Below are 55,036 nucleotides of genomic sequence, written 5' to 3' on the forward strand. Positions count from 1 at the left end.
AACAACGCCTCGGTCGTGTCCGCCTCCACGATGCGGCCGTTGTTCATCACCGCCACCCGGTCCGCGATGCCCGCCACGACGCCGAGGTCGTGGGTGATGAGGAGGAGCGCCATTCCCTCGTCGTCCACGAGCCCGCGCAGGAGCGCGAGGATCTCCGCCTGCGTGGTCACGTCGAGCGCGGTCGTCGGCTCGTCCGCGATCAGCAGGCGCGGCCGGCGGGCGATGGCGAGCGCGATGCAGACGCGCTGGCGCTGGCCGCCGGAAAGCTCGTGCGGGTAGCGGTCGAGCGGAATGCGGCTCAGCCCCACGCGGTCGAGCCGGTCGCGCGCGATCCGCATGGCCTCCGCGCGGGATGCGCCGCGCAGGCGCAGCGTCTCGGCGACCTGCGCGCCGATCGTGTGGACCGGGTTCAGGGCGGTCATCGGCTCCTGAAAGATCATCGCGACGTCGTTGCCGCGGATGCCGAGCCAGTCGCGCTCGCGGAGCGCGACGAGGTCGCGTCCGTCCATCCGGATTGCGCCTGAGGTCGCCGCGCCGTCGGGCAGCAACCCGATCGCGGCCAGCGCGGTCATCGACTTGCCCGAACCCGATTCGCCGACGAGCCCGGTGACGCGGCCCGCGAACAGGGCGAGCGAGACGTCATGCAATATCGTGGTGCCGTGGATCGCGAGGGACAGGCGGTCGAAGGCGAGGAGCGCGTCCCGGTCGGTCGCCGGGTCGGACAGCTCGGATCCGCCACCGTGCGGTCGCGGTCCCTCGTTTTCCAGCAAGGCGGTCATCGATTGTCACGCCCGGACGGGCGCTGTCCCGGCGGCCTCGGTCGTCCGGTCCCCGTCCGTCGGGTGTTCGGATCGAGGATTCCCCCCCCGCCCGGTGTCGCGTGCCGCGTTCGCATCCCGTCCCTCACATCCGCATCCGCCGGAGGCGCGGGTCGAGCAGGTCGCGCAAGCCGTCGCCCAGGAGGTTCAGCCCCAGCACCGTTCCGACGATGGCGAGACCGGGCAGGATGGCGAGCTGCGGCTCGGTGTAGATCATCGTCTGCGCATCGGCGAGCATCCGGCCCCAGCTCGCCGTGGGCGGCTGCGCGCCGAGGCCCACATAGCTCAGCGCCGCCTCCGCGAGGATGCCGAGCGAGAACTGGATCGTCGCCTGCACGATCAGGAGGTTGGCGATGTTGGGCAGGATGTGCTCCACGCTGATCCGGCCCCGGCCCTTGCCCGCCACCCGCGCGGCCATGACGTAATCCAGCGTCCAGAGCGGCAGCGCCCCGCCGCGGGCGACGCGGGCGAAGACGGGAATGTTGAAGATGCCGATGGCGAGGATCGCGTTCACCGCCGAGGGGCCGAACACCGCGGTGATCAGGATCGCGATGACCAGCGAGGGGAAGGCGAAGATCAGGTCGTTGCCGCGCATCACGACCTCGTCCACCCAAGCGCCCCGCCGTGCCGCCGCCAGAAGCCCGAGCGGCACGCCCGCGCCCGCCCCGATCCCGACGGCGAGGAGCGCCACGGCGATCGAGGTGCGCGCGCCCGCCATCAGCATCGACACCATGTCGCGGCCGAAATGGTCGGTGCCGAGCGGGTGCGCCATCGAGGGGCCGAGCGTCCGTTCGGCGATGTTCACGCTTGCCGTATCGTAGGGGAGCCATACGAGCCCGACCCCCGCCGCGAGAACGGCCAGCCCCGCGAGGAGCGCCCCGATCCGAAAGGCCCAGCTCACCTGCGGCGCAGCCGGGGATCGGCCAGCGTGTAGGCGAGCTCCACCGCGAAGGTCACGGCGATCACCGCGAAGACGAGGAGCATCGTCACGGATTGCACCACGACGAGGTCGCGCTGGGTGATGCCTTGGAAGATCAGCCGGCCCAGCCCCGGAAGGAAGAACACGTTCTCGATGATGATCGCGCCAGCGAGCAGAAAGGAGAATTGCAGCCCGAGGATCGTCAACACCGGGATCGCCGCGTTGCGCAGCGCGTGACGCAGCACCGTCGCGCGACGGCTCAGCCCCTTGGCGCGGGCGGTGCGGATGTAGTCCGCGTCGAGCGTGTCGAGGAGCGCGGAGCGCAGCACGCGCGCGAGGATCGAGGCCTGCGGCAGCGCCAGTGCTATCGCAGGCAGGGTGAGCGCGCCGATCGCCGCCACCGGGTCGGACCAGCCCGGAAACCCGCCGGCCGAGACCCAGCCGAGCGAGACGGCGAAGACGAGGACCAGAAGCATCGCGAACCAGAAGTTCGGCACGGCGAGACCGAGCTGCGTGGCGCCCATCACGCCCCAATCCGCGACCCCGCCCCGCCGCGATGCCGCGAGAAGTCCCGCCGGGATCGCGACAAGGAGCGTGAGGCCGAGCGCGTAGAGCGCCAGCGGTGCGCTCACGCCAATGCGGTCGGCGACCAGTTCCGCAACGGGCACGCGGTAGGTGTAGGAGGTGCCGAAATCGCCCGTGAGCATGCCACCGATCCAGTCGAGGTAGCGCGCGGGCAGCGACCCTTCGAGCCCGAGTTCGGCGCGTAGCGCGGCCACCGTGTCGGGCTGCGCGTTCAGCCCCAGCATGAAGGCCGCCGGATCGCCCGGCACGGCCTGCAGCATCACGAAGATCACCACGCTCGCCACCGCGAGCGCGGCGACGAGCGAGATCGTCCGGTGCAGAAGGGCGCGCCACATGCGCGGGAGGCTAGCCGTCCCGCCGGGCGGAGGGAATGGCCCTGAGCCACGATGGGCGGCGGAACGGCTGCGGAACCGTCATCCGCACCTATTCCTGGGCGCGCAGCACGCGGGCCGGACGCGTGGCGAGCGGTCGCCAGGCGAAGAGGAGCCCCGCGAGCAGGGTCGCCACGGCCCCGCCGAGCACGATCGCGGTCGCCGACACCCATTCGAAGGCATAGGGCGCCTCCATCACGAAGCGCATGATGCCCCAGCCCGCGAGCGCGCCGCCCGCGATGGCGACGATCCCCGCGGCCGCCCCGAGGAGCGCCGAGCGCAGCGCGAAGCTCGCGAGGATGGTGGGTCGGGTCGCGCCGATGGTCTTCAGCACCGCCGCCTCGAAGATCCGGCCACGCTCCCCCGCCGCCGCCGCGCCGACGAGGACGACGAACCCCGTGAGCAGCGTCGCGCCCGCTCCCCAACTGGTCGCGGCGGCGAGCGCGGACAGCGCCTCGGTCACGAGGTCGATGGCGTCGCGCACCCGGATCGCGGTGATGTTGGGCGCGTCGCCCGCCACCGCGCGCAGCAGGCGCGCCTCGGCCTCCGGATCGGCGTAGACGGTCGAAAGCCACGTATGGGGCGCGCCCCGGAGGGCGGCGGCATCGAAGACGATGACGAAGCCGATCCCGCCGGAGGAGAAATCGACCTCGCGGAAGGAGGTGACGGTGCCCGTGATGTCGCGGCCGAGCACGTTGACCGTGACCTCGTCGCCCAGCGCGATGCCGAGCTCCTCCGCCTCCTCCCGCGCGAAGCTGATCTGCGGCGGTCCGTCGTAGCCCTCGGGCCAGAACTCGCCCGCGACGATCCGCGTGCCCGAACCCGGTGCGTCGGCGAAGCTGATCCGCCGGTCGCCGCGCGTGACCCAGTGGTCGAACTCGGCGGCCGGCCGGCCGCCGATGGACTTCACCACGGCGCCCAGCATCGGTGCGGTGTCGACGCGGCTGACCGCCGGGTCGCCCTCCACCGTCTCGAGGAAGCCGGGCAGCTGATCCGGTTGGATGTCGATGAAGAAGTAGCTCGGCGCGACCGCGGGCAGGTCGCGGTCGATGGCCGCGCGCATGTTGGCGTCGATCTGCCCCACGGCGGCGAGCACCGTGAGCCCGAGCCCGAGCGACAGGACGACCGCCGTGGCGTCCCCGCCCGGCCCGCCCACCGCGCCGAGCGCGAGGCGCAGCGCGGGGCGGCCCCGGGCGAGGCGGGTGCGGGCGAGCCGGCGGGCCAGCGCGCGCACGCCGATGGCGGCAAGCACGAGCGCGGCCAGCGCCGCGACGATACCGCCCGCCGACCAGAGCGCGAGGGTGGGAATGCCCGAAAGCCATGCGGAAAGGCCGATCAAGGCCGCGACGGCCACCGCCAGCGTGACCAGATAGCGGCGCCGGGGCCAGACGCGCACCGACCCGGTCGCATCGCGGAAGAGCGAGGCCGCGCGGACCTGCTCCGTCCGGGCGAGCGGCCAGAGCGTGAAGATGAGCGCGGTGAGCGCGCCGTAGATCGCCGCCTCCAGAAGCGGCAGCGGATGCACGCCGAGCGCGACCGGCACCGGCAGCAGCGACTGGATGAGCGGGCCGGCGACCAGCGGGATGATCGTCCCGAGGATCAGCCCGCCTGCGATCCCCGCGAGCGCCAGCACGCCGATCTGCATCATGTAGGCCGCGAAGATCGTCCGCCCTTCCGCCCCCAGTGTCTTCAGCGTGGCGATCACCTCGGTCTTGCGGTCGAGATAGGCCCGCACCGCCGCCGACACGCCGACGCCCCCCACGGCGAGGCCCGCGAGGCCGACGAGCACGAGGAAGCTGCCGATCCGCTCCACGAAGCGCTGGACCGCGGGCGAGGCGTTGCGCCGGTCGCGCCAGCGCGTGCCGGCCTCGGCGAACTCGGCCCGCGTGGCCTCCCGCAGCCTGTCGAGGTCGTCGTCGGTCGCGTCCGGCATGGCGATGCGGTAATCGGTGTCGAAGAGGCTGCCCTCCGCGATCAGGCCCGAGCCCTCGAGCGCCTCGGTCGCGACGATGGTTCGCGGCCCGAGCCCGAAGCTCGCCCCGCCGGCATCCGGCTCCCGCGTGACGAGGGCGCGCAGCGTGAGGCGCTTGGTGCCGAGGAAGATCGCGTCGCCCGGTTCGAGCGCCAGACGGTCGGCCAGCACCGGGTGCAAGATCGCTCCGTCATCGGCCAGCGCCTCGGCGATGGGCATCGGCGGGTCGAGCTCGATCTCTCCGGTAAGCGGGTAAAGGCCGTCCACCGCCTTCACCTGCGTCAGAGCGCGGTCCGCCTCCGCCCCCTGACCGGTCGCGACCATGGAGCGGAAGTCCACGACCTCCGACACGGTGCCGAGCCCCTCGAGATAGGCGCGTTCTCCGGGGTCGGCGCGCCGGTAGCCGAACTCCACTTCGGCGTCGCCCCCGAGGAGGATCCGTCCCTCGCGCGCCAGCCCGTCCGTGATCGACACGCGCACCGAGCCCACGGCGGCGATGGCGGCGACGCCGAGCGCGAGGCAGAGCAGGAAGATGCGGAACCCCGCGAGCCCGCCGCGCAGCTCCCGCCGGGCGATCGTGCCGGCGTTGCCGAACCAGCCGCGACCCGCCGCCGCGCTCATTCCGCCGCCTCGGCCGCTCGCCGGCTGTCGGTGTCGAGCCGCCCGTCCACGAGCCGCACCACCCGGTCGCACCGGTCGGCCAGGCGCGGGCTGTGCGTGACGAGGACCAGCGTCGCGCCGTGCCGGTCGCGCAGCCCGAAGAGGAGGTCCATGATCGCCTCCCCCGTCGCCTGGTCGAGATTGCCCGTGGGCTCGTCGGCCAACAGGATGTCGGGGCGCGGCGCGGCGGCGCGGGCGAGCGCCACGCGCTGCTGCTCGCCGCCCGACATCTGCGCGGGGTAATGCCCTGTCCGGTGGCCGAGCCCGACGGCATCGAGCTCGGCGGCCGCGCGGTCGAAGGCCCCGGCTTGGCCCGCGAGCTCCAGCGGCGTCGCGACGTTCTCGAGCGCGGTCATCGTCGGGATCAGGTGGAAGGACTGGAACACCACCCCCATATGAGAGCGGCGGAAGCGGGCCAGCGCGTCCTCGTCCATCGTCGTGAGATCGTGGCCCAAAGCCTCGACCTCACCGGAGGTGGCGCGTTCCAGCCCGCCCATCAGCATCAGGAGAGACGACTTGCCCGAGCCCGACGGACCGACCAGCCCCAGCGTATCCTTCGCCGCCACCTCGAGCGTGATATCGTGCAGGATGTCCACGACCCCCGCGTTGCCCGCAAGCGACAGCGACACGTCTCTGAGGGACAGGACCATGATACGTCTCCGGGATCTGGCGGCTTGTCTGCGGCGGGCGGCGGGTTCCCTCGCATATGGGGCCGTCGCCCGGTGCGGCAAGCCGCTCGCCGCCGGGGCGGTCGCCGTCGCCGTCGCGCTGCCCGTGGCGGCGGAGCCGGTGCGCGTGGTGGCCCTGGGCGACTCGCTCACCGCGGGCTACGGCCTGCCGGAGGGGCAGGGCTTCGTGCCGCAGCTTCAGGACTGGCTCGACGCGAACGGGGTCGATGCCACGATCGTGAACGCGGGCGTGTCGGGCGACACGACGGCGGGCGGGCTCGCCCGGCTCGACTGGGCGCTCGACGCGGAGACCGACGCGATGATCGTGGCGCTCGGCGGCAACGACCTGCTGCGCGGCCTGCCACCCGCCACCTCCCGCGACAACCTCATGGCCATCCTCGACCGGGTGGCGGGGGAACGGGACCTGCCGGTCCTCCTCATCGGCCTCGACGCGCCCGGCAATTACGGCGCCGGATACGAGGCCGCCTTCGACGCGATGTATCCCGAACTGGCAAGGCGACACGACACGCTGCTTGAGCCGAACTTCCTCGGCCCCCTGATCGAGGGCAACGACATCGCCACCGCTCGCACGCGCTATCTGCAATCCGACGGCCTGCACCCGAACCGCGAGGGCGTCGAGCGGATCGTGGCGACGTTCGGGCCGACGGTCGCGGAGCTCGTCGCGCGCGCGAAGCCTTAAGGTCCGCGTCTTTGCTTCCCGAATATCCCCGCCGGAGGCTCCGCGGCCCCGGCCGGGTGCCGCCTCATCGTATGAGCCGCCCCGGCAGGTCGTCGAGCGAGGCCGCACCGATCTGCGTCATGTTGGCGATCATGTCGTCGGAAAGGACATGGACGAGGTGATCCACGCCGCGCGGTCCGAGCGCGGCCAGCGCGAAGTACCACGACTTGCCGAGGAACACGAACTCCGCGCCGAGCGCCAGCGCGCGCAGGATGTCGAGCCCGCCCTGGATACCCGAGCAGTAATAGACCGGCACGCGCCCCGCGACGCGCTCCGCCACGGGGCCAAGCGCGTCGATCGCGGCGGGGCCGCCCTCGAACTGGCGGCCGGAATGGTTGGACACCCAGATCGCGTCGGCCCCCATCCCGATCAGGCGGTCCGCGTCGTCGGGATCCTGTACGCCCTTGACGACGAGCGGCCCGTCCCATTCGGCGCGCAGGGCCTCGATATAGGCGTCGTCGGGAAAGCCGCGGATGATGCGGCCGGCATGGGTGAAGCTGTCCGGTCCGCTCGCCACCGGCGCGTAGGAGGCGGGGAAGGCCATGTGCGGCATGCCCTTGCGCGCCATGCCCGCCGCCCAGGCGGGACTCGCGACGATGGAAGCGAGGATGCGCGGGGTGAGCACCGGAGGCATCGAGACCTGCGCCCGGCGCTGCCGTTCGCGGCGGCTCTCTCCCGGCACGTCCACGGTCACGACGAGGACGCGCCAGCCCGAGGCCTTGATCCGGGCGAGCATGTCGCGGCGGATTTCCGGCTTGTTGACGGGGTAATGCTGAAACCAGCCCAGATCGCCTGCGATCGGGCCCGTATCCTCGGGCAGGGCGGCGGCGACGGTGGATTGCCCGTAGGGGATGCGGTGGCGCGCGGCGGCCTCGGCCAGATGCCGCTCCGCGTCGGGCCAAAGCACGCCGGCCAGTCCCACGGGCGCGATGCCGAAGGGGACCGGATGCGTCATCCCGAGCGTCGCGCGGCTCAGGTCCGGGACGAGGTCGCCCTTCAGGATCGCCGGGCGGAACCGGATCGCGTCGAGCGCCGCCCGGTTCTGCGCCACGCCGAGCTCCCGCCCGGTGCCGCTGTCGAGATACTCGAAGGCGAAATGCGGCATGCGACGCCGGGCGCGGGCGCGGAGGTCGGAAAGGGCGGGGTAGGCGACATCGAGATCCATGGCGCCATTCCTGCCACCCGGCGCCGCGAAGGGCCAGATGCCGCGCGCGCCCGGCCGCGAGATTCCGCGGCCTCTCAGCGCACCCGGAGGACGATCTTGCCGACGTGGTCGCCGGCCTCCATCCGGGCGTGCGCGGCGGCGGCCTCGGCCAGCGGAAAGACCCGGTCCATCACCGGCGCGACGGAGCCGGCATCCAGAAGCGGCCAGACCTCCCGGCGCAGACTTTCGGCGATGCGCGCCTTCTCGAGGACGGAGCGCGGGCGAAGGGTGGAGCCGGTGATCGTCAGGCGCCGCACCATGACCTGCGCGAAGTTCGCCTCCGCCTTCGGTCCGTGCTGCGCGCCGATCAGGACGAGCCGTCCCTCGTCGGCCAGCGCGTGGAGGTCGCGGGGGATGTAGTCGCCGCCGACCATGTCGAGGATCAGATGCGCGCCGCCCGCCTCGCGCAGCACGTCCTCCCAGGCCGTCTCCTTGTAGTCGATGCCGGTCGCGCCCAGCCGTTCGCAGACAGCGACCTTGTCGGGCGAGCCGGCGGTGGCGAAGACCCGCGCGCCGCGGGCATGGGCGAGCTGTATCGCGGTGGTCCCGATGCCCGAGCTGCCGCCATGGACGAGGAACCGCTCTCCCCCTTCGAGCCGGCCGCGGTCGAAGACGTTGGTCCAGACGGTGAAGTAGGTTTCCGGCAGCGCGGCGGCCTCGGCCATGCCCATTCCCTCGGGAATGCGCAACGCGTGGTCCGCGGGGCAGGTGACGTATTCGGCGTAGCCGCCGCCGGGCAGGAGCGCGCAAACCCGGTCGCCGGGCCGCCAGCGCGTGACGCCCGGCCCGATGGCCTCGACCGTGCCGGAACATTCGAGGCCGGGCAGGTCGGAGGCGCCGGGGGGCGGATCGTAGGCTCCGGCCCGCTGCAACGCGTCGGGGCGGTTCACCCCGGCATGGTCCGCGGCGATCAGGATCTCGCCCGCTTCCGGCCGGGGAACGGGGCGTTCGCAGAGGGTCAGGACGTCGGGTCCGCCGGGCGAGCTGATCTCGACGGCGCGCATTGTGTCGGGCATGGGTTTCTCCTTCGCGCGCGGACGCTCGCAGGCGCGCGCGGACGGGGCAAGGGGGAACCCTCGGCCCGAGGTGATGATGGCGGTCGTGCCCCGGCCGGTCGCGGCGCTTGCATGCCGTACCGCACCATCGGCGCGGGCCGCATGGCCCGGAGCGCGCCGGTCGACAGGACCGGCTCGACGGTCGGGACAGGTGCCGTGCCGATCCGAGGCGCAGCGGCCGTTGCGGCGAGAACGGGCAAACGACGGTCGCACCATGCGCGCACGATACGGCGCTCCGGGATCGGGGGGGGGGCGTTCGAGGCGGAAACGTCGATGGCGATGAGGTCGCCCGTCGGGAGGACCGCGAGGGGGAGGATTGCGAATGGCCAAACGTAGCGGAGGCGCGCCCCGGGATGGGGCGCGCCTCCGTCGATCCGGCCTCGTCGGTCGGGGTCAGACGTAATCGCCGAGCAGGCGACTGGGACGACCCGCGAAGGCGCCGCCGGCCGCGGCGGCGAGACCCAGAACCGACACCAGCGACAGGATCAGCGCGGTGCTGGAAATCGCGTCGCTCGCCGCCTGCGCCGTCTCGACGGCCTGTTGGCGGGCGGCCTCGACCGCGTCGCGCGCTTCGGTCACGGCCGTCTGCACGCCGTCCTGCACCGATTGCACGAGGCTTTCGGCCTCCTCGGGCGTGACGCCGAGGCGCTGCTCCATCTGGTTGATCGCCTGCTGGCGATCCTCCTCGGATATGATCGCGTTCGGACCCGCGACCAGACGGTCGAAGAAGCCCTGGATCTCCTCGCCCGCATCGGCCGGCGATTGCAGGATGTCGCCGAGCGTCTGGCGCGCTTCGGTCAGCGCGGCCTGCTGCTCCTCCTGGCTGAACACGTCGCGGAAGGCGGCGGTGGCCTCCTGACGGATGTTCCGCTCGGTGATGCCCTGCTCCTCGAGCGTGGTCCGCACCTCCTCCGGGAGGGCGTCGAGGGAGATCGAACCGGCGAGGTTCGACGGATTCGGCAGCGACAGGTCGTCGGGCACGATCGCCTCGCCCGCGCGCCCCACGGCGCTCGCAGTGTTGCCGAGGGCACTCGTCGCCGCACCGAAAAGCGCGCTTCCCCCGACGATCGCGGCCCAGGCCACGAAGACGGTCGTGACGGCCCAGACGGAAGCGCCGTGCAGCATGGCGCTGATCTCCCGCGGGATGCCGGCCAGACGCCCGGCGATGAAGCCCCCCGCGGCGAGCGCGATGAGCTGCGACACAAGGAGATAGACCGCCGAGCCGATCCCGATCCCGGAAGCGGGATTGGCCTCGAATTGCGGGTCGAACATTCCGGCACCGATCCCGATGCCGAAGGTGGTGAACAGGATCATCAACGCGAGCGTCACGACGGACCCCGCAAAGATCGCGCCCCAGGAGACGCGGCGGACGGCCCCGCCATCGGGTCTGGCGGCGGAAGCGACGGGAGCGGGTGATCTCATGCGTTGATCCTTCGAGGGCGCCATGGCGTTCTGCAAGCGCTGTCCCGACCAACGCGAGGCACGCCGCATTGTTTCTCGCTATCGAGGATTGTTTCGTGGCGCCGCCGGCCGGGCGTCAGTCGGGATCGCGGTAATAGCCCGGCATATCCTTCGGCGAGCCCCGGCCGGGCGCGCGGATGCGGCCGAGAATCAGGTTCGGGCCGGCCATCAGGCGGGACAGGACCGGGTTGTCCCGGACCCGCGCCTTGACCTTCTCGATCTGCATCACGTCGTCGATGCGGCGGTCGAGAAAGCCCCAGCTCTGCCGCCGGTCCTCGGACTTGTCGCCGAGCCAGTAGAGCAGGGTCGCGGAATAGACGCCCGCCAGCGTGGCGCGCTTGGTGTACCAGTTCACGTCCCGGCTGGTGTCGCCAAGCGCGGTCCAGATCGCGTCCGCCGTGCCCCAGAGCGCGCGGGTCCCGTCGGCGGCATGGATCGGCAGCGACATCAGCGTGACGCCGCGGCGCACGGCCTCCTCGTGCTCGCCCGCGATTTCGAGGCGGATGCGAACGGCGCGGGCGATACGGTCGCGGAACCGCAGCGCCGGCAGGTCCGCCTCGCCAAGCCGCTCGACCATGGCGGCGTCCCCCCTGCGATGGAAGGCGAGCGCGAGGTCGATCGCCCCGCGCGGAAAGGCGGCGCGGGCCTGCGCGGGGGTGGCGCCGCTTTCCTCGGTCGCACGCCGGAACGTCTCCGGGGACCAGCCGTCGAAGACGACGTTCGGCAGGGCGGCATCGATCATGCGGGATTGGAGCGGGGTCATCGGGGCGTCTCCGGTTCGGGGCGGGGTCGCTGGACAAGATAGGCGGAGACGTCTATATCGCCACCTCCTGCACCCGATGACGGGACGAACTTCAGCTTAGAAAGGTGGTGAAAACCACATGCAGGTCAGTGTTCGCGACAACAACGTCGATCAGGCCCTCCGGGCCCTGAAGAAGAAGTTGCAGCGCGAGGGCGTCTTCCGCGAGATGAAGCTCAAGCAGCATTTCGAGAAGCCCTCCGAGAAGAAGGCGCGCCAGAAGGCCGAGGCCGTTCGGCGTGCCCGCAAGCTCGCACGCAAGAAGGCACAGCGCGAAGGGATGATGTAAGTCGTTCCCGCGATCGTGCCGATGGAATCGACCCCCGGTGCCGGATGCGGCGCCGGGGGTCTTTCGTTGCGGAAAGACGTCCGGGCGGGACCGTCAGTCGGCGCCGGCGAGCGCGTCGGCAGCCGCCTGCGCGCGCGGCCCCGGGGCGTAGGTATCCTCGGTGTCGTCGTAGAGCTCCGTCCGGGCGACGCCGGGCAGTTCGGCGAAGTCGTGCATGATCCGGTCGGGATACCATGTCCGCCGGATCTCCGTGAAGCCGAGTTCGCGCAGGATGCCGCTGATCGATATGCCGCAGGTGGCCTTGCGGGCGGCGCCGTGCGCCTGCACGAGCTGCATCGCGCGCGCCGCCATCTCGGGCGAGACCTCGATGCTCTGCGCGACCATGCGGAACGCGGGCCGGGCGTGGTAATCCATGTAGATGTCGTAGATCGGGGGCGTGACGCCGAAGATCACGTCGCCCCGCTCCGGCGCGGTCGGGTGGCGCCATGTCCCCGCGGGATCGAAGATCACGCGCTCGCGTCCCGATACCATGAGCGCCGAATGCCCGCCGCCGCCGGTCCGGTTGTTGATCGCCGTCAGGAGCGTGAGCCGGGGCGGCCCCGGCTCTGTCCAGGCGCGCGCGGCGACCTCCTCCATGGGCGCGTAGACGTGTTCGGCGCAGGCCGCGAGAAACGGCAGCAGCGCCACGAGCGCGACGGCAAGACGCATGCGGGGGCCGTCAGGTCCGGAAGATGGCGAGCAGGACCAGGAGCACGATGATGCCGATGACGACCCATTTCGTGAAGGTCATGAAGCCGGCGAAGGTCTTCTCCTGCTCGGTGATGTTCATCGTGCCGGGCTTGTGCTCTTCGGCCATGGCGGCGCTCTCCTGCTTCTGTTCTCGGGCCTGCGGCTCGTCGCGCGCCGTCTAGCCGATGTCCGCGTCGCTGTCATCCGCCTCTTCGAGCGCGCGGACGAGCTTGAAGCCGATCCGCGCAGGCTCGGCCTGATGGGCGGGTTTCGGCACGGCGCGAAGCAGGATGTTGAGCTGGCTCACATGCTGGATCGACTGGGTTCGCAGGCCGGCCTCGTCGATGCCGGAAAAGGTCAGGATGTCGGGTGCATGAAAGCCGACGCCCTGGATGCGGATCAGCCCGGCGGCCCCGCCCGTGAAGCCCATCGCCGCCTCCTGATCCCCGTCCAGGCTGTCCTCGAAGGTCTTCAGGTAGAAGATCACCCGCAGATAGGCCCATTCGGCGGGGCTTCTGCTGGCGCCGGTGCTCAGCATTTCGGGCATGGAAACGGCATGGTCGCGCCCGTCGGCGCGCAGTTCGGCCGCACGGGGCAGGACGGCGGCCTCCATGGCCTCGGCGGTGGTCTGTGGCTTGGTCATGCCGCGCAGAGTGGCGCAGGCCGGGGGCGGGCGCAACGCCGCCGCGCGGCCTGCCTGCCGCTTGCCTCCCGGGATGCCGTGATGTCTCCTGCCGTGAGGTCGTGAGGAGGGGGCGAATGCGCGGCAGCAAGATCATCCATGTCGTCTCCGCCCATGCCGAGGGGGAGGTGGGCGACGTGATCGTGGGAGGCGTCGCGCCGCCGCCGGGCGAGACTCTCTGGGAGCAGCGGCGCTGGATCGCCGAGGACGGGACGCTCCGCGACTTCCTGCTGAACGAGCCGCGGGGCGGGGTGTTCCGGCATGTCAACCTGCTGGTCCCGCCGAAGCATCCGGAGGCGCAGGCCGCCTTCATCATCATGGAGCCGGCCGACACGCCGCCGATGTCGGGCTCCAACGCGATCTGCGTGGCGACGGTGCTGCTCGAGACCGGGATCGTGCCGATGCGGGAGCCGGTGACGGAGATGGTTCTGGAAGCGCCCGGCGGCCTCGTCCGGGTCCGCGCCGAATGCCACGCGGGCCGGGCGGCGCGGATCGCGGTCGAGAACGTGCCGGCCTTCGCGCACCGGATGGCGGTCCCGCTGGAGGTCGAGGGGCTGGGCACGCTGATCGTGGACACGGCTTGGGGCGGGGACAGCTTCGTCGTGGTGGATCCGGACGCGCTCGGCGTGACGCTCGCACGGGACGCGGCGCGCGAGCTCGCCGAGACGGGCGTCCGCATCACCGCGGCGGCCGACGCGCAGATGCCGTTCGTCCACCCGGAGCGGCCCGACTGGACGCACCATTCCTTCTGCCTCTTCGCTGGCCCGGTCGCCCGCGGTGCACGGTCACTGCGGGCCGCTTCGGTCGTGGCGATCCGCCCCGGCAAGATCGACCGCTCTCCCACGGGCACGGCGGTCTCGGCGCGGATGGCGCTTCTGCATGCGCGGGGCGAGATGGGGACGGGCGACGTGTTCACCGGCGTCTCGATCCTCGGCACGACCTTCGAGGGCCGCATCCTCGGGGCGGCGCGGATCGGGGGCCGCCCCGCGATCCGGCCGGAGATCGCCGGGCGGGCCTGGATCACCGGGACGCATCAGCACATGCTCGACCCGGACGATCCCTGGCCCCGCGGCTACCGGCTTTCGGATACGTGGCCGGGGGGCTGAGGTTTCAGGCCGCCTCGAACAACCAGACGCCGTCGTCGCGTTCCGTCCGGCGGGCGCGGCCGGAAAGATGCAGGTGCTGCAGATGCGCGATCGCCTCGAAGAAGGCGAGGCCGTAGATCCGCTCGTCCACCCAGCGCTTGAAGAGCGGCGCGAAGCATTCGCCGCCGGTGCGCGGCTCCGCCAGATGCGCATGGAGCCGGTTGAGCGCGGCGACGTGGTTCTGCCGCAGCGAGACCATCCGCCGGGGCAGTCCGCGATAGGGCAGCTTGTGGCCCGGCAGGACGAGATGGCCGGGGCGCGCGAGCGGGGCAAGCCGGTCACAGGCCGCGAGCCAGTCGCCCACCGGATCCGCGCCCGCCTCCGTCGGATAAAGGCCGAGATTGGGCGAGATGCCGGGCAGGAGCTGATCGCCGCCGATGACGAGGTCGCCGTCTGCCTCGTAAAGCACCGCATGCTCCGGCGCGTGTCCGTCGCCTTGCGCGACATGCCAGCGCCGGCCGCCGAGGGCGATCTCGTCGCCCGCGCGGATGCGCGTGTAGCCCAGCGGCATGTCGGAGACGACGTCGGCGAAATTGAACGGTCGCTCATTTTGGCGCCGCGCCAGGATTTCGGGATCCATCCCCCAGCGGCGGCAGAAGGCGACCGTCCCCGGCACCATCTCCGTCTGGCGGTCGAGGTGAAGCATCCGCGCCAGCAACCAGGCGGTTCGCGTCGTCAGAAGCTCCGTGCCGTCCGACTGGAGCCAGCCCGCGAGACCGATATGATCGGGGTGGTGGTGCGTCACGAGGAGGCGCCGGACCGGGTCGCCGCCGAGCGGGCCGATGCGAAGCTTTCCCAGAAGGGCGCGGGTCCGCTTGGTGTCGAAGCCGGTATCGACCATCGCCCAGCCATCACCTTCGCGCAGAAAGTAGACGTTGACGTGGTCGAGCGCCATCGGCAGCGGCAGCCGCGCCCAAAGGACGCCGGGCGCCACCTCCACGGCCTCGCCCTCCGGCGGAGCCTCCGGCCAGGGAAAGGTCAGCCCGGCATTGCCGTCCGGCAACGCCGTGTCCTCCGTGTCGTTCGGCATCAGGCGGCGATCACGTCGTCCGTCACCGCGTAGAGTTCCTCCGCGCCGGTGCGGGCCTTCGCGATCTCGGCCAGCGCCTCGGGCAGAAGACGGCCGGCCGCGAACCGGGCGAGCGGCTGGCGTGCCGGGTCCGCCGCGGCCGCCTTCAGGTGATACCACACGCCCAGCACGCGGGCGAAGGCGGCGAGATAGGCGACCGCCCCGGCGAAGCGGTCCTGCATGTCGCGCTCCAGCAGAAACGTGGTAACGGCCCGAAGCTGCGAGACGGCGGCACGCAGGTCGTCGTCTCCGAACGCCTCGATCTCGTCCAGAAGCGCGTGGGCGGCCGCGCCGCCGTCGGCGAGCTTGCGGCCAACGAGGTCCATCGCCTGAATCCCGTTCGTCCCCTCGTAGATGGAGGTCACGCGTACGTCGCGGACGAACTGCGCGGCACCCGTCTCCTCGATGATGCCCATGCCGCCATGCACCTGCACCCCCTCGGAGGCGACCTTGATCCCGGTCTCCGTTCCGTAGGCCTTGGCGATGGGCGTCAGGAACGCGCCCCGGGCGCGCCAGGCGGCATCGTCGGTGGCGCGCGCCATGTCGAGCGAGACCGCGCAGTCGAGGGCGATGGCGCGGGCGGCGAAGGTCTCCGCCTTCATCGAGAGCACCATGCGGCGCACGTCCGCATGGGCGAGGATCGTGCCCTCGCCGTGATGGGTGCGGCCCTGCTTGCGTTCCAGCGCATAGCCCGTCGCATGCTGCAGCGCCGCCTCCGCGACCGAAAGGCCCTGCACGCCGACGCCGAGGCGGGCGTTGTTCATCATCGTGAACATCGCGGCCATGCCGCGGTGCGGCTCCCCCACCAGCCATCCGGTGGCGCCGTCGTACTGCATCACCGCGGTCGGCGAGCCGTGCAGGCCCAGCTTGTGCTCGAGCGAGACGACCTTGAGATCGTTCGCCCGTCCGGCCCGCCCGTCGGCATCGGGCAGGCGCTTCGGGACCATGAAGAGACTGATGCCCCGCGTGCCCGCCGCCGCGTCGGGCAGGCGGGCGAGAACGAGGTGGCAGACATTCTCGGTGAAGTCGTTGTCGGCCCAGGAAATGTAGATCTTCTGGCCGGTGATCCGGTAGGTCCCGTCCCCGGCCGGTTCGGCCCTGGCGCGGAGCGCGCCGACGTCGGAGCCCGCCTGCGGCTCGGTCAGGTTCATCGTGCCGCACCATTCGCCGGAGACGAGCTTCGGAATGTAGAGATCGCGGATCTCGTCGGAGGCATGCGCCTCGAGCGCCTCGATCTGGCCCTGTGTCATCAGCGGATTGAGTTGCAGCGCGAGGCAGGCGGAGCCCATCATCTCGTTCACCGCCATCGTCAGCGCGAGCGGCAGGCCCATCCCGCCATGAGCGGACGCGGCCGACATGCCGAGCCAGCCGCCCTCGGCGATGGTCCGGAACCCCTCGGCGAAGCCCGGCGAGGTCCGCACCACGCCGTTCTCCAGGCGGGCGGGATGAAGGTCGCCCTGCCGATTGAGCGGGGCCAGCACGTCTTCGCACATCCGCCCCGCCTCCGAGAGGATCGCCGATACCGTGTCGGGCGTGGCCTCCGCGAACGTCTCCGTCGCCACCACCCGGTCGAACCCCACCACCCGGTCGAGGACAAAGCGGATCTCGGCGACGGGCGCGCGGTAGGGCATCGGGGAATCTCCCATTCGGGGCGCTGCCGTAGTAGGGCGCGCCGGACCATGCCATCAACCTAAGGCCAGCCTCGCGATGCCAGCAACAGAAACACCGCGTCATACCGGGATTGCGGAAACGGCGGAAATCCTGCGCGGCGGTGGTCTCGCCGCGTTTCCGACGGAGACGGTCTACGGTCTCGGCGCGGATGCAACGGACGGGCGGGCGGTGGCACGGATCTTCGCGGCCAAGGGGCGGCCGTCCTTCAATCCGCTGATCGTTCACGTGCCCGACACGGCCGCTGCCCGCCGGGTCGCCGTGTTCGACCCCGTGGCGGAACGGCTGGCGGCGGCGTTCTGGCCGGGACCGCTGACGCTGGTCCTGCCGCTGCGCGCGGGGCACGGGCTGTCGCCGCTGGTGACGGCAGGGCTCGACACGGTGGGCCTGCGCGTCCCGGCGGGGGAGACGGCGCGGGCGCTGCTGCGCGCGGTCGGGCGGCCGGTGGCGGCGCCCTCGGCGAACCCCTCCGGCCGGATCTCGCCCACGCGGGCCGCGCATGTGCGCGCGGGCCTGGGCGACGCGGTGGACGCGGTGCTCGACGGCGGGCCCTGCGCGGTGGGGCTCGAATCGACGATCCTTCGCACCGAGCCGCTCGCGCTCCTGCGGGCGGGCGGGCTTGCGGCGGAGGCGATCGAGGACCTGCTCGGCCGCGACCTGCCGCGCGACGACACGCCGGGCCGGGTCCAGGCACCGGGCCAGCTTGCCTCGCATTATGCGCCCTCCGTGCCGGTCCGTCTCGACGTGACGACGCGCGATCCGGACGCGTTTCTCCTCGGCTTCGGTCCGGTGGCGGGCGACGCGACGCTGTCGGCCGCGGGCGATCCGGTCGAGGCGGCGGCGAACCTTTTCGACCTGCTGCATGCCGCGGATGCCTGCGCGCGGGCGACGGGGCGGGGGCGGATCGACGTCGCCCCGGTGCCCGAGACAGGGCTCGGCCGGGCGATCAACGACCGGCTGCGCCGTGCTGCGGCGCCCCGGATCGCGCAGGCGTGACTCCCGTTCACGGAAGCGCCGTCGTAGAGGTCCGCGATGCGCCGATTGCTCGCGATCCTGATGCTCCTGCTGCTTGCCACGCCCCTGCGGGCGCAGCCCGTCGACGTCTCCGACGTCCTGTCCATCGAGGTCCTGCCCGGCTGGCGGACGGCGGAGGGGCGGCATCTGGCGGGGCTTCGTGTGCGGCTGCAGCCCGGCTGGAAAACCTATTGGCGCAGCGCCGGGGCCGCGGGGATCGCGCCCCGGATGGATTGGCGCGGCTCGCGCGGCGCGCGGTCGGTCACTCCGCTCTGGCCCAGGCCCACGCTGTTCGGTCCGGCGGAGGCGCGCTCCATCGGCTATACATCCGATTTCGTCCTGCCGCTCGAAATCGTCGCGGCGACGTCGGGGCCGGTCGAGCTCAGCGGGGTTCTCGATCTCGGCGTCTGCGCGGATATCTGTCTGCCGGCGCGGGTTACGGTGCGCGCGGAGCTTCCGGCCGCCGGACGCCATGACCCGGCCATCGCGAACGCGCTCGCGAACCGTCCGCGGCGGGTGGACGCCCCGGCACGCTGCACGCTGCGGCAGGGAACGGGGGGTCTGGTCCTCGCCGGCGAGATCGACGTCGCGCCGCAGGGGCAAACGGAGGCGGTCGTCTTCGAACTTCCCGACCCTGCGGTCTGGATCACCGACGCTGACGTCACGCGCCGGGGGGCGCGCTTGCAGGCGCGGGCCGAGGTGATCGCGTCCGACCGCGCCGGTCTGTCCGTCGACCGCTCGCGTCTCCGGATCACGGTGATCGGTGAACGCGGCGCGGTGGAGATTCTCGGTTGCACCGGCTGAACGGCGCGAGAAGATGCGGCAAGTTTTCGCAATTACCCTTATTCAGGGTTGAAGGCCTGCCGCCCGGGATCCATGTCTTTGGACACGGAGGATTGCGAGATGCCGAAGGGTACGATCGAGAAGCTGGCCGATACCGTCAGGGACAAGTTGTCCGACCTCATGGGGTCGTTGGCTCCGCAACCCGATGCGATTCCGATTCCCGTGCGCGATCAGGGCCGTCGCCGCTAGCGTGAGGCGATCGGAGGCGAGGGGCCTGTTCCCGCGATAGCCCGCTGACTTCCGACTGGGCGTGATACGCGTCGCAAATGTCGGTCGTTTTCTGTTCTCCGCCACCGGAGATCGCCGTCTGCTGCGTCGGCAGATGCGCGAATGATCGACTCGTCCAGCGTCTTTTGGGAGACATTTGGCCCAAGCGAGATCGCGATACCTTATTTGGTGAGAGGAGGTGGCGGAGCCGTTGGGCCCGGCGGCCACCTGTCTCTGCCGTCCAAGAAATTCGCATTATTGGATTTCATTCGCGGCACCTTTTGCGGAAGATGACCCTCCCGGCTGCTGCTTCGCAAGACACGAATATGTTCGTTGCCGGATCGACGCCATGATCGCAGCCACCGGAAATGGAGTCGTCTTTCGTCGGGATGACATTGCCCGCATCACAGCGGCAGGGAGCGGCGCCGTCCGGAACCGGCCGGACCGACAACCGACAGACCTGGCGTAGGTGATGATTGTAGGCTGGGGGTGCGAATGAAGAATCGTGAAGGTGTCGTGAGTGTTTCGGAGCCCCTGCTTCTATTGCTCAGAGTGGAATTGTCCGGGCATTCCTGCTCGAACGTGACCGGAGCGGCCGGTCCGCAACTTCAAGGATGTCAGAATGACGGCGTCGTCAGTCGAACCCGAGCGAAGCCTCACCTTTTCCGAGCGCCACGAGTGCATCGTCGAGCTACTTCAATCCCGCGCGATGGTCACGATCGCGGATCTCGCGGACCGCTTTCGCGTCTCGGCCGTTACAGTGCGCTCGGACCTTGCAACGCTCGAGCGCCGGCAATTGCTGCGGCGGGTGCGCGGCGGCGCGATCGCGGTGCATCCGGCGCGCTTCGAACGTCCGACCGATGTGGCCCGGCTGAATTTCACGGCGGAAAAGAAGCGCATCGGTGCGGCGGCTGCCTTGCGGGTGCGTGATGGTGACACGATCATCCTGGACAGTGGTTCGACCACGTTGGCAATGGCCGGCGCTCTCCCCCACACCCTGACCGATGTGGTCGTACTGACGAACTGCCTCGACATCGGGCTTACGCTTCAGGACGGCGATGTTGCACAAAGCTTTCTGAACAGTGGGTTTCCCCTTACCCGCGTAAGATCGGGCGGCAGCCTCGATCTCAGCCCTTCCGAGTGCCGAGATGCGGTTCATGATGGCAATGCGGATCTGGATTTCGGCGGTCTGGCGGCGGGGGGTCTCGTGACATGATCCTCTCGCCGAAGAGCTTCAGGCAGTTCATACGCGCCTCGACCCGACTTCGGACGTGGTATTCCCCGCATCTCTTCCACAGCGCCCGGCCCGGATGTCGGGTCGCCCGCAGGATCTCGTTTCGCGCGATGGCAGCGGGACAGTTTTCCTTCCAGGCGCGACCGTTGCGGCGGCTGGGTATGACAGCGTTCGCACCTCGGCCGATGATCGCGCCATGGCACCGCCGCGTGTCATACGCTCCATCCATTGCCCGGCAGGCGATTGCAGAGCAATCTGCCGAGAGGGGGCAGTGACCGTGCCGATCGGCTCGTCCGGCGGGATCTGCGCCAGCAGACCCGACAGCGGAGGACTGTCGCCCTGGCGGCTTGAAGTGAACTCGACCGCGCGCACATATCCCCCGTGCCCGCATCCATGGCGATATGCACGTTCCTCCACTGCCTCCGGCGTGACGGGCCATGCTTGCGGGCCAGCCACTCGCCATCCCCTCGGAACTCGATGCCGGTGCTGTCCGCTGCCCGGCAGGGTATCGCGAGCACTGCCCGAGAGGGGATGGGCAGGTTCAGCGGCTGCCCGGATGCACGATACGGGATCTGCACCGCGATGCGTGCCTGGCGTCGGCAAAGCGTCGAGTAGTCTGGCACCGGCCAATCGAGCCCGGCCATCCGGATCAGGCTCTCCACCAACCCGACCGTCTGACGCAGCGGGAGGCCGAAGCGCACCTTCAGCGTCAGACAGGTCTGGATCGAGGCATCCGAAAAGGTCTCGGGCCGTCCCCGCTTGCCGGACTTCTCCGCGTGCCAGAGCATCTCGGGATCGAACCAGACCGTGAGCGAGCCGCGCCGGCGCAGCGACGCGTCGTAGGCTGACCAGTTCGTCGTGCGGTCGCGGGTCGGAGAAGGCGGCGGCATACCCCGAACCAACCGTCACGAGTCACTTGGTGAATCCCTCGCATCGCTTTGCGCAACAACGTTCGTCCCGGTCGCCATCGGTATCGACGAGGCTGGCCTCAACGACGATCGCGACATGATGCAGGAAATGCGGCTGGTGCAGATCCTGCACCGCCCGGCCGGGCACCGCGCGCCGGCCCCCTCGGCCGCGCAGGTGCTGCAAATGGCGACCGAACACGGTGCCGCGACCACGCCCTTTGCCGACAGGATCGGGCGGCTCGAGATCGGTCGCGACGCCGATCTGGTGCTGCTGGACTGGTCCCGGTTGACCTATCCGTGGCAGGATCCCGCGCGTCCCTTTGCCGAGGTTCTGGTGCGCCGCGCCCGGCCAGAATTCGTGCGGCAGGTTCTGATCGGCGGTCGCAGCGTCCTTGAAGACGGGCGATTCGTGGCCGTGGATCGCCATCGGATACTCGATGAGATCGCTGCCAGTCTGAGCCATTCGCCACAATCCGGACAATCGCAGGGCAGGCTTGCAGCGGACCTTTTGCCTCATGTCGAACGGTTCTACGAGAACTGGTAAGGGGCAAGGAGAGACGGGCGGATCGACTGTCGCCCGGCTTCAGGCCGATCATTCCCCAATACAAGTCCGCCCGCATACACAAGCTCGCAACGATTCCGATGAGGAGAACATCGGTTGTCGCCGCCCCGTTTTCAGTCGACGAGCCGGACGCGGATCGTGACCGCAATCCCGCCGAGCGCGACGATGATGAGCGCCTGGGACAAGGTATCGGCAAACGGCACGAGAGCAAAGATGGCGGTCTTGAGCCGCCGATCACAACGTCGACGCATAGCCTGCGTGGCGGAGGTAGTTTCGGCGTTCGTCGGAAGTGAACATCCCGCAGATGCCGCCGAGAGCTGCGACGATGTCATCGGATGTCTGGGCGCCGATCCGGCGCAAGTGGACCTTGAGCTTTGCGAAGGCCATCCCGATGGGGTTCGGATTCGGTGAGTGGGCTGGGAGGAAGAGGAACCAGCAGCCCGCCTTTCGCGGAGCGTCCGCCGCCGCCGACGCCTTGCGGGTTGAAAGGTTGTCGAGAATCGCGACTTTGCCCGGCTTCGGCTCCAGTTCGAGGGCGAGCTGCGTCTCGATCCAGGTGGTGAAGGCAAGGCGTTAAACCTCCATTAAACGCTCCCTCCGAGTTTCCGCCCTGTAAGTCGTTAAGCAGAGGGACAAAAAGATGCTGACGGTACATAAGATCGCAGAAGACATCGTCGCCCGCGAGGGTGGCTTCGTGAACGACCCGGACGATCCGGGCGGTGCCACGAACCATGGAGTGACCATTCATACCATGCGCAACCTCGGGCTGGACATCGATCGCGACGGGGACGTCGACGTGGCCGATGTCCGCGCCCTGCCGCGCGGCAAGGCGGTCGAGATCTTCATAGACCACTATTTCCGCCGCGTGCGTGTCGACGCCCTGCCGGAGCCGCTGCAAGCCTCGGTCTTTGACATGCAGGTGAACTCGGGCACCAACGCCGTGCGCATCCTGCAGCGTCTTCTGACGCAGATGGGCTATGCCTGCGCCGCCGACGGGGCGATCGGGCCACAGACTGCCACGGCGGCGCGCCGTGCGATTGCCGAAGCGCCGGATCACCTTGTCGACGCCTACGGGATCGCCCGGCGGAACTGGTACTACGCTCTGGCGGATCGCCGGCCGTCCTCGCGGAAATACGCGCGGCGCCGTGACGGCGGCAAGGGCGGCTGGATCACCCGTGCGGAAGAGTTCATCTCGCCTCGCTACCACCTGAGCGACGCCGATCATCGCCGGAGGTGCGCCGCATGGGATTGATGGGAGGGATCGCCGCGAGCACCGGTGCCGTGGCCACGCTTGGCCGGGCCGCGCGCGGGCTGTCGGAGGTGTTCGTGCCGAACGCTTCCGAGGGTCAGCGTGAAGGTCACGAGACGCAGCGCGCCGCGCTCGAGCAGCTTGGGGCTGAGTTCGAGCTCGACCGGGGCGGATGGTTCGACCGCTGCATCGACGGGATGAACCGTCTGCCCCGACCCATGCTGGCGCTCGGGACGATGGGCCTGTTCGTCTACGCGATGATCGAACCGGTCGGTTTCGCCAGGCGGATGGAGGGGCTGAGCTTCGTGCCCGAGCCGCTCTGGTGGCTTCTCGGGGCCATCGTCGGCTTCTACTTCGGGGCGCGAGAGTTGCATTACGTCCGACGTCCCCGGGCCGTCGCGCAGACGACCGCCGGCAACCAGGTCTCATCCTGGCACGTCTCCGATCGGGACAGCAACGGCGCCGAGGACGAGGTCGCCGCGCCGCCGGGCGCGCCGGTGCCGGTCGCCGCATTCGAGGCGGAGGCCGCGAACGACACGGCCAACCCGGCGCTGGCCGAGTGGCGCACGGCGCGCGGCTGACGCCCCTCCGGGGGCCGGACACAACATGGCGAGGTCCCCGTGACGCCCCGTCGCGGCCCATTGGCCGCGACGGGGCATTCGCGTATTGGACGCGCATGATCGCAGAGCTCGGACATTTCGCCCTGATCGCCGCCTTCTCGGTGGCGCTCGTTCAGATGATCGTTCCGATGGTGGGGGCTTGGAAGGGCTGGTCGGGCTGGATGGCCGCGGCCGCCCCGGCGGCGATCGCGCAGGTGGCCTTGGTGGCCGTGTCCTTCGCGGCGCTGACCCATGCCTTCGTCACGTCGGACTTTTCGCTCCGCCTCGTGGTGCTGAACTCCCATACCGACAAGCCGATGCTCTACAAGGTGTCGGGCGTATGGGGGAACCACGAGGGCTCCCTTCTCCTGTGGGTGCTTATCCTGTCGGCCTTCGGCGCGGCCGCGGCGATGTTCGGCGGTCGGCTTCCGGCCACGCTGCGCGCCCGCGTCCTCGCGGTGCAGGCGAGCGTGGGGGTGGCGTTCTACGCCTTCATCCTCTTCACCTCCAATCCGTTCGTCCGGCTTGCGCAGCCGCCGTTCAACGGGGAGGATCTGAACCCGCTTCTGCAGGATCCGGGCTTGGCCTTCCATCCGCCGTTCCTTTACCTCGGCTATGTCGGCCTTTCGATGGCGTTCTCCTTCGCCGTCGCCGCGCTGATCGAGGGGCGTGTGGACGCCGCGTGGGGGCGGTGGGTGCGGCCTTGGACGTTGGCGGCCTGGCTGTTCCTTACCGTCGGCATCGCGCTCGGCTCCTGGTGGGCCTATTACGAGCTGGGCTGGGGCGGATTCTGGTTCTGGGATCCGGTCGAGAACGCCTCCTTCATGCCGTGGCTGATCGCCGCGGCGCTCCTGCATTCCGCGATCGTGGTGGAGAAGCGGGAGGCGTTGAAGGCCTGGACGATCCTGCTCGCCATCCTCGCCTTCGGGTTCAGCCTCGTCGGCACGTTCATCGTGCGCTCGGGGGTGCTGACCTCCGTCCACGCCTTCGCCAACGACCCGGAGCGGGGGGTGTTCATCCTCCTCATCCTCGGCGTCTTCGTCGGCGGGGCGCTGACGCTCTATGCGTTGCGCGCGCCGGCGATGCAGGCACGGGGCGTGTTCGGCGTGGTGAGCCGGGAATCGGCGCTGGTCGTCAACAACCTGCTGCTCGCGGTTTCCGCCTTCGTGGTCTTCGTGGGGACCGTCTGGCCGCTGGTGGCGGAGCTGGCATTCGACCGGACGCTGTCGGTCGGGCCGCCCTTCTTCAACGCGGCGTTCACGCCGTTCGTCATCGCATTGGCCGTGCTGGTGCCGCTGGGCTCCGCGCTGCCGTGGAAGCGTGGCCGAGCGAAGGCCGTCCGCGCGATGGGGCCGGTCGCGTTGCTGGCGCTTGCCGTGGCGGGGCTCGTCTGGGCGATGCAGACCGGGCGGAGCCTTGGCGGGCCGCTCGGCGCCGGGCTGGGCGTATGGCTCGTCGCCGGGGCCCTGGTCGATCTCGTCACCCGGACGGGGCGGGGACGCTGGTCGGACCGGCTGGGCCGGGTGACGCGGCTGCCGGGGGCGGACTGGGGCAAGGCGCTGGCGCATGGCGGCCTGGGCCTCACCATCTTCGGGGTGGCCGCGCTGACCGCGTGGCAGCAGGAGGGCGTGGCCGTGCTCGACATCGGCGACCGGCTCGCGGTCGGGCGGTACGAGGTCGAGCTGCGCGAGGTCGAGCGGGTGCAGGGGCCGAACTACGTCGCCACCCGCGCCACGCTGGCCGCATATGAGGGGGGGCGCGAGATCGGGTCGCTCCGGCCCGAGAAGCGTGTCTATCCGGTCGCGCGCATGCCTACCACGGAGGCCGGGATCGACAGCGGCCTGTTCCGTGACCTCTACACCGTGATCGGCGATCCGCAGACCGGCGGCGGCTGGGCCGTGCGGGTCTACGTGAAGCCTTACGCGAACTGGATCTGGGGCGGCGCGATCGTGATGGCGCTGGGGGGCGTGTTGTCGCTGGGCGACCGGCGCTACCGCGTGGCGGCCGGCGCGCAGAAGGTGCGCGTCGCGGAGGTGCCGGCGGAATGAGGACGCTCCTCCTCCTGATCCTCCTCGCCACGCCGGCGGGGGCGGTCCAGCCCGACGAGATGCTGGACGACCCGGCGCTCGAGGCCCGCGCGCGGGATCTGTCGCAGGGCCTGCGCTGTCTCGTCTGCCGCAACGAGAGCATCGACGAGTCGAACGCCGATCTGGCGCGCGACATGCGCCTTTTGGTGCGCGAGCGCCTTGCCGCCGGCGAAAGCGACGCGGAAATCGTCGAGGGTCTCGTGGACCGCTACGGCGAGTTCGTCCTGCTGGAGCCGCAGCGGAACGGGGCGAACCTGATCCTGTGGGGCGCGCCGCTTCTGCTGCTGCTCGCCGGGGCCGGGGTCGCGGCGGCACATATCATGCGGCAAAGCAAGGCCGTGCCCGACGGGCTCGATCCGGCGGAGGAGGCGCAGTTGCGCGAACTCCTCGACGAGACCCGTCCCCGCTGACGCGCGATGTCTTTCGTCCGCGACCGATCGCGCTAGGATCGCGGCGAACCGGCGGAGAGATGGCGATGGAGTACGATACGATCGATCTGCGGGAGGCGGACGGCATCGCCGTGCTCACGCTGAACCGCCCCGACGTGCTGAACGCATTGTCGACGCAGATGCGGGCCGAGATCCGACATGCCGTCCGCGACGTCGAAGACCGGGCCCGCGTGCTCGTGATGACGGGCGCCGGGCGGGCCTTCTGCTCGGGGCAGGATCTGGGCGACAGCAGGAGCGTCGCGGAGGTCAATCTGGAGCGGACGCTGCGCGACGAATACGAGCCCATGCTGAAGGCGATCTACGATTGCGCCGTTCCGACCATCGCGGCCGTCAACGGGGCCGCGGCGGGGGCGGGGGCGAACCTCGCGCTGGCCTGCGACGTGGTGATCGCGGCGGAAAGCGCGGTGTTCGTGCAGGCCTTCACGCGGATCGGCCTGATCCCCGATGCGGGCGGGACCTACTGGCTGCCGCGACAGGTGGGGATGGCGAAGGCGATGGGCGCCGCGCTCTTCGCCGAGCCCATCGGCGCACGGCAGGCGAGCGACTGGGGCATGATCTGGGAGGCGGTGCCCGACGAGGCCTTCGCGGCGCGCTGGATGGATCGGGCGCGGCATCTCGCCACCGGGCCGGGCGTCGCCTATCGCAACGCGAAGCGCGCGATCCGGGAGAGCTACGGCAACGGGCTCGACGCGCAACTCGCGCTCGAAGCCAGGTTGCAGGGGGACGCGGGGCGCAGTCGGGATTTCCGGGAGGGCGTGCTGGCGTTTCTCGAGAAGCGGCCCGCCCGGTTCGAGGGGCGCTGACATCGCGCGTGCCGCCCCCGGGCGGACCGGGATCGGCCTTGCCTTGCGGCAGGCGCTCCGCCCCGTATATCACGCCCCGGACAGCGAGGAGTAAGCGGATGGAATTGCGTCGGGTCGTCGTGACGGGTTTGGGAATGGTGACGCCGCTGGCCTGCGGCGTGGAAGAGACGTGGCGGCGCCTGATCGACGGGCGATCCGGCGCGGGTCCGATCACCCGTTTCGACGCGAGCCACCTCGCCACCACCTATGCCTGCGAGATCCCGCGCGGCGACGGCTCGGACGGCACGTTCGATCCCGACAACTGGATGGAGCCGAAGGAGCAGCGCAAGGTCGACGACTTCATCCTCTATGGAATGGCCGCCGCGCAGCAGGCTGTGGAGGATTCCGGCTGGACCCCCGGCGAGGAGGGCAAGATTCGCACCGGCGTGATGATCGGGTCCGGGATCGGCGGGCTCACCACCATCGCCGAAACGGCGGTGACGCTGAAGGAGCGGGGGCCGCGCCGGGTCTCGCCGTTCTTCATTCCGTCGGCGCTCATCAATCTCGTCAGCGGACAGGTCAGCATCCGCTACGGATTCAAGGGACCGAACCATGCGCCGGTGACGGCCTGTTCCACCGGCGCGCATGCGATCGGCGACGCGTCGCGCCTGATCGCGCTGGGCGACGCCGATGTCATGATCGCCGGCGGCGCCGAAAGCCCGATCTCGGAAATCGGCATCGCCGGGTTCAACGCCTGCAAGGCGCTGTCCACGAAGTGGGGCGACGACCCGGCCAAGGCCTCGCGCCCCTATTCCAGGGATCGCGACGGCTTCGTGATGGGAGAGGGCGCGGGAATCGTCGTGTTGGAGGAGTACGAACACGCGAAGGCCCGCGGCGCGAAGATATACGCCGAGATCCTGGGCTACGGCCTGTCGGGCGACGCCTACCACATCACCGCGCCGAGCGAGAGCGGCGAAGGGGCGGAACGCGCGATGCGCGCGGCGCTTCGGAACGCCGGTATCGAGGTCGGGCGGATCGACTACATCAACGCGCACGGCACCTCGACCATGGCGGATACGATCGAGCTCGGCGCGGTGGAGCGGATGATGGGCGATCACGCGGCGAAGGCGACGATGTCCTCCACCAAGTCGGCCATCGGACACCTGCTCGGCGCGGCCGGGTCGGTGGAGGCGATCTTCTGCATCCTCGCGATGCGCGATCAGGTCGCGCCGCCGACGCTGAACCTCGACGAGCCCGCCACGGAGACGAGGCTGTCGCTTGCGCCGAAGGCCGCCGAGCGCCGCGGAATCGACATCGCTCTGTCGAACTCCTTCGGCTTCGGCGGTACCAATGCGTCGCTGGTCATGGGCAGGGTCGCCTGATCGGGCGGACCTGAGCGCGGGGGGCGGACGTCATGTGGAAGCATATCGCGGCCAACGCGCTGACGCTGGGAATCGTCCTGGTCGTCTGCCTCGCGGCATTGGTGCAGATCGGCAAGTCGCGCTGGGCCGCGCCGGGACCGCTCGCGGAGGCGACGTTCTTCGAGGTCCCCCGCGGGGCGAGCATGCGGGCCGTCAGCGAAAGGCTGGAGGAGGCGGGAATCGTCTCTTCTGCCGGCATCTTCCGCATCGGCACGGATTATGCCGAGCGGGCGGACGAGTTGAAGTTCGGCACCTACGAAATCCCGCCCGGCGCCTCGATGCCGGAAGTGCTCGACATCGTCACCACGAGCGGCGCCTCCGTGGATCCGTATTCCGTGACGCTGCTCCTGCGTGCCCAGGGGCCGGAAATCCGTGTGCGCGAGCGCGCGGCGGGCACGGGGGAGGCGGTCGACCTCGCCACCTACGTGCCGGGGGAGGCGACGCCCGAAGCGCTGTCGGCTCTTCTGGAACAGGAGGTGCCGATTACCTGGCGCGTCTCCGTCGCGCCGGGATTGACCTCCTGGGAGGTCGTCGAAGGGCTGAAGCAGGCCGAGTTCCTTTCGGGCGATGCGGAGTTGCCACCGGAAGGATCGCTCGCGCCCGACACCTACGAGGTGGCGCGCGGCACGGCGGTGGCCGAGCTCGTGGAGCGGATGCAAGTCGCGCAGGAGCGCATCCTCGCGGATGCCTGGGCCGCCCGCGCGCCGGGTCTGCCGATCGAGACGCCGGAGGAGGCGCTTATCATGGCTTCCATCGTCGAGAAGGAGACGGGCGTGCCCGAGGAGCGGCGGCTCGTCGCCTCGGTCTTCGAGAACCGGCTCGATCAGGGGATGCGCCTGCAGACCGACCCGACGGTGATCTATGGCGTGACGGGCGGGCAGGGCGCGCTGGGCCGGGGCCTGCGGCAGAGCGAGCTGCGCGCGGCGACACCCTACAACACCTACGTCATCGAGGGGCTTCCGCCGACGCCGATCGCCAATCCGAGCGCCGAGGCGATCCGTGCCGCACTCGATCCGGAGGAGAGCGACTACCTCTTCTTCGTGGCCGACGGGACGGGCGGGCACGCCTTCGCGGAGACACTGGACGAGCACAACGAGAACGTCGCCGAATGGCGCGCGATCGAAGCAGCGCGGGGCGCGACCTCCGAGGGGAACTGACGCCGACGGCTTTCGCATCTGGCGATCGAGGGCAGCCGTAGGGAACCTGCGCCTCGCGTCGTCCAGAGGGGCGCAGGACAACGTCGGGCGGTTCGGGTCGAACACCGTTCGTCACCCGCGAAACTGGAATCGACATTGCTAGGAATTCGGCGGTGCGGGCGGTTGCGCGCGACACCGTACGCAACGGATTTTTTATATAAGATCAATGATCTGAGAGTTTATGACGGTCGGGTCGCAGAAGTCTGTTGACCCACCGAACGCTCGAAAACATCTTTTGGGCAAGCTGGAAGAAATGGGCAAGGCAACGCGGGACACGATCCCGGGTCGCCTTCATTTCCTCCCTCAGGACGTGCGGACCAACACCAAGTCAACTGCACGGAGCTTGACGTATGGAAAACGAGGGACTGATGGCGCGGAACACCGATCAAACGGTGTCGGATAGCCTCAAGAAAAGCATTCAGGCCGGCATGGCCGCCTTGGATGCGGCACGTACGATAGTGGAGAAGCGCGTTCGGGAGCTCACGCACCTGACCGCGGAACAAACCGACGCGAAAGGGTTGGACGCGACGCTGACGCAGCTTGCGAAGGCATTGCAGACCCTGAATTCGGAGAAAGGGAAGCTGGAGGATGCCGAACGTATCCAACGAGGCGGGGACGGGCTCGACCTCGACGCCGCGCGGCTTGAGATCGAAAGCCGTCTCGATCGCATCTGCGCCGCTCGAGATACGGCAAGCGTTTCTTGACGGGCTCGGCGACAACGCCCTGGCGTCGTTGCCGTATCTCTTCGAGTTCTGGGCCCTTGAGCATCAGTTGCCGCCGGAAGGCAGCGACTGGCGCACCTGGGTCATCATGGGTGGTCGCGGCGCGGGTAAGACCCGCGCCGGGGCCGAATGGGTGCGGTCGAAGGTTGAGGGATCTCGACCGCTCCAAGCTGGGAGCGCGCGTCGCGTCGCCCTGGTCGGCGAAACCTACGAACAGGTTCGCGACGTGATGATCGAAGGCGACAGCGGAATTCTCCGCTGCACGCCCTCGGATCGAAAACCCACGTGGAAGGCCGGCCAGCGCAAGTTGGTCTGGCCGAACGGGGCCGAGGCGCAGGCGTTCTCGGCCCACGATTTCGAAGCGCTTCGCGGGCCTCAGTTCGATGCAGCCTGGGTCGACGAGCTGGCCAAGTGGAAGAAGGCCGAGGAGGCCTGGGACATGTTGCAGTTCTGCCTGCGGCTTGGTGACAACCCGCAGGCGGTCGTCACGACGACGCCGAAGAACGTCCCGGTCCTGAAGGACATCCTCGAGCGGTCGAGCACCGTTTCGACTCACGCGCCGACGGAGGCGAACCGGGCGAACCTCGCCAAGGGGTTCCTTGCCGAGGTCATGGAGCGCTACGGCGGAACGCGGCTTGGGCGACAGGAACTCGAGGGCATTCTTCTCGAAGACATCGAGGGTGCGTTCTGGACCTCGGCGGTGCTCGACGCGCTTCGCACGAACGACGTGCCGCGAAAGCTCGACCGCATCGTCATCGGTGTCGACCCGGCGGTCACCTCGTCGGGCATGTCGGACGAGACCGGCATCGTCGTTGTCGGCGCGATCATGTCGGGCCCGCCGAAGGAGTGGCGCGCCTACGTACTCGAGGACGCCACCGTCTCGGCGTCCTCGCCGACCGAATGGGCCCAAGCGGTAGCGCGCGCCTACGACCGATGGGGAGCGGACCGGGTCGTTGCCGAGGGTAACCAGGGCGGCGACATGATCGAGGCCGTCCTCCGCCAGGTTGCCCCGACGGTCAGCTACCGGAAGGTCACGGCCCGTCAGGCCAAAGGCGCTCGGGCCGAGCCGATCGCCGCGCTCTATGAACAGGGGCGGATCCGTCATCTCCGTGATCTCGGAACGCTCGAGGATCAGATGTGCCGGATGGCCGTCGGCGGCTATCGCGGGTCCGGCTCTCCGGACCGGGTGGATGCCTTGGTCTGGGCGCTCTGGGCGGTGATGCTCGACCCGGACGCGCGAAAGGCCGGACCGAGCATCCGACAGCTTTGAATTCGCGAGGGGCCCTTCGGGGCCCTTTCGATTGGCGATGACGGAAGGACGGGCGATGTTCGGATTTGGACGCAAGGATGTCAGCGTGCCGGAGGTGAAAGCCTCGGCTACGGGTCGTGTTGCGGCGATGGGATTGTCGGGCCGTACGGTTTGGTCCCCACGCGACGCCGGCACGCTGACCCGTGTGGGGTTCACGGGGAACCCGGTCGGGTTCCGGGCGGTCAAGCTGATTGCCGAGGCCGCCGCCGCCGTTCCGATCGTCTGCTCGGGTTCGGAAGGGCGATTGGAGACGCATCCGGTTCTCACGCTGCTTGCGCAGCCGAACGGTATGCAGGGGCGCGGGGAGTTCTTGGAGGCGCTTTTCGGGCAATTCCTGCTTTCGGGGAACGCCTATGTCGAGGCGGTCGGCGGCGACGGGCTTCCAGTGGAGCTTCATGTGCTTCGATCAGATCGCATGTCGGTCGTCCCCGGGTCCGATGGTTGGCCAACTGCCTATGACTACACGGTTTCCGGTCGCAAGCATCGTTTCCTTGTCGGAGAGGTTTCGCCAATCCTGCACATTCGAGCGTTCCATCCCCAGGACGATCACTACGGGTTGTCCCCCATGCAGGCGGCGGCCGCAGCGATGGACGTCCATAACTCGGCGTCTCGCTGGACGAAGAGCCTTCTCGACAACGCGGCGCGGCCGTCCGGTGCGATCGTCAATGCCGGAGACGAACTAACGCCGGAGCAATTTGATCGCTTGGCCGTCGAGATCGAGACCCATCACCAAGGCGCGCGGAATGCCGGGCGCCCGATGCTTCTCGACGGGGGCCTAGACTGGAAACCCATGGGTTTCAGCCCGTCGGATATGGAGTTTCTCAAGACCAAGGAAGCCGCCGCGCGGGAGATTGCTATGGCCTTCGGCGTGCCGCCGATGATGCTCGGCATTCCCGGCGATGCGACCTACGCCAATTATGTGGAGGCGAACCGGGCGTTTTACCGCCTGACTGTCCTGCCACTCGTGTCGAAGGTCTGCGAGGCAATGGCACATTGGCTCGGTCGGCACGGGGGCGAGCCGCTTTCCATGATGCCGGACCGTGATCGGGTCCCCGCGCTTCAGGCCGAACGCGATGCAGAATGGAAACGTATCGCGAACGCGGACTTCCTGACGCCGGACGAGAAGCGGCGAATGCTCGGGTTGCATCCTGTGGAGGCTGCATGAATGCGGATCGCCACAGCGTACTGAGGACCGGCGGATCGAAATACCTCTACGCGCCATTTCAAGACACCGAGGCGGCATTCCAGCGAACGGAGGATCGGTTGGCAAGCCTCGAACGGTTTGCAGCGCAGTTCGAAACGGATCGAGCGGTGAATGAAGCGAAGCAGGTACAACTGGACGCCCGGTTCAACGGGATCGACAAACGCCTCGACCGGATCGACGCTCTCATTTCCAGGCTCGTCTGGTTGATCGTGGCAGCAATCATCGGCGGCTTCATGTCCTTCGTTCTCAAAGGACACCTCGTTGGCCTCTAGGTCGACGAAACTCGGTCGTGTTCGGGCGCCGCAGGCCCATCGTGAGGAGCCAATCAACATGAAGATCGAACACAAGTTCGCCCGCGGGGATATGCCCGTGCGGCTCGACGACGGTGTGCGTATCGCAGGTTACGCCTCCTGGTTCGGCATCGAAGACAACGGTCGCGATATCGTGGATCACGGTGCCTATTGTGACAGCCTCGCGCGCAGCAGTGCAGAGGGACGGTCAATTAAGATGCTTTGGCAGCACGACCCTGTGCAGGTTATCGGCGTCTGGGACGAGGTCTGGGAGGATGCCCGGGGGCTGTACGTCAAGGGGCGGCTCCTTCCGGGGGTTGCCCGTGCGCGCGAAGCCGCCGAGCTCATCGAAGCCGGCGCGCTCGATGGATTGTCGATTGGGTACACCGTTCGCCGGGCCATGAAGGACGACCAGGGGCGAAGACACCTGAAAGAACTGGAGCTTTGGGAGGTGTCGCTCGTGACCTTTCCGATGCTGTCAAACGCACGCGTTGGAGCGAAAGCCGACCCGATGCGTCAATTAGCGCGACTGATCTCGGACGCGCGTCTCGACTTGGCGCGCGACTGACGCGGCCGCAATCTAACGAAGGAGTTCCCGATGAGCCATGACGGCGTCGAGGAGGTTTCGGAAGCACTGGCAGGTCTCGTCAGCGACCTAAAGGGCTTCCGCCGAGAAATCACGCAGAAGATTCAGAGACAGGAAGAGCGCCTTAACATGAACTACAAGAGTCATCGTCCCCAGCTTGCGACGACCAACGAGGCCTTCGTACCGCATCACAAGGCAATGGACGACTATCTTCGCTCGGGCGACGATGACGGTCTTCGTTCCTTGGTGTTAGAGGGAAAATCGCTCAACACGGCGGTCAGCGCGGAAGGTGGTTATCTCGTTGATCCGCAGACGGCCGAGACTGTGAAGTCGGTTCTTATCTCTTCGGCGTCCGTGCGTTCGATTGCTACCGTCGTTAATGTTGAAGCGACGTCCTATGACGTTCTCGTCGACCATACTGATACCGGCGCCGGCTGGGCGACCGAGACGGCAACAGTCGGCGTGACGGAGACTCCGCTTTTCGATCGTATCTCGATCCCCCTCCATGAACTTTCTGCGATGCCGAAGGCCTCTCAGCGGCTTTTAGACGACGCCGCGTTCGACATCGAAAGCTGGCTCGCCGGGAGGATAGCGGACAAGTTCGCGACAGCCGAGGCAGCTGCTTTCATTGTCGGGGACGGGATCGACAAGCCAACAGGGTTTTTGAGCTACCCGAATGTTGCAGAGCAAAGCTGGATTTGGGGCTCTCTGGGCTATGTCGCCACCGGCTCGAGCGGCGATTTCGACGAGAACCGCCCGGCAGATTCGATTGTGGATCTCGTATATGCCTTGGGCGCAAAGTACCGCGCGAATGCAAGCTTCGTAATGAACTCGAAAACTGCCGGGGCGGTTCGCAAGATGAAGGACGCGGACGGGCGTTTTCTCTGGAGCGATAGCCTCGCCGCCGGGCAGCCGGCCCAATTGATGGGATACCCGGTCTTGATTGCGGAGGACATGCCAGACATCGGGGTCGATACGACGGCGATCGCCTTCGGCGATTTCGGAGCCGGATATACGATTGCCGAACGTCCGGACCTCCGCGTTCTCCGCGATCCTTTTAGCGCCAAGCCGCACGTTCTCTTCTATGCGACAAAACGCATCGGCGGTGATGTCACAGACTTCGCGGCGATCAAGCTGCTAAAGTTCACGATCGCCTAACAGAATCAGAAAAGACCGCTGCGAAACGGCGATCTTCGGCATGCCCATGCCGGTGGGGCGGCATGGGCAGGACGGGGCCGGTGGCTTCGGGCCTGGTCCGCACGCGATGCGTGCCGGTCCCGTCCGATAAAAATCATAGGACTGTGGAGAAGCTCATGTCGATGACGGTGATCGATTCACAAGGGATCGCGGACGAATCGCTACCGGTTGCAGAACTGGCTGCACAAATGAGGCTTGCCGATCAGTATGAGACTGTTTCGGGGCAGGCATCGCGTCTTCGCTTACGGATACGCGCTGCCATTGGTGCTGTCGAACGTCGTCTGGGAAAAGTGTTGATCCGACGCGAGTTCACTCTGGCCGGCGAAGTCGGAGGTGGAATGCGAATTCCCCTCCCGATTGCACCAGTCGAGTCGATCATCACGGTTTCCGCAGCTCGAGCCGGCGTTCTCTTCGCGCTCGGGGAAGCGAGGGTACTGGCGGACGCACATCGCCCGGTCGCCCTCATGAACCGTCCAGTTAACGACGGAGAATGGGTGAGAATGACCGTACAAGCGGGATACGGCGACTGGCCCGATATCCCCGAGGCGCTGCGTCAGGCCGTCCTTCTGATGGCCGAAGTGCTCGATGCCGGTGCAGGACCAGGGCTCATTCCACTCGCTGAAACTTTGGTGGCTCCCTTCCGCGACATTCGCGTTGGCGGGACCGCATGACGGGCCGTGCCTTCGACCGACGACTGACCCTTCAGACTTCGCGGCGAACCGCGGATGACGCAGGAGGTTTCGGTCGTGAATGGGTTGAACAAGGCGCATTCTGGGGAAACGTTAAAATGCGTTCCGGCGATCTCAAGCATACGGAGTTCGGCCGTATGCGTAGGCTACGAGTTCGGATCGGTACGCATGCGATTCCGGATGGTCATCCTATGCGACCCGCCCCCGGGGATCGACTGATTGACGGAAGGCGAACCTACGAGATCCAAGCCGTCCACGACGATAACCGGCATTCGCTCGTTATTCTGGCGGAGGAAGTTCCTCCGGGAGAAACGGTATGACGTACGCGATAAGCGAGGCACTACAGCTCGCAGTTTATCAAAACTTGGCTACCAATCCAGTCATCGCGCAGTTGACGGGGGGGGCGATATTCGACTCAGTTCCGGATCCGGCACCCGATCTATTTATTGCAATGGGACCGGAAAAAGTTCGCAGCCGTGCTGATAGTTACGGTGCAAGCGTCATCCACGAATTTCGCGTAAGTATCGTAACCCGGCGCCAGGGGTTTCGCGCCGCGAAGGCGATGGCGGCTAAGGTCTCCGACAGTTTGATAGAAGCGGAATTCTCGCTGTCGCGGGGAACGCTCGTTTCCCTCAGCTTTCTCCGCGCCGAGGCCAAACGGGACGAGGGTGAGGGAACGCGACGTATCGATCTGTGGTTTCGAGCTCGGCTCGACGATCGCGATTCCGATAACATGCAAGGAGCAATCAATGGCCGTACAGGCAGGTAAAGACCTTCTACTTAAGGTCGATACGGATTTGACCGGGACCTTCGTTACTTTTGCCGGGCTTCGTACGACCCGTTTGACACTCAACGCCGGATCAATAGATGTAACTACAATCGAAAGCACAGGCGGTTGGCGAGAGTTGCTCGGCGGCGGCGGCGTTAAAACCGCCCAGATTGCTGGATCAGGAGTTTTCCGCGATGCGGCAACCGACGCACGTGCCCGGCAAATATTCTTCGATGGGGAACTTCCTAGATTTCAAGTCATAATCCCGGATTTTGGGATTATCGAAGGACGATTTCAGATAACATCGATTGAATATAGTGGCGGTCACGATAGCGAAGCTACCTACGAATTATCATTGGCTTCAGCCAGTGAACTCAAGTTCACGTCAATTTGATGCTTGAAGGGAACCCATTCACTGGCGAAGTCACAATCGTTTTGAACGGTGAGCGCCAAATTCTGAAACTGACGCTTGGATCTCTGGCGGAACTCGAAGCGGCGATCGCCGAGGACTCTCTTGTTTCGCTTATCGAGAGGTTCGAGGCAGGAAGATTCACTACTAAAGATGTTATTCGGCTCCTGCTAGCAGGTTTGAGAGGCGGCGGCTGGCAAGGAACAGGACGAAAACTGCTCGACGCCGACATCGAAGGCGGGATGCCACAGGCGATCCGCGTCGCGGCCCTTCTCCTGACCCGCTCTTTCGCTATGCCCGTCACGTGAAGGAGCGTTTCGACTGGCATACCCTCATGGCCGCAGGTATGCGCGGACTAAATCTGAGACCAACAGAGTTCTGGGCGTTAACACCTGCGGAACTGGCGTTCCTGCTTGGTCAAAGACAAGGCACCCATGTTCTAAACCGCGATGGTCTCGAAGCGCTTCAGCGGCGCTTTCCAGACATTAAAGGTAACTGAATTGACTTACAACGAAGACTTCGACGAACTCGGCGAGAAAATAGAAGTTCTCGAAAGTCATCTTGGCGGAATCGAATCCTTCGTTTCACGTTTCGCGCAGGAGCTTGGTTCTCTCGAGGGACAGTTGCGACAGACTCAGAAAGAGACGCAGGGATTAACGAGAGCGTTCGGAACGTCACTCAAACAGGCTATGGATGGCGTTGCCACTGATGGGATAAAGTTATCGGATTCGCTAAGCGCGCTTACGCGCTCGTTGTTGAACGCTACATACAATGCTGCAACGAAGCCTGTAACACTCGCCGCCAGTTCAGCGGTTACAGAAGGCTTTGGCTCGCTCTTCCCGTTCGCTTCTGGAGGAAGTTTCACGCAAGGACGCGTGTTGCCATTTGCAAAGGGTGACATCGTCGGCTCGCCGACAGTCTTTCAGATGAGGGGCGGGGCCGGTTTGATGGGGGAGGCTGGACCCGAAGCTGTGATGCCACTTACTCGAGGAACTGACGGACGCTTAGGCGTCCAAGCCTCAGGTTCGGCTGCGCCCATTTCCGTGCAAATGCACATTTCGACCCCCGACGCCCAGAGTTTCCGAAGGTCGCGAACCCAGATCGCTGCGGAGATGTCACGAGCTCTCTCCCACGGGGCAAGAAATCGATAGGGCAAGAAAATGGCGTTCCACGAAGTTAGATTTCCTACCCGTCTATCGTATGGATCGGTGGGCGGGCCTACCAGACATACTGAAATCGTTACGCTCGCGAACGGCTTCGAAGAGCGAAATACTCCCTGGGAGCATTCCCGTCGGCGTTATAATGCCGGGTTCGGGTTGCGTTCACTTGAAGACATCAACGAGATTGTATCGTTCTTCGAAGCACGGCGGGGGCAGCTTTACGGTTTTAGATGGAAGGATTGGCTAGACTACAAAAGTTGTGATCCAAATGGTAAGGTTTCCACGCGAGATCAACTTATAGGGAAAGGAAATGGTAAGTTGATGTCGTTTCAGATTATAAAGGCGTATTCCTCTGGTGAGGAAACCTACGAACGTCGGATATCTAAGATCGTCGCCGGAACGATTTGCCTGGCAATCGACGGAGTGAATCTTTCAGCGTCTGAGTATGACACGGACATCGTAAATGGTGTAGTGAGCTTAAGGACCGCCCCTGAGATCGGAGCGAAGATTACCGCGGGATACGAATTCGATGTACCGGCTCGGTTCGATACGGACCAGATACTTAGTTCCATTTCAAGCATACAGGGCGGCGATATTCCGGACATCCCGGTGGTGGAGCTAAGAGTATGAAGGTCAACAATAATGATCAACAAGACGAGGTTACGACTTCCTGCCGCGTGTGGGTCGTAGTTCGGAAAGACGGCGAGGTATTTGGCTTTACTGACCACGATAAGCGGATTGAGGTCGAGGGGGTTGTCTGTCAAGCTTCCTCCGGGGTTTTGGCAGGTGCACTGCAAAGTACGACGGGTTTAGCCGTCGACAACGGTGAATTCCATGGCGCTATAAATGACGATGTCATCAAGCCCGCAGATATTCGGATTGGCAGATGGGACGAAGCTGAAGTACGAATATACAGCGTGAACTGGCTGAGACCAAATGAGCACGAACAAATCTTTCGAGGCTATATTGGTGAAATAAGAGTTAGCGATGGAAAGTTTTCAGCGGAGCTTCGATCACCCGTGCAGGTACTTAATAATATCAGAGGAAGGGTCTACGAACGTCACTGTGACGCAATCCTTGGAGATAATAGATGCTGCGTTGATTTACAAACAAAGTTCGTAATCGAAGAGACCATCCTTGAAATCATCGATATGGCGACTATCACCGTTTCATCAAGTGATGACTTTGCAGACGGCTACTTTTCTTTTGGTCAGGTAAATATTATGCTTGCCGAGGGGAGATGTTTGTCGACTTCTATACGACTTGACAGGCAGGTGATTGGGGGGCGGAGGTTATCGTTAGGTAGCTCGATCGGAGGCGACATACAGGTGGGTGCCGATGTGTCTATTTACGCGGGATGCAACAAGGAATTTTCTACCTGTATTAAAAAGTTCGATAACATAATAAATTTCCGTGGGTTTCCTACGATGCCTTCGGAGGACTGGCTTACAAAGCATCCATCGACGGGATAGACCTCTATGGCAGGGCGGAATGATTGAAGTAGCGGTATCGGCTAGGCAATGGATAGGCACTCCTTATGTGCACCAGGCATCAGTAAAGGGCGTTGGAGCTGATTGTCTTGGTCTTGTCCGAGGGATCTGGCGGGAGTTGTACGGAGATGAGCCGGCGGCGGTCCCGAACTACTCTCGGGATTGGGGTGAGTCGCGGGCTGATGAGTGTCTTCGTGCCGCTGCGGAAGCTGTGATGACCATCGTGGAGCCTCAAAAGGCTCTGCTGCCGGGGCAAGTTTTGCTCTTTCGCATGCGTCAGGGATCGATTGCAAAACACCTCGGCGTTCTGGGCGACGTTGATCCGGTTGCAACTTTCATTCATGCCTACTCCGGTCGAGCCGTTCACGAAAGCATGCTGTCGAAACCTTGGCAGAAGCGCCTCGTGGCTCGTTTTTCTTTTCCTCAAGTTATGCGTTGAAAGGAGCCGTCATGGCTACTCTCGCACTCGGCGCCGCTGGTGCTGCCATCGGTGGAAGTGTGGGTGGTTCCCTGTTGGGACTCAGTCCTGCTACATTAGGAAGGGCCGCAGGGGCATTTGTTGGAAGGTCAATCGATCAGGCGGTGTTGGGTACCGGGTCCGACGTTGTCGAAGTCGGGAAACTGGAACGCATACGTCTAACAGGTTCATCCGAAGGTACTGCAATTCCGCGTTTGTTCGGCCGAAACCGGATCAGTGGGCAAATTATATGGGCGTCAGAGTTCCAAGAGCGGAAACGAAAAACGGGGGGTGGTAAAGGTAGCCCTGCAGAGCCTGAACGGTATACCTACAGCTATTCGGTGTCATTAGCGGTTGCTTTGTGCGAGGGGGAAATCCGACGCGTAGGGCGTGTTTGGGCGGATGGCGTCGAGGTCGCCAAGGATAGTTTGCATTTGCGTGTTTACTCAGGATGTGAAGATCAGCAGCCAGATTCGTTAATAGAGGCGACATACGGGCGCGGGCGCGCGCCGGCGTATCGAGGTACAGCATACGTCGTATTTGAAGATCTCGATCTCGCTCCTTTTGGAAACCGCGTTCCACAATTTACCTTTGAGGTCTTCCGATCCGTTACGGCGGATGGTTGTCCTAATTCTATCTCGGATATTGTTCAAGGTATTGCTCTCGTTCCCGGTACTGGCGAGTACGCGCTCGCTACAACGCCGATCTATTATGACTACGGATTAAGTAATAAAGTTACCGCGAATTCGAGCTCTGGGCATAGTGCCACTGATTTTATATTGGCTACAGATAACCTTATAGATGAGTTTCCAAACTTGAAGACGGTCTCATTAGTGGTCTCATGGTTCGGAAACGATCTTAGGTGCGCAAATTGTGAGATTAGGCCTTGTGTCGAGCAAAACGCTTACGACGGCAAGCCAAAAGCTTGGAATGTTGCAGGTGTAAAGCGTAGCGAAGCGCCGACGGTTCCTTTCTTAGAGGGAAGGCCGGCCTACGGCGGTACACCAAGTGATGATTCTGTGAAAGAAGCGATAACACATCTACGGCATCTTGGTCTCGATATTACTTTCTACCCTTTCGTACTGATGAGTCAGACTGGGGGAAACGGGCTACCTGACCCTTGGGGCGGAGAAGAACAAGCTGTTCTACCATGGCGCGGCCGTATCTGTACCACGCTCGCTCCGGGTCAACCCGGGACGCCGGACGGATCGTCAGTTGCGGAGGCCGAAGTAGCCCGCTTCTTCCATGGCACTACATCCGGCGAATGGACCTACAATCGGTTTATCCTCCATTATGCAAAGCTTTGTGCCGAAGCTGGCGGAGTAGAATCGTTTTGCATTGGGTCGGAGATGCGCTCCCTCACGCAAGTACGTGGAAAAAACAATTCCTTCCCCGCTGTCCGAGAGCTCTGTGATCTAGCCGAACAGGTCAAACTTATACTGCCGGGGGCGAAGCTGAGTTACGCAGCAGATTGGTCTGAATACTTTGGATATCATCCATCCGATACTGGAAGCGTACACTTTCATTTGGACCCGCTTTGGGCCCACGATGCGATCGACTTTATTGGTATTGATAACTATATGCCGCTTTCCGATTGGCGAGATTTTGATGGGCATAAAGACGGTAGTTTTTCCTCGATCTTCGATCCGGCTTACCTAGCGGGCAATGTCGCAGGCGGTGAAGGTTACGATTGGTTCTACCCATCGGTGAAACATCGAGATGAACAAGAACGTATTCCTATTCGCGATGAACGATATGGGGAGTCTTGGGTCTGGAGGTATAAGGACTTACGAGGTTGGTGGCAAAACGAGCACTACGAAAGGATAAATGGGGCGCGATCGGAAATACCGACCGCGTGGGTGCCGCGGTCGAAGCCAATACGATTTACAGAGTATGGTTGCGCAGCAATCAACAAAGGCACGAATCAGCCCAACAAATTTATTGACGAAAAGTCCTCGGAGAGTTCAACGCCCTTCTATTCGAATGGCTCTCGAGACGACGCGATGCAGGTTGCTTATCATCAAGCTCTTATAGGCTACTGGGGGGACGATAATGTCAACCCCCCGATGCCGGCTGGGCAGGGACGTATGATCGACCTGTCTCATAGTTGTGCTTGGGCTTGGGATTCTCGACCTTGGCCGTATTTCCCCGAGATGGCTGATTACTGGAGCGACGGTATAAACCATTCGAGAGGACACTGGCTAACGGGGCGGAGTAGCCTGCAGCCACTCAGCACGGTGGTTGCAGAGCTTTGCAAGTCAAGTGGTTTGCGAGATGTTGATGTATCTCGTGTTAGGGGTGTTTTGCGTGGATACTCTATCGCGACTAATCAGTCCGCTCGGGCTGATCTGCAACCTCTGCTTCTCGCGTACGGCATCGAGGTCGCAGTGCGAAACGGGACGGTCTGTTTTTTTAGTAGGAATGAAGCGGATGTGATCGAATTAGACGCGGAGCGATTTGTCAGAAGCGACGATCCCGTGCTGGTTCGACACCGGCAGGCAACATCCGAAACTCCGAAGAGGGTGGTCATTAACTATGCCGATGATGGCGGAAATTATGAGGTTAGAGCCGCTAGCGCCTCTCGATCCGGGGGAGCCCCCATTCCCATATCGACGATGGATCTTCCGCTTGTTCTCACGCCGGGCGAAAGCCGGGAAATGGCGGAGAGGTTTTTGGCAGAAATAGAGAATGCAGACGAAACAATAGAGTTTTCGCTTCCGCCTTCCAACTCTGAAGTGACAGTGGGCTCTTTGGTACGCTTGAAAAGAACCGAGGACTTGTGGCGCGTAGACCGCATTCTCGACGGACCATCCCGGAAGGTCGAAGCGGTTCGGACGGACATGAGCGTCTATAGCCCAATCGAGCGAGACGACTTTGTTAGGACACGCGTCCGTCGCCGCACCCCGTTGCCGGTAGATGTTCAGGTTCTCGATCTTCCGCTCCTGTCGAATGACCACCGTCCGCACGCGCCCTATCTTGCCGTAACGGCTGAACCCTGGCCTGGGCCGGTCGCTGTAATGTCATCGGTTGATGACAGTGACTACAAGTTGAACACGACGGTCGACGCATCGTCGATCATTGGCATTACGACAAACGAACTCGTAGCAGCTAGTCCTGCTGTCTGGGATAACGGGCCCGAACTTGTCGTATCGGTTTCAAGTGACGCGCTCGCGTCCGTAACGCTTGCGAAGATGCTTGCCGGTGAGAACGCAGCGGCCATTGGCGACGGCGATCAGATGGGCTGGGAGATTTTCCAGTATCTCAACGCGCGACTGGTCGAGAAACGTCTTTGGGCTCTGTCCGGCCGGCTTCGTGGTCAGCGGGGCACGGAACATGCGATACGCAAACCGTGGCCGGCGGGGAGCAGAGTAGTTTTCCTCGACACTTCTTTGACGCAGCCAGATATCCCAGCGGATGCCCTGGGGCTCGAACGCCACCTCCGTTACGGGCCCGCCTCCTCGGCCATCGACAGCCCGGAATTCCAGCATATGACTGTGGCAGCATCGGGCGAGGGACTCATGCCGTACGCGCCGGTCCACCTGTCCGTTGCTCTACTTAAGGATGGGGTGGAAGCCCGTTGGATCCGGCGTACGCGGTCGAATATCGATGGGTGGAACGCGGTCGATGCGCCCCTTGCGGAGGTACGGGAAAGGTATCTCGTTCGGATTGAGGATCGGAAAGGTCGGCGCGTTTACGAGGAGATGGTGGAGGAACCGATCTGTCGCGTCGGACGCGACGTGCTATCGACGGAGGGCGGGGCGGTTCTGAAGGTTGCTCAACTGTCGGATGAAGTTGGCCTAGGTCATTTCGCGGTTATCGCGCTGCAGTGATATGGTTTGCCCCGGTTCGCCTCGCGGCCTATCTGATAGGAACGACGGTGCGAGGTTCTCTTCATGGCGATGGCGGAAACGTATATCAGACGGGTCGATCCCGTTTGGTCTAGGATACTCGATGAGGCTCGGGAAGCGGTTCGCAATGAACCGCTCCTCGGAGGGTTCGTCCATTCGTCGATTCTGCATCACGACTCGATCGACAGAGCCTTAGGCTACAGGTTCGCGCAGAAGCTCGCATCCGCAGAGATGAGCGAACAGATTCTGCGCGAACTTGCCGAACGCGCCTTTGCAGACGACCCCGCCATTATCGATGCGGCACGCGCCGACATCATCGCGGTTTTTGATCGCGACCCTGCCTGTACTCGGTTTCTCCAGCCGATCCTGTTCTTCAAGGGGTTCCAAGCGCTCCTCGCCTTTCGGATCAGTCATTGGCTCTGGCAGAAGCGACGACGGGACCTAGCGCGTTTCGTTCAGATGCGCGCGAGCGAAATATACGGCGTCGACATTCATCCCGGTGCGCATTTGGGACGCGGGATCATGATCGATCACGCCCATTCGATCGTCATAGGCGAGACCTCTGTCGTCGGTGACAACGTCTCCATGCTGCATTCGGTAACCCTCGGAGGCACTGGCAAGGAGCATGATGACCGACATCCGAAGATTGGCGACGGCGTTCTTATCGGCGCAGGGGCCAAGGTTTTGGGTAATATATCGATCGGCCACTGTTCGCGCATTGCCGCCGGCTCGGTCGTTTTGACGGATATTCCGCCGATGAAGACCGTCGCCGGCGTACCCGCTCGCATCGTCGGCGAGGCGGGGTGTGCACAGCCTTCGGCTACGATGAACCAGCTGATCGAGGCGCAGCCGTCCGAAAAGGCGAAAGGCTGAGGTCCCCGATCAAGCCAGCATTGTGATTGGGCTCGTCAGGTTTTCTGCGAACGCTGCGAGGAAGCCCGCACCGAGCGCCCCGTCGATCACCCGGTGATCCACGCTCAGGGTCACAGACATCACGGTCGCGACCTTGATTTCTCCGTCAGCCCCGACGATCGGCTTCTTCACGCCGGCCCCGACAGCAAGGATCGACCCGTGCGGCGGGTTGATGACCGCGTCAAAGTTCTCCACACCGAACATTCCAAGATTGGAGATCGCGAAGCTCCCACCTTGGTATTCGTGCGGCGCGAGCTTGCGGGTACGGGCGCGGTTCGCGAGGTCCTTCATCTCTGTCGAGATCGCGCTCAGCGACTTCGTTTCCGCATCCTTCAGCACCGGCGTGAACAATCCGCCCTCCACTGCGACGGCGACGGCGACGTCCGAGGGCTTGAGTTGCAGGATTCGGTCGCCCGCCCAGACCGCGTTGGCTTCAGGCGTCTGCTGCAAAGCGAGCGCACCCGCCTTGATGATGAAGTCGTTGACCGACAGCTTCACTCCCCGGCTCTCAAGTTGCCTGTTCAGGTCTGACCGGAAGGCCAGAAGCGGATCGAGGACGATGTCGCGACGCAGGTAGAAGTGCGGGATCGTCTGTTTCGCTTCGGTCAGGCGCGCGGCGATCGTGCGGCGCATCCCGTCGAGCTTGACCTCTTCGAACGCGCGACCTTCGTACATTCGAAGGACCTGCTCGGCGCCCATACCGACGGGCATCGCCGGCTTCGCGCCGTCGGTGTCCTCCTTCGGCGCATCGAGTTTCTGCGGCGCCGGAGCCTTCGCCGCCTTGTCGTCCTTTGCCGCGCCAGGCTCGGCGTTCTCGACATCCGTCTTCACGATGCGGCCACGGGGGCCGGAGCCCGTGATCGCCGACAGGTCAAGCCCGCGATCCTTGGCGATGCGGCGGGCGAGGGGCGTTGCGAAGATCCGTTCCCCGGATTTCGGTGCCGCGGACGCCGCGGTCTCTGCCGCCGCATCCGACGACACGGCCGCCGTCGCCGAGCCGGACGTTCCAGCCTCCGCGCCGCCATCCTCGCGTCCGTAGCCCTTCTGCGGCTCCGTCCGGCCGCTCGGCTCGGCCGGAGCGGCATGCGAGGAGCCGTCGGACGCGGCGTCGTCGACGGCAGACGCATCCTCTCCCTCTTCCAGCAAAACGGCGATCGGCGCGTTGACCTTCACGCCCTCGGTGCCCTCCGCCACGAGGAGCTTGCCGACGACGCCTTCGTCGACCGCCTCGAACTCCATCGTCGCCTTGTCCGTCTCGATCTCCGCAAGGAGGTCGCCGGAGGAGACGGTATCGCCTTCCTTTACCAGCCATTTCGCAAGCGTACCCTCCTCCATGGTGGGGGAGAGCGCGGGCATCAGGATCTCGGTCGCCATCTCGGTCTCCCTCAGCGGTAGGTCACGGTGTGGACGGCCTCGATCACCTCTTTGGTGGTGACGAGGGCCAACTTCTCGAGGTTCGCCGCATAGGGCATCGGCACGTCCTTCCCGGTGCAGGTCACGACCGGCGCGTCGAGATAATCGAAGGCACGCTGCATGATGGTCGAGGCCATGTGGTCCGAATAGCTTGCGACAGGAAATCCTTCCTCCACGAGGACGCAGCGGTTCGTCTTCATCACCGAAGCGAGCACCGTGTCGTAATCGACGGGGCGGAGCGAGCGCAGGTCGATGACCTCCACGTCGATCCCGTCCTCGAAGAGCTTTTCCGCCGCCTCGAGCGCATAAGTCATCCCGATGCCCCAGGACACGATGGTCGCATCGTTCCCTTCCCGCCAGATCCGGGCCTTGCCGAACGGAACGGTGAAGTCGTCGAGCTTCGGCACCTCGAAGGATTTGCCGTAGAGGATCTCGTTTTCGAGGAAGATCACGGGGTTCGGGTCGCGGATCGCCGATTTCAGCAGGCCCTTCGCGTCGGACGCCGAATAGGGCATCGCGACCTTCAGGCCCGGAATCGACGAATACCACGCCGCGTAGTCCTGGCTGTGCTGGGCCGCCACGCGGGCCGCCGCGCCGTTCGGGCCGCGGAACACCATCGGGCAGCCCATCTGGCCGCCGGACATGTAGAGCGTCTTGGCCGCCGAGTTGATGATCTGGTCCATCGCCTGCATGGCGAAGTTGAAGGTCATGAACTCGACGATCGGCTTCAGCCCGCCGAAGGCCGCGCCGACCGCGATGCCGGCGAAGCCGTGCTCGGTGATCGGCGTGTCGATCACGCGCTTGGCGCCGAACTCGTCGAGCAGGCCCTGGCTGATCTTGTAGGCGCCCTGATACTCGGCGACCTCTTCACCCATCAGGAACACGTCGCCGTCGCGGCGCATCTCCTCGGCCATCGCGTCGCGCAGCGCCTCGCGCACGGTGGTGGTGACCGTTTCGGTGCCTTCGGGCCAGTCCGGCCCGGCCTTCGACTTCGGCGCGGGCTTCTCCTCGGCCACGCGTGCGGGGGCCTTCTCGACCCCCTTGCCGCGGGGCTCGTCCGACGCCGGCCGCTCCATCTCCTCGGACGCGGCCTCCTGCGAGGCCGGTTCCGGGGTGGGAGACGTCGCGCTGTCGATGTCGTCGGCATTTTCGCCCTCGGCGAGCAGGACGGCGATCGGCGCGTTGACCTTCACGCCCTCGGTGCCCTCCGCCACGAGGATCTTGCCGATCGTGCCCTCGTCGACGGCCTCGAACTCCATCGTGGCCTTGTCGGTCTCGATCTCGGCCAGGATGTCGCCGGAGGAAACCGTGTCGCCCTCCTTCACCAGCCACTTCGCCAGCGTGCCCTCCTCCATCGTGGGGGACAGGGCGGGCATCAGGATCTCGGTCGTCATTTACGCGGTCTCCTGCGGGATTTCCTTGGAATAGATGTCGGTCCAGAGCTCCTCGACCGCAGGTTCGGGGCTTTCCTTCGCGAATTCGGCGCTTTCGTTGACGACTTCCTTGATCTCCTTGTCGACCGCCTTCAGGTCGTCCTCGGAGGCGTGCTCCCCGGTCAGGAGCATCTGGCGCACCATCTCGATCGCGTCGCGTTCCTCGCGCATCTTCTGCACCTCGTCGCGGGTCCGGTATTTCGCCGGGTCCGACATCGAATGGCCGCGGTAACGGTAGGTCATCATCTCGAGGATGTAGGGGCCCTTGCCGGAGCGGCAGTATTCCGTCGCCCTGAGCCCGGCGTCGCGCACGGCGAGCACGTCCATGCCGTCGACCTCCTCGCCCTCGATCCCGTAGGCCGCGCCGCGTTCCCAGTAGGAGGTCGACTTGGTGGAGCGCTTGGTCGAGGTACCCATCGCGTACTGGTTGTTCTCGATAACGAACACCACCGGAAGGTCCCAGAGCTCGGCCATGTTGTAGGTCTCGTAGACCTGGCCCTGGTTGGCCGCCCCGTCGCCGAAATAGGTGAAGGTGACGTTGTCGTTGCCCCGGTAGAGGTCCGACAATGCCAGCCCCGCACCGATCGGCACCTGCGCGGCGACGATCCCGTGACCGCCGTAGAAGTGCTTCTCCTTGGAGAACATGTGCATGGAGCCGCCCTTGCCCTTGGAATAGCCCCCCTCACGTCCGGTAAGCTCCGCCATCACGCCCTTGGGGTCCATCCCGCAGGCCAGCATGTGGCCGTGGTCGCGATAGGAGGTGACGCGCTTGTCGCCCTCCTTGGCTGCCGCCTCGAGCCCGACGACCACCGCCTCCTGACCGATATAGAGGTGACAGAAACCGCCGATCAGGCCCATGCCGTAGAGCTGCCCTGCCTTCTCCTCGAAACGTCGGATGAGGAGCATGTCGCGGTAATATTGCAGAAGGTCGTCCTTGGAGACGTTGGGCTTGGCCCTCTCAGCGGTCTTGCGCGGCGCCATGGCTGTCGTCCTCCGGTCGCGGGATTCGTTCAACGTTAAACAATCGCTAACGGAAACGATTCCGGGGTAAAAGCGCCAATACCGGTTTTCGTTCCACGTGCGCGACCTAGGGCGGAGCGACACGACGCGACCCTATGGCCAGTATCCGCATAGATTACGTGCCTTTGCCGGGCGCGAGGCCGGACAATGGCGTTGCCAGAGCGACATCGAAGCGCCCTGCGTCACTCCACGACGATCTCGTCAATCCGTGCGAAGCCGAGAACGATTCGGGCCCGCTCGTCGAGCAGGTCGAGGTCGAGGTAGTCATCCGATAACCGCCGCGTCTGGTCGCGCATCCGCGCGACCTCCGCATCGAGCAGCGCCAGCTCCGCTTCCAGCGTCTCCCGCTCGGCATCGAGCTCGACCCGCCGGAAGACCCCGTATTCGCCCTGCACGGCGGCAAGGACGAAATAGACCGCGAAGCCCAGGAGCGCGACCGGAAGGAGGAGGCCGTAGCCGGGGCTTCGACGTCGAGGGGGCATGCGCGTCTCCGAAATGGCGTCCCGTCGCACGCCTTATGGCACGACGGGCGCGGACCCGGAACGCCCCGCCGCGCGGTCGCGTCCCGGGCGTTGTCAGCCGGCCACGGAGGCGTCGCGGATGCTGTCGATCGTCGCGCCGATCGTGCGCTCGAATGTCGCGTCGTCCTGATCGTCGGAGAGTCCTTCGGTCAGCGCGCGGCTGAAGCTCGCCACCATGCCGCGGTTCTGCGCGAGCCGCGCATTGGCCTCCTCGCGTGAATAGCCGCCCGAGAGCGCCACCACCTTCATCACCCGCGGATGGTCGATCAGCGCGCCGTAGAACCCGGCCTCTTCGGGCAGGGTGAGCTTCAGCATGATCTGGTCGTCGCCCGTCATCGCCTCGAGCCGCGACAGGATCGCCGCCCGCAGGAGCGCCTCGGCCTCGGCCTTGTCGGGAATCGAGATCGTCACCTCCGGCTCGAGGATCGGGACGAGATCGTGGGAAAGCACCTGCCGGCCCAGCTCGAACTGCTGCGCGACGATCGCGTCGATTCCGACCGTGTCGGCGGCGTTGACGACCGAACGTTCCTTGGTGCCGAAGATACCCTTTTCCTTCGCCCGCGCGAGCGTGTCGTCGAGCCCGGGGATCGGCTTCATCAGCTGAACGCCCTGCGCCTCGTCCTCGAGACCCTTGTCGATCTTCAGGAACGGGACGACGCCCCGCTGCTCCCACAGATACGTCGCGGCCGGCATTCCGTCGAACTCGCGGTCCATCGTTTGCTCGAACAGGATCGCGCCGATCACCTTGTCGCCGGTGAAGTCCGGTGCCTTCACGATCCGCTCGCGCATGGCGTGGATCAGGGCGAACATCTCCTCCTCGCCGGAATAGCGATCCTCCCCGATCCCGTAGAGGCGCAGCGCCTTGGGCGTGGAACCGCCGGACTGGTCGAGCGCGGCGATGAAGCCCCGGCCTTCGCGGATCCTGGCGGCCTGTGTCTGATCGGGCATCGAAATCTCCGGATGTGAATGCGTCGCGTCGGATTAGGCGGCAGCGGCGCGTCAGGCAAGCGTGGTTGCGCTAACGGGCAAGCCAGGCATCGGTGGCCCGCGACGCCGCCTCCTGCGCGACGGGCGCCCAGGTCCCGGACGCCTCCGCCGGAACGGCACGGTCGATCCGCGTGAGCAGATCGGCCGCGGCCCGGTCGCCGGAGGCGGCCGCGACGGTGGCGTAGATCAGGGCCACGCGCAGCGAGCGGGTCGCGCCGATCCCGCGCAGATGGGCCTCCGCCCTCGCGCGCAGCTCGCGCGTCGGCGCGGCGAGGTCGTCCGGGCCGGGCTCGGGCGCGGCGTCCTGCATCCGCAGCACCGTCGCGAAGGGCAGGTCGCGCTCCAGGTCGTCGAGCAGATTGCCGAGCCCCGGCGTGCCCGTCGGCCCGGCGGCGAGCGCCTGCGCATAGGCCGCCTGCGGGTCGGTGTCGGCGAGCGCCCGGGCAAGGGCCAGCGCGACCTCGCCGTCGCCGTCCTGCGCCAGCGGCGTCAGGAGGTCCCGCGCCAGCCCCGGATTGCGCGGCGCGCGCGCACCCTCCAGCAGCGCCAGCCCGACCGCCCGCCGCGCCTCGGGGCTCAGCCGCTCCGGCGTTTCGCGCGCCATTCGCACGAGCTCCACCGGCAACACGTCGCGCTCGGCGGCGGTCGAGCGTCCGATCGTGGGTTCCAGCAGCAGGATGGCCGGCAGCGGGTCGGACCCGATCCGCGCGAGGTCGTTCCAGTCGACCGGGCGCGGGGCACCTGGGGCGAACCCGGTCTCGATCACGATCCGGTCCGGCGCCGCGACGAACTCGGCCCAGCCCCGTCCGAGCGCCGCGGCGAAGTCCTGCGCTGCTTGCGGCAGCGGACCCGGCGCAAGCGAGTCCAGCGCGTCCGTGGCGTTGCCCTCGATAAACGCGGCGCTTTGTTCCGGGTCGACGAGCGGCGGCGGCAGGAAGGGCCGCGCGATCTCCCAGCCGCCGAGGTTCTCGACCGTGACCGAGGCCTGGCTCAGCCGCGCCACCGCTTCCACGTCCGGCTCCTCCCCGCGGAACCAGAGATAGTCGAACTCGGCGGAGACCCGCAGGCCGAGCAGCCCGTCGATCCGCGCCCGCGCATCCGCGACGAGCCCCGCCGAAGGCACGTCGTAGGCGTAGTCGATCACCAGTTCCGAGAGCGCCATCGTGTCGCCCGGCAGGCTCGCCGCGACCGCCATCGCGGCAAGCGGCAGGCAGGTCTTCGGCAAGACAAGGTCACGGAGTGAAATCCGGCCCGCGTAGCGCGCGACGGCGAGCGGTTCGTCGGTCGCGATCTCGATCCGACCGGCGGAGATGGGGCAGGGCACGGCGCCGGTCATCTCCGGCGGCAGCACCATCTCCACCCCTTCGAGCGCCGTGCGCCCTTCGAGGAGCGAGACGGACAGGTCGGAATAGGTCAGGTCCACCTGCGTGCGAAGCGCGACCAGGCCGTACTGGATCACCTGCGCGGCGAGCCTGTCGGGGTCGATCAGGTCCCACCAGCTCCGCTCCTGCGCGGTCGCGGGGCCGGCGCCGGCCACGAGGGCCGTGCAGAGAAGAAGGCGGTGCATCGGATGTCTCCGGATCGGTGGCGTCGCCCTGAGCCTACGGGCCCGCGCCCCGAAATCAACGGCGGCCTTGCCGCTCAGCCTTCGAGCGCCGCGACCCCCGGAAGCGTCTTGCCCTCCAGCCATTCCAGGAACGCGCCCCCGGCAGTGGAGATATAGGTGAAGTCGTCCGCCACTCCGGCCCGGTTGAGCGCCGACACCGTGTCGCCACCGCCCGCGACCGAGACGAGCTTGCCCGCCCTGGTCAGTTCCGCCGCGTGGCGCGCGGCGTCCACCGTTCCGGCATCGAACGGCGCGATCTCGAAGGCGCCGAGCGGGCCGTTCCAGACCAGCGTGGCGCAGCCGTCGAGCACGGTGCGGATATGCGCGACCGAGTCGGGGCCGGCGTCGAGGATCATGTGCCCGTCGGGCACGTCCTCCACCTTCACCACCCGGTTCGGCGCGTTCGCCTCGAACGCTTCGGCCACCACCACGTCGCGCGGCAGCAGGATCGTGCAGCCCTCGGCCCCGGCCTTCGCCGCGATCTCGCGGGCGGTGTCGAGAAGGTCGTGCTCGCAAAGGCTCCGCTTCACATCCGCGCCTTGCGCCGCGAGGAAGGTGTTGGCCATGCCGCCGCCGATGATCAGGTGCTGCACGCGGGTCACGAGGTTCGAGAGCAGCTCGATCTTGGTCGAGACCTTGGCCCCGCCGACCAGCGCCGCGACGGGGGGCTTCGGCGAGCCGAGCGCGGCCTCCAGCGCCTCGAGTTCGGCCTGCATCGAGCGGCCGGCAAAGGCCGGCAGGAGGCGCGCCAGCGCCTCGGTGGAGGCATGGGCACGGTGCGCGGCGGAGAAGGCGTCGTTGCAATAGACGTCGCCGACCGAGGCCAGTCGCTTGGCGAAGCCCTCGTCGTTCTTCTCCTCGCCCGGATTGAAGCGCAGGTTCTCGAAGAGCAGCACGTCGCCCTCCGACATCTTCGACACCGCCTCGCCGTAGCCCCCGTCAACGAAGCCCACCTCCGTGCCGAAGACTTCCGACAGCGCGGGGACGACCTGGCGCAGCGACATCTCGGGAACGACCTGGCCCTTGGGCCGGCCGAAATGGGCAAGCAGGACGACCTTCGCCCCGGCGTCGCGCAGGTCGCGGATCGTGGGGACGACGCGGTCGATCCGGGTCGTGTCGGTGACGCGCCCGTCCTCGACGGGCACATTCACGTCCACCCGGGTCAAAACGACCTTGCCGGACAGGTCCATGTCGTCGAGCGTCTTGAAGGCCATGTTCGTCTCCCGATGGGCGGGTTACCCGTGGGTAACACAAGTCGTTGTGAATGCTTCGTTAACTTCTGGGGCGAGTGCGCGGTCGGAGCATGGGCAGCGCGGCAGGATGCGCGTCTTGATATGCAATAACGACCGTGCGGCTGCGGACAGGTTCCGCGAACCTGTCCGCCTTGCCGCCGTGCGTCCTCGCCGGCGCTCGGACGCACTGGACGCCCTAGAGCTTGCCCATCGCCACGGCGGTATCGGCCATGCGGTTCGAGAAGCCCCATTCGTTGTCGTACCACGACAGGATGCGGCACATCTTGCCGTTTTCCATCACCTTGGTCTGGTCGAGGTGAAAGGTCGACGAATGCGGGTCGTGGTTGAAGTCCACCGAGACGAGCGGCGCGTCGCAATAGGCCAGCACGCCCTTCAGCTTGCCGTCGGCCGCCGCGCGGATCGCGTCGTTGATCTCCTCCACGGAGGTGTCGCGCGCGGCGGTGAAGGTCAGGTCCACGACCGAGACGTTGGGCGTCGGCACCCGGATCGCCACGCCGTCGAGCTTGCCGTTCAGTTCCGGCAGGACGAGGCCCACGGCCTTGGCCGCGCCGGTCGAGGTCGGGATCATCGACAGGGCGGCGGCACGGCCCCGGTAGAGATCCTTGTGCATCGTGTCGAGCGTCGGCTGGTCGCCCGTGTAGGAGTGGATCGTCGTCATGAAGCCGCGCTCGATCCCGATGGCCTCGTTCAGCACATAGGCGACGGGGGCCAGGCAGTTCGTCGTGCAGGACGCGTTCGAGACCACGAGGTCGTCGGCCGTCAGCACGTCCTGGTTCACGCCGTAGACGATGGTCTTGATCTGGTCCGGCCTCTCGGCCGAGACGGGGGCCGAGACGAGCACCTTCCGCGAACCGTTCTCGAGATGGACCTTGGCCTTGTCGTAGGTCGTGAAGATGCCGGTGCATTCCAGCGCCACGTCCACGTCCTGCCAGGGCAGCTCCTTTGGGTCGCGCATCGCGGTGACGCGGATCTCGCCACGGCCCACGTCGATGCCGTTCTCGGTCACCTTGACCTCGGCGGGGAAGCGGCCGTGGACGCTGTCGTAGCGAAGGAGGTGGGCGTTGGTCTCCACCGGGCCGAGATCGTTGATCGCGACGACCTCGATATCCTGACGGCCGGATTCGACGATCCCGCGCAGCACGTTGCGGCCGATGCGGCCGAAGCCGTTGATTGCTACCTTGACCATGCAGTCCCCCTAGAGCGGTTCCGTGTCGCGGAGCGACGTCCGCTCCGGTTTCGTCCGAGGCGGTATCACGGCCGCGCCGCGCGAGGCAACGGGGGCCGGAATGGTCGAACGCGCGAGAGATGTGGTGCGGTCCGGCCCGCCGGTCAGGTTCCGTGTCCGGAAGGTCGGGCAATTCCGTCGCCGTGTCACGGCCGTCGGCCGGCGTCGTCGGGCGCCTAGCGCCAGAAGGCGAGCCCGGCGACGAGGCGGACCATCCGCCGGGCCAGAAAGACCAGGGCGTCGCCGTCGTTCAGGGCGACGTCCGCGACGATGAACAGCAGAAGCGCGAGAGCTATGAAAAGGGCCGTGGCGTTGGTCATGGCGTCACGTTTCGGGGCCGTCGTCGCCGATGGCAAGTGCCGCCATGCGCGCGGGGCGAGACGGGCGGAGCGGGGCAGCGTTCCGGACACAGCCGGGCCGCCCGGCGACGGAGCGGTGCGGGGGGCGGCGCGTCCGGGCGGCGGGGCGACGCCGCGTTCGGGCCGGGCTTCCGAACCCGGTTCGCGTCGCGGGCGTTGACCCCGGGCCCGCGGGGCTAGATCGTCCGTCCAACGGGCTCCGGCTGGGGTCGCGGGGCATCGAACGACCGGATCTGGAGACGGCATGAGCGGACTTCTGGCACTTCTCGACGACGTGGCGGCCATCGCCAAGGTCGCCTCGGCCTCCATCGACGACATCGCGGGGCAGGCCGCGCGGGCGGGGGTCAAGGCCGCGGGCGCGGTGATCGACGACGCCGCGGTGACGCCGAAATACGTTCACGGCTTCCAGGCCGCGCGCGAGCTGCCGATCGTCTGGAAGATCGCGCGGGCCAGCATGTTCAACAAGATCGTCATCCTCTTGCCGATCGCGATGCTGCTGTCGCGCTTCGCGCCCTGGGCGATCCCGTACCTGCTCCTGCTCGGCGGCTGCTACCTCTGCTACGAGGGGGCGGAGAAGGTGTATCACTGGCTCGTCCCGCACGACACACTGTCCGAGATCGACCCGGAGACGACGCCGCTCGACGCGACGCATCTGGAGGAGCAGCGCGTGAAGGGGGCGATCAAGACCGACTTCATCCTGTCGGCGGAGATCATGACCATCATCCTCGCCGCGCTCGACCCCGACCAGTCCGTCTGGTTCGAGGCGGCGGCTTTGGGCCTCGCCGGGATCGGC

Annotated in this window: 57 protein-coding genes and 2 pseudogenes (2 of these 59 only partly in view); 33 read left to right on the forward strand and 26 right to left on the reverse strand. The window is 66.4% G+C overall.

The window, feature by feature from the left end; translation table 11 throughout:
* The 5 genes from Q1B08_RS11315 to Q1B08_RS11335 form a co-directional block, all read right to left on the reverse strand.
* Positions 1-779, reverse strand: partial view of a dipeptide ABC transporter ATP-binding protein gene (locus tag Q1B08_RS11315; RefSeq protein ID WP_299818488.1) — the start only. 844 nt of this gene lie to the left of the window's left edge; the window shows 779 of its 1,623 coding nt (coding positions 1-779); its start codon is at positions 777-779; its stop codon lies off the left edge, out of view.
* Positions 780-903: 124 nt separating this feature from the next.
* Positions 904-1,719, reverse strand: coding sequence for an ABC transporter permease (locus tag Q1B08_RS11320; protein ID WP_299818491.1), 816 nt, complete (start codon positions 1,717-1,719; stop codon positions 904-906).
* Entirely contained in the window at positions 1,716-2,657 is a 942-nt protein-coding gene (locus Q1B08_RS11325; RefSeq protein ID WP_299818493.1) for an ABC transporter permease, read from the reverse strand. The genes Q1B08_RS11320 and Q1B08_RS11325 overlap by 4 nt, the downstream gene beginning before the upstream one ends.
* 88 nt (positions 2,658-2,745) lie before the next feature.
* The gene (locus Q1B08_RS11330; protein ID WP_299818495.1) at positions 2,746-5,286 is read right to left on the reverse strand and encodes an FtsX-like permease family protein; all 2,541 of its coding nucleotides are present in this window, start codon (positions 5,284-5,286) and stop codon (positions 2,746-2,748) included.
* The gene (locus Q1B08_RS11335; protein WP_299818497.1) at positions 5,283-5,975 is read right to left on the reverse strand and encodes an ATP-binding cassette domain-containing protein; all 693 of its coding nucleotides are present in this window, start codon (positions 5,973-5,975) and stop codon (positions 5,283-5,285) included. The genes Q1B08_RS11330 and Q1B08_RS11335 overlap by 4 nt, the downstream gene beginning before the upstream one ends.
* Between Q1B08_RS11335 and Q1B08_RS11340 the strand changes: the two genes are divergently transcribed.
* Entirely contained in the window at positions 5,974-6,693 is a 720-nt protein-coding gene (locus tag Q1B08_RS11340) for an arylesterase (protein WP_299818498.1), read from the forward strand. The two genes, Q1B08_RS11335 and Q1B08_RS11340, sit on opposite strands and share 2 nt — an antisense overlap.
* Before the next feature lie 64 nt (positions 6,694-6,757).
* Here Q1B08_RS11340 and Q1B08_RS11345 read toward each other — a convergent pair whose 3' ends face one another.
* From Q1B08_RS11345 to Q1B08_RS11360, 4 genes are all read right to left on the reverse strand, one after another.
* Positions 6,758-7,897: an alpha-hydroxy acid oxidase gene (locus Q1B08_RS11345; RefSeq protein WP_299818500.1), complete on the reverse strand. Its 1,140-nt coding sequence runs from the start codon at positions 7,895-7,897 to the stop codon at positions 6,758-6,760.
* 74 nt (positions 7,898-7,971) lie between these two features.
* Positions 7,972-8,952 carry an NAD(P)H-quinone oxidoreductase gene (locus Q1B08_RS11350; RefSeq protein WP_299818503.1) on the reverse strand — a complete coding sequence of 327 codons (981 nt, stop codon included), beginning with the start codon at positions 8,950-8,952 and terminating at the stop codon, positions 7,972-7,974.
* Between the two features lie 432 nt (positions 8,953-9,384).
* Positions 9,385-10,413 carry a hypothetical protein gene (locus tag Q1B08_RS11355; RefSeq protein WP_299818506.1) on the reverse strand — a complete coding sequence of 343 codons (1,029 nt, stop codon included), beginning with the start codon at positions 10,411-10,413 and terminating at the stop codon, positions 9,385-9,387.
* A 115-nt stretch (positions 10,414-10,528) separates the two neighbouring features.
* Positions 10,529-11,215, reverse strand: a complete 687-nt coding sequence (locus tag Q1B08_RS11360) for a COQ9 family protein (RefSeq protein WP_299818509.1) — start codon at positions 11,213-11,215, stop codon at positions 10,529-10,531.
* A 118-nt stretch (positions 11,216-11,333) separates the two neighbouring features.
* On the opposite strand from Q1B08_RS11360, the gene rpsU reads away from it, so the two are divergent.
* Positions 11,334-11,540, forward strand: coding sequence for a 30S ribosomal protein S21 (rpsU, locus tag Q1B08_RS11365; RefSeq protein WP_055082236.1), 207 nt, complete (start codon positions 11,334-11,336; stop codon positions 11,538-11,540).
* 93 nt (positions 11,541-11,633) lie between these two features.
* Here rpsU and Q1B08_RS11370 read toward each other — a convergent pair whose 3' ends face one another.
* The 3 genes from Q1B08_RS11370 to Q1B08_RS11380 are packed head-to-tail and all read right to left on the reverse strand — an operon-like array spanning position 11,634 to position 12,912.
* Positions 11,634-12,248, reverse strand: coding sequence for a hypothetical protein (locus tag Q1B08_RS11370; protein ID WP_299818512.1), 615 nt, complete (start codon positions 12,246-12,248; stop codon positions 11,634-11,636).
* Positions 12,249-12,258: 10 nt separating this feature from the next.
* Positions 12,259-12,396: an aa3-type cytochrome c oxidase subunit IV gene (locus Q1B08_RS11375; RefSeq protein WP_299818514.1), complete on the reverse strand. Its 138-nt coding sequence runs from the start codon at positions 12,394-12,396 to the stop codon at positions 12,259-12,261.
* A 51-nt stretch (positions 12,397-12,447) separates the two neighbouring features.
* Positions 12,448-12,912, reverse strand: coding sequence for a hypothetical protein (locus tag Q1B08_RS11380; RefSeq protein WP_299818517.1), 465 nt, complete (start codon positions 12,910-12,912; stop codon positions 12,448-12,450).
* 116 nt (positions 12,913-13,028) lie between these two features.
* On the opposite strand from Q1B08_RS11380, the gene Q1B08_RS11385 reads away from it, so the two are divergent.
* Positions 13,029-14,057: a proline racemase family protein gene (locus Q1B08_RS11385; protein ID WP_299818520.1), complete on the forward strand. Its 1,029-nt coding sequence runs from the start codon at positions 13,029-13,031 to the stop codon at positions 14,055-14,057.
* A gap of 4 nt (positions 14,058-14,061) precedes the next feature.
* Here the strand turns inward: Q1B08_RS11385 and Q1B08_RS11390 are convergent, their stop codons facing one another.
* Complete coding sequence (locus tag Q1B08_RS11390) at positions 14,062-15,126, reverse strand: MBL fold metallo-hydrolase (protein ID WP_299818523.1); 1,065 nt, start codon at positions 15,124-15,126, stop codon at positions 14,062-14,064.
* On the reverse strand, positions 15,126-16,796 hold the full coding sequence (locus Q1B08_RS11395; protein ID WP_299818527.1) for an acyl-CoA dehydrogenase: 1,671 nt from the start codon (positions 16,794-16,796) through the stop codon (positions 15,126-15,128). Before Q1B08_RS11395 ends, Q1B08_RS11390 begins: the two co-directional genes overlap by 1 nt.
* 76 nt (positions 16,797-16,872) lie before the next feature.
* Here Q1B08_RS11395 and Q1B08_RS11400 point away from each other — a divergent pair, with 76 nt between their 5' ends.
* The 4 genes and pseudogenes from Q1B08_RS11400 to Q1B08_RS11415 form a co-directional block, all read left to right on the forward strand.
* On the forward strand, positions 16,873-17,829 hold the full coding sequence (locus Q1B08_RS11400; RefSeq protein ID WP_299818530.1) for an L-threonylcarbamoyladenylate synthase: 957 nt from the start codon (positions 16,873-16,875) through the stop codon (positions 17,827-17,829).
* A gap of 36 nt (positions 17,830-17,865) precedes the next feature.
* Positions 17,866-18,651, forward strand: a complete 786-nt coding sequence (locus tag Q1B08_RS11405; RefSeq protein ID WP_299818533.1) for a protein-disulfide reductase DsbD domain-containing protein — start codon at positions 17,866-17,868, stop codon at positions 18,649-18,651.
* Positions 18,652-18,750: 99 nt separating this feature from the next.
* A complete protein-coding gene (locus tag Q1B08_RS11410) occupies positions 18,751-18,879 on the forward strand; it encodes a hypothetical protein (RefSeq protein ID WP_299818535.1) in 129 nt (42 codons plus the stop codon).
* 640 nt (positions 18,880-19,519) lie between these two features.
* Positions 19,520-19,951 (forward strand): annotated as a pseudogene (locus Q1B08_RS11415) (DeoR/GlpR family DNA-binding transcription regulator); the annotation flags it as partial.
* Between the two features lie 57 nt (positions 19,952-20,008).
* Here the strand turns inward: Q1B08_RS11415 and Q1B08_RS11420 are convergent.
* Positions 20,009-21,021, reverse strand: a pseudogene (locus tag Q1B08_RS11420) (IS5 family transposase); the annotation flags it as partial.
* A 118-nt stretch (positions 21,022-21,139) separates the two neighbouring features.
* Here Q1B08_RS11420 and Q1B08_RS11425 point away from each other — a divergent pair.
* Complete coding sequence (locus Q1B08_RS11425) at positions 21,140-21,583, forward strand: amidohydrolase family protein (RefSeq protein WP_299818723.1); 444 nt, start codon at positions 21,140-21,142, stop codon at positions 21,581-21,583.
* A gap of 131 nt (positions 21,584-21,714) precedes the next feature.
* Here the strand turns inward: Q1B08_RS11425 and Q1B08_RS11430 are convergent, their stop codons facing one another.
* Together Q1B08_RS11430 and Q1B08_RS22025 are read right to left on the reverse strand one after the other, a co-directional pair.
* Positions 21,715-21,933, reverse strand: coding sequence for a hypothetical protein (locus Q1B08_RS11430; protein WP_299818537.1), 219 nt, complete (start codon positions 21,931-21,933; stop codon positions 21,715-21,717).
* Complete coding sequence (locus Q1B08_RS22025; protein WP_366140007.1) at positions 21,836-22,153, reverse strand: transposase; 318 nt, start codon at positions 22,151-22,153, stop codon at positions 21,836-21,838. Before Q1B08_RS22025 ends, Q1B08_RS11430 begins: the two co-directional genes overlap by 98 nt.
* 88 nt (positions 22,154-22,241) lie before the next feature.
* On the opposite strand from Q1B08_RS22025, the gene Q1B08_RS11435 reads away from it, so the two are divergent.
* From Q1B08_RS11435 to cysE, 24 genes are all read left to right on the forward strand, one after another.
* Entirely contained in the window at positions 22,242-22,853 is a 612-nt protein-coding gene (locus Q1B08_RS11435) for a holin-associated N-acetylmuramidase (protein WP_299818539.1), read from the forward strand.
* Positions 22,844-23,431 (forward strand): holin family protein, encoded by a 588-nt coding sequence (locus Q1B08_RS11440; RefSeq protein WP_299818541.1) that lies wholly within the window; start codon positions 22,844-22,846, stop codon positions 23,429-23,431. The genes Q1B08_RS11435 and Q1B08_RS11440 overlap by 10 nt, the downstream gene beginning before the upstream one ends.
* Positions 23,432-23,526: 95 nt before the next feature.
* Complete coding sequence (locus Q1B08_RS11445) at positions 23,527-25,497, forward strand: heme lyase CcmF/NrfE family subunit (protein WP_299818543.1); 1,971 nt, start codon at positions 23,527-23,529, stop codon at positions 25,495-25,497.
* The gene (locus Q1B08_RS11450; protein ID WP_299818546.1) at positions 25,494-25,946 is read left to right on the forward strand and encodes a cytochrome c-type biogenesis protein; all 453 of its coding nucleotides are present in this window, start codon (positions 25,494-25,496) and stop codon (positions 25,944-25,946) included. The genes Q1B08_RS11445 and Q1B08_RS11450 overlap by 4 nt, the downstream gene beginning before the upstream one ends.
* Positions 25,947-26,011: 65 nt before the next feature.
* The gene (locus Q1B08_RS11455) at positions 26,012-26,788 is read left to right on the forward strand and encodes an enoyl-CoA hydratase-related protein (protein WP_299818549.1); all 777 of its coding nucleotides are present in this window, start codon (positions 26,012-26,014) and stop codon (positions 26,786-26,788) included.
* Between the two features lie 104 nt (positions 26,789-26,892).
* Positions 26,893-28,149, forward strand: a complete 1,257-nt coding sequence (fabF, locus tag Q1B08_RS11460; protein WP_299818726.1) for a beta-ketoacyl-ACP synthase II — start codon at positions 26,893-26,895, stop codon at positions 28,147-28,149.
* A 32-nt stretch (positions 28,150-28,181) separates the two neighbouring features.
* Positions 28,182-29,345: an endolytic transglycosylase MltG gene (gene mltG, locus Q1B08_RS11465; protein ID WP_299818552.1), complete on the forward strand. Its 1,164-nt coding sequence runs from the start codon at positions 28,182-28,184 to the stop codon at positions 29,343-29,345.
* A gap of 389 nt (positions 29,346-29,734) precedes the next feature.
* A complete protein-coding gene (locus tag Q1B08_RS11470) occupies positions 29,735-30,088 on the forward strand; it encodes a hypothetical protein (protein WP_299818555.1) in 354 nt (117 codons plus the stop codon).
* Complete coding sequence (locus Q1B08_RS11475) at positions 30,027-31,376, forward strand: terminase family protein (protein WP_299818558.1); 1,350 nt, start codon at positions 30,027-30,029, stop codon at positions 31,374-31,376. Before Q1B08_RS11470 ends, Q1B08_RS11475 begins: the two co-directional genes overlap by 62 nt.
* A 55-nt stretch (positions 31,377-31,431) precedes the next feature.
* Entirely contained in the window at positions 31,432-32,580 is a 1,149-nt protein-coding gene (locus Q1B08_RS11480; protein WP_299818561.1) for a phage portal protein, read from the forward strand.
* The gene (locus Q1B08_RS11485) at positions 32,577-32,891 is read left to right on the forward strand and encodes a hypothetical protein (protein ID WP_299818563.1); all 315 of its coding nucleotides are present in this window, start codon (positions 32,577-32,579) and stop codon (positions 32,889-32,891) included. Before Q1B08_RS11480 ends, Q1B08_RS11485 begins: the two co-directional genes overlap by 4 nt.
* 58 nt (positions 32,892-32,949) lie before the next feature.
* Positions 32,950-33,477: an HK97 family phage prohead protease gene (locus tag Q1B08_RS11490; protein ID WP_299818565.1), complete on the forward strand. Its 528-nt coding sequence runs from the start codon at positions 32,950-32,952 to the stop codon at positions 33,475-33,477.
* 30 nt (positions 33,478-33,507) lie between these two features.
* On the forward strand, positions 33,508-34,653 hold the full coding sequence (locus Q1B08_RS11495; protein WP_299818568.1) for a phage major capsid protein: 1,146 nt from the start codon (positions 33,508-33,510) through the stop codon (positions 34,651-34,653).
* A 155-nt stretch (positions 34,654-34,808) separates the two neighbouring features.
* Positions 34,809-35,363: a hypothetical protein gene (locus Q1B08_RS11500; RefSeq protein ID WP_299818571.1), complete on the forward strand. Its 555-nt coding sequence runs from the start codon at positions 34,809-34,811 to the stop codon at positions 35,361-35,363.
* On the forward strand, positions 35,360-35,701 hold the full coding sequence (locus Q1B08_RS22030) for a head-tail adaptor protein (RefSeq protein WP_366140005.1): 342 nt from the start codon (positions 35,360-35,362) through the stop codon (positions 35,699-35,701). The genes Q1B08_RS11500 and Q1B08_RS22030 overlap by 4 nt, the downstream gene beginning before the upstream one ends.
* Positions 35,698-36,150: a DUF3168 domain-containing protein gene (locus Q1B08_RS11505; protein WP_299818573.1), complete on the forward strand. Its 453-nt coding sequence runs from the start codon at positions 35,698-35,700 to the stop codon at positions 36,148-36,150. Before Q1B08_RS22030 ends, Q1B08_RS11505 begins: the two co-directional genes overlap by 4 nt.
* Entirely contained in the window at positions 36,131-36,544 is a 414-nt protein-coding gene (locus Q1B08_RS11510) for a phage major tail protein, TP901-1 family (RefSeq protein WP_299818575.1), read from the forward strand. The genes Q1B08_RS11505 and Q1B08_RS11510 overlap by 20 nt, the downstream gene beginning before the upstream one ends.
* On the forward strand, positions 36,544-36,867 hold the full coding sequence (locus Q1B08_RS11515) for a gene transfer agent family protein (protein WP_299818576.1): 324 nt from the start codon (positions 36,544-36,546) through the stop codon (positions 36,865-36,867). Before Q1B08_RS11510 ends, Q1B08_RS11515 begins: the two co-directional genes overlap by 1 nt.
* Positions 36,864-37,058: a rcc01693 family protein gene (locus Q1B08_RS11520; protein ID WP_299818578.1), complete on the forward strand. Its 195-nt coding sequence runs from the start codon at positions 36,864-36,866 to the stop codon at positions 37,056-37,058. The genes Q1B08_RS11515 and Q1B08_RS11520 overlap by 4 nt, the downstream gene beginning before the upstream one ends.
* Before the next feature lie 661 nt (positions 37,059-37,719).
* Positions 37,720-38,349 carry a DUF2460 domain-containing protein gene (locus Q1B08_RS11530; protein ID WP_299818582.1) on the forward strand — a complete coding sequence of 210 codons (630 nt, stop codon included), beginning with the start codon at positions 37,720-37,722 and terminating at the stop codon, positions 38,347-38,349.
* On the forward strand, positions 38,346-39,191 hold the full coding sequence (locus Q1B08_RS11535; RefSeq protein ID WP_299818585.1) for a DUF2163 domain-containing protein: 846 nt from the start codon (positions 38,346-38,348) through the stop codon (positions 39,189-39,191). Before Q1B08_RS11530 ends, Q1B08_RS11535 begins: the two co-directional genes overlap by 4 nt.
* A 19-nt stretch (positions 39,192-39,210) precedes the next feature.
* Positions 39,211-39,648 (forward strand): NlpC/P60 family protein, encoded by a 438-nt coding sequence (locus Q1B08_RS11540; RefSeq protein WP_299818588.1) that lies wholly within the window; start codon positions 39,211-39,213, stop codon positions 39,646-39,648.
* Positions 39,649-39,659: 11 nt separating this feature from the next.
* On the forward strand, positions 39,660-43,496 hold the full coding sequence (locus Q1B08_RS11545) for a glycoside hydrolase/phage tail family protein (protein WP_299818591.1): 3,837 nt from the start codon (positions 39,660-39,662) through the stop codon (positions 43,494-43,496).
* Between the two features lie 63 nt (positions 43,497-43,559).
* A complete protein-coding gene (cysE, locus tag Q1B08_RS11550) occupies positions 43,560-44,387 on the forward strand; it encodes a serine O-acetyltransferase (RefSeq protein ID WP_299818594.1) in 828 nt (275 codons plus the stop codon).
* Positions 44,388-44,396: 9 nt separating this feature from the next.
* On the opposite strand, the gene Q1B08_RS11555 is transcribed toward cysE, so the two are convergent.
* The 9 genes from Q1B08_RS11555 to Q1B08_RS11595 all read right to left on the reverse strand — a co-directional run bounded on the left by Q1B08_RS11555 (position 44,397) and on the right by Q1B08_RS11595 (position 54,204).
* Entirely contained in the window at positions 44,397-45,800 is a 1,404-nt protein-coding gene (locus Q1B08_RS11555; RefSeq protein ID WP_299818597.1) for a pyruvate dehydrogenase complex dihydrolipoamide acetyltransferase, read from the reverse strand.
* An 11-nt stretch (positions 45,801-45,811) separates the two neighbouring features.
* A complete protein-coding gene (locus tag Q1B08_RS11560; RefSeq protein WP_299818600.1) occupies positions 45,812-47,233 on the reverse strand; it encodes a pyruvate dehydrogenase complex E1 component subunit beta in 1,422 nt (473 codons plus the stop codon).
* Entirely contained in the window at positions 47,234-48,253 is a 1,020-nt protein-coding gene (gene pdhA / locus Q1B08_RS11565) for a pyruvate dehydrogenase (acetyl-transferring) E1 component subunit alpha (protein ID WP_299818603.1), read from the reverse strand. It lies immediately after the preceding gene.
* A 221-nt stretch (positions 48,254-48,474) separates the two neighbouring features.
* Positions 48,475-48,774, reverse strand: a complete 300-nt coding sequence (locus tag Q1B08_RS11570) for a septum formation initiator family protein (RefSeq protein ID WP_299818606.1) — start codon at positions 48,772-48,774, stop codon at positions 48,475-48,477.
* Positions 48,775-48,867: 93 nt separating this feature from the next.
* Entirely contained in the window at positions 48,868-49,761 is an 894-nt protein-coding gene (locus Q1B08_RS11575; protein WP_299818609.1) for a fructose bisphosphate aldolase, read from the reverse strand.
* A 70-nt stretch (positions 49,762-49,831) separates the two neighbouring features.
* On the reverse strand, positions 49,832-51,367 hold the full coding sequence (locus Q1B08_RS11580; RefSeq protein ID WP_299818612.1) for a hypothetical protein: 1,536 nt from the start codon (positions 51,365-51,367) through the stop codon (positions 49,832-49,834).
* A gap of 74 nt (positions 51,368-51,441) precedes the next feature.
* Entirely contained in the window at positions 51,442-52,620 is a 1,179-nt protein-coding gene (locus tag Q1B08_RS11585) for a phosphoglycerate kinase (RefSeq protein WP_299818616.1), read from the reverse strand.
* Positions 52,621-52,834: 214 nt separating this feature from the next.
* Positions 52,835-53,845 (reverse strand): type I glyceraldehyde-3-phosphate dehydrogenase, encoded by a 1,011-nt coding sequence (gap, locus tag Q1B08_RS11590; protein ID WP_299818619.1) that lies wholly within the window; start codon positions 53,843-53,845, stop codon positions 52,835-52,837.
* A gap of 215 nt (positions 53,846-54,060) precedes the next feature.
* Entirely contained in the window at positions 54,061-54,204 is a 144-nt protein-coding gene (locus Q1B08_RS11595) for a hypothetical protein (protein ID WP_299818622.1), read from the reverse strand.
* Positions 54,205-54,487: 283 nt separating this feature from the next.
* On the opposite strand from Q1B08_RS11595, the gene Q1B08_RS11600 reads away from it, so the two are divergent.
* Positions 54,488-55,036: the 5' portion of a DUF808 domain-containing protein gene (locus Q1B08_RS11600; protein WP_299818625.1), read on the forward strand. 396 nt of this gene lie beyond the right edge of the window; only the first 549 of its 945 coding nucleotides appear in the window; the start codon lies at positions 54,488-54,490; the stop codon falls past the right edge of the window.

Source organism: uncultured Jannaschia sp., from assembly GCF_947494025.1.
In the GTDB taxonomy this organism is placed as follows: Bacteria; Pseudomonadota; Alphaproteobacteria; order Rhodobacterales; family Rhodobacteraceae; genus Jannaschia.

Bases quoted from the DNA above. Each gene is read 5' to 3' on its own strand.
- Q1B08_RS11375 (WP_299818514.1), bottom strand. From the start codon at position 12,396: ATGGCCGAAGAGCACAAGCCCGGCACGATGAACATCACCGAGCAGGAG.
- pdhA (WP_299818603.1), bottom strand. From the start codon at position 48,253: ATGGCGCCGCGCAAGACCGCTGAGAGGGCCAAGCCCAACGTCTCCAAG.
- Q1B08_RS11545 (WP_299818591.1), top strand. From the start codon at position 39,660: ATGGCTACTCTCGCACTCGGCGCCGCTGGTGCTGCCATCGGTGGAAGT.
- mltG (WP_299818552.1), top strand. From the start codon at position 28,182: ATGTGGAAGCATATCGCGGCCAACGCGCTGACGCTGGGAATCGTCCTG.
- Q1B08_RS11450 (WP_299818546.1), top strand. From the start codon at position 25,494: ATGAGGACGCTCCTCCTCCTGATCCTCCTCGCCACGCCGGCGGGGGCG.
- Q1B08_RS11335 (WP_299818497.1), bottom strand. From the start codon at position 5,975: ATGGTCCTGTCCCTCAGAGACGTGTCGCTGTCGCTTGCGGGCAACGCG.
- Q1B08_RS11490 (WP_299818565.1), top strand. From the start codon at position 32,950: ATGAAGATCGAACACAAGTTCGCCCGCGGGGATATGCCCGTGCGGCTC.
- Q1B08_RS11555 (WP_299818597.1), bottom strand. From the start codon at position 45,800: ATGGCGACCGAGATCCTGATGCCCGCGCTCTCCCCCACCATGGAGGAG.
- Q1B08_RS11355 (WP_299818506.1), bottom strand. From the start codon at position 10,413: ATGAGATCACCCGCTCCCGTCGCTTCCGCCGCCAGACCCGATGGCGGG.
- Q1B08_RS11505 (WP_299818573.1), top strand. From the start codon at position 35,698: ATGACGTACGCGATAAGCGAGGCACTACAGCTCGCAGTTTATCAAAAC.
- Q1B08_RS11410 (WP_299818535.1), top strand. From the start codon at position 18,751: ATGCCGAAGGGTACGATCGAGAAGCTGGCCGATACCGTCAGGGACAAG.
- Q1B08_RS11455 (WP_299818549.1), top strand. From the start codon at position 26,012: ATGGAGTACGATACGATCGATCTGCGGGAGGCGGACGGCATCGCCGTG.
- Q1B08_RS11515 (WP_299818576.1), top strand. From the start codon at position 36,544: ATGCTTGAAGGGAACCCATTCACTGGCGAAGTCACAATCGTTTTGAAC.
- Q1B08_RS11330 (WP_299818495.1), bottom strand. From the start codon at position 5,286: ATGAGCGCGGCGGCGGGTCGCGGCTGGTTCGGCAACGCCGGCACGATC.
- Q1B08_RS11360 (WP_299818509.1), bottom strand. From the start codon at position 11,215: ATGACCCCGCTCCAATCCCGCATGATCGATGCCGCCCTGCCGAACGTC.
- Q1B08_RS11350 (WP_299818503.1), bottom strand. From the start codon at position 8,952: ATGCCCGACACAATGCGCGCCGTCGAGATCAGCTCGCCCGGCGGACCC.
- Q1B08_RS11575 (WP_299818609.1), bottom strand. From the start codon at position 49,761: ATGCCCGATCAGACACAGGCCGCCAGGATCCGCGAAGGCCGGGGCTTC.
- Q1B08_RS11585 (WP_299818616.1), bottom strand. From the start codon at position 52,620: ATGGCCTTCAAGACGCTCGACGACATGGACCTGTCCGGCAAGGTCGTT.
- Q1B08_RS11510 (WP_299818575.1), top strand. From the start codon at position 36,131: ATGGCCGTACAGGCAGGTAAAGACCTTCTACTTAAGGTCGATACGGAT.
- Q1B08_RS11480 (WP_299818561.1), top strand. From the start codon at position 31,432: ATGTTCGGATTTGGACGCAAGGATGTCAGCGTGCCGGAGGTGAAAGCC.
- Q1B08_RS11485 (WP_299818563.1), top strand. From the start codon at position 32,577: ATGAATGCGGATCGCCACAGCGTACTGAGGACCGGCGGATCGAAATAC.
- Q1B08_RS11470 (WP_299818555.1), top strand. From the start codon at position 29,735: ATGGAAAACGAGGGACTGATGGCGCGGAACACCGATCAAACGGTGTCG.
- Q1B08_RS11570 (WP_299818606.1), bottom strand. From the start codon at position 48,774: ATGCCCCCTCGACGTCGAAGCCCCGGCTACGGCCTCCTCCTTCCGGTC.
- Q1B08_RS11500 (WP_299818571.1), top strand. From the start codon at position 34,809: ATGTCGATGACGGTGATCGATTCACAAGGGATCGCGGACGAATCGCTA.
- Q1B08_RS11595 (WP_299818622.1), bottom strand. From the start codon at position 54,204: ATGACCAACGCCACGGCCCTTTTCATAGCTCTCGCGCTTCTGCTGTTC.
- gap (WP_299818619.1), bottom strand. From the start codon at position 53,845: ATGGTCAAGGTAGCAATCAACGGCTTCGGCCGCATCGGCCGCAACGTG.
- Q1B08_RS11340 (WP_299818498.1), top strand. From the start codon at position 5,974: ATGATACGTCTCCGGGATCTGGCGGCTTGTCTGCGGCGGGCGGCGGGT.
- Q1B08_RS11405 (WP_299818533.1), top strand. From the start codon at position 17,866: ATGCGCCGATTGCTCGCGATCCTGATGCTCCTGCTGCTTGCCACGCCC.
- Q1B08_RS11400 (WP_299818530.1), top strand. From the start codon at position 16,873: ATGCCAGCAACAGAAACACCGCGTCATACCGGGATTGCGGAAACGGCG.
- Q1B08_RS11495 (WP_299818568.1), top strand. From the start codon at position 33,508: ATGAGCCATGACGGCGTCGAGGAGGTTTCGGAAGCACTGGCAGGTCTC.
- Q1B08_RS11390 (WP_299818523.1), bottom strand. From the start codon at position 15,126: ATGCCGAACGACACGGAGGACACGGCGTTGCCGGACGGCAATGCCGGG.
- Q1B08_RS11530 (WP_299818582.1), top strand. From the start codon at position 37,720: ATGGCGTTCCACGAAGTTAGATTTCCTACCCGTCTATCGTATGGATCG.
- Q1B08_RS11345 (WP_299818500.1), bottom strand. From the start codon at position 7,897: ATGGATCTCGATGTCGCCTACCCCGCCCTTTCCGACCTCCGCGCCCGC.
- Q1B08_RS11560 (WP_299818600.1), bottom strand. From the start codon at position 47,233: ATGACGACCGAGATCCTGATGCCCGCCCTGTCCCCCACGATGGAGGAG.
- Q1B08_RS11445 (WP_299818543.1), top strand. From the start codon at position 23,527: ATGATCGCAGAGCTCGGACATTTCGCCCTGATCGCCGCCTTCTCGGTG.
- Q1B08_RS11395 (WP_299818527.1), bottom strand. From the start codon at position 16,796: ATGCCCTACCGCGCGCCCGTCGCCGAGATCCGCTTTGTCCTCGACCGG.
- Q1B08_RS11425 (WP_299818723.1), top strand. From the start codon at position 21,140: ATGCAGGAAATGCGGCTGGTGCAGATCCTGCACCGCCCGGCCGGGCAC.
- Q1B08_RS11325 (WP_299818493.1), bottom strand. From the start codon at position 2,657: ATGTGGCGCGCCCTTCTGCACCGGACGATCTCGCTCGTCGCCGCGCTC.
- Q1B08_RS11580 (WP_299818612.1), bottom strand. From the start codon at position 51,367: ATGCACCGCCTTCTTCTCTGCACGGCCCTCGTGGCCGGCGCCGGCCCC.
- rpsU (WP_055082236.1), top strand. From the start codon at position 11,334: ATGCAGGTCAGTGTTCGCGACAACAACGTCGATCAGGCCCTCCGGGCC.
- Q1B08_RS11380 (WP_299818517.1), bottom strand. From the start codon at position 12,912: ATGACCAAGCCACAGACCACCGCCGAGGCCATGGAGGCCGCCGTCCTG.
- Q1B08_RS11385 (WP_299818520.1), top strand. From the start codon at position 13,029: ATGCGCGGCAGCAAGATCATCCATGTCGTCTCCGCCCATGCCGAGGGG.
- Q1B08_RS11370 (WP_299818512.1), bottom strand. From the start codon at position 12,248: ATGCGTCTTGCCGTCGCGCTCGTGGCGCTGCTGCCGTTTCTCGCGGCC.
- Q1B08_RS11535 (WP_299818585.1), top strand. From the start codon at position 38,346: ATGAAGGTCAACAATAATGATCAACAAGACGAGGTTACGACTTCCTGC.
- Q1B08_RS11540 (WP_299818588.1), top strand. From the start codon at position 39,211: ATGATTGAAGTAGCGGTATCGGCTAGGCAATGGATAGGCACTCCTTAT.
- Q1B08_RS11440 (WP_299818541.1), top strand. From the start codon at position 22,844: ATGGGATTGATGGGAGGGATCGCCGCGAGCACCGGTGCCGTGGCCACG.
- Q1B08_RS11435 (WP_299818539.1), top strand. From the start codon at position 22,242: ATGCTGACGGTACATAAGATCGCAGAAGACATCGTCGCCCGCGAGGGT.
- Q1B08_RS11430 (WP_299818537.1), bottom strand. From the start codon at position 21,933: ATGACATCGTCGCAGCTCTCGGCGGCATCTGCGGGATGTTCACTTCCG.
- Q1B08_RS22030 (WP_366140005.1), top strand. From the start codon at position 35,360: ATGACGGGCCGTGCCTTCGACCGACGACTGACCCTTCAGACTTCGCGG.
- cysE (WP_299818594.1), top strand. From the start codon at position 43,560: ATGGCGATGGCGGAAACGTATATCAGACGGGTCGATCCCGTTTGGTCT.